46 protein-coding genes and 2 tRNA genes (2 of these 48 cut by a window edge) are annotated in these 57,671 nt (G+C 39.9%); 28 read left to right on the forward strand and 20 right to left on the reverse strand.

The annotated features are described in order from the left end of the window. On the forward strand, positions 1 to 230 hold the end of the coding sequence (locus ACE1ET_RS15430) for a tetratricopeptide repeat-containing sensor histidine kinase (RefSeq protein WP_375729321.1). It extends 1,705 nt beyond the left edge of the window; the window shows 230 of its 1,935 coding nt (coding positions 1,706–1,935); its start codon lies beyond the left edge, outside the window; it ends in the stop codon at positions 228 to 230. A gap of 3 nt (positions 231 to 233) precedes the next feature. Next, on the forward strand, positions 234 to 986 hold the full coding sequence (locus tag ACE1ET_RS15435; RefSeq protein WP_375729322.1) for a LytR/AlgR family response regulator transcription factor: 753 nt from the start codon (positions 234 to 236) through the stop codon (positions 984 to 986). 101 nt (positions 987 to 1,087) lie between these two features. Here ACE1ET_RS15435 and ACE1ET_RS15440 read toward each other — a convergent pair whose 3' ends face one another. Then, a complete protein-coding gene (locus tag ACE1ET_RS15440) occupies positions 1,088 to 2,041 on the reverse strand; it encodes a hypothetical protein (RefSeq protein ID WP_375729323.1) in 954 nt (317 codons plus the stop codon). A gap of 436 nt (positions 2,042 to 2,477) precedes the next feature. Between ACE1ET_RS15440 and ACE1ET_RS15445 the strand changes: the two genes are divergently transcribed. From ACE1ET_RS15445 to ACE1ET_RS15455, 3 genes are read left to right on the forward strand one after another with little or no spacing between them, the layout of a single operon-like run. Then, the gene (locus ACE1ET_RS15445) at positions 2,478 to 2,861 is read left to right on the forward strand and encodes a BlaI/MecI/CopY family transcriptional regulator (RefSeq protein ID WP_375729324.1); all 384 of its coding nucleotides are present in this window, start codon (positions 2,478 to 2,480) and stop codon (positions 2,859 to 2,861) included. Further along, complete coding sequence (locus ACE1ET_RS15450; protein WP_375729325.1) at positions 2,854 to 4,137, forward strand: peptidoglycan DD-metalloendopeptidase family protein; 1,284 nt, start codon at positions 2,854 to 2,856, stop codon at positions 4,135 to 4,137. Before ACE1ET_RS15445 ends, ACE1ET_RS15450 begins: the two co-directional genes overlap by 8 nt. Before the next feature lie 14 nt (positions 4,138 to 4,151). After that, positions 4,152 to 4,916: a peptidoglycan DD-metalloendopeptidase family protein gene (locus tag ACE1ET_RS15455; RefSeq protein WP_375729326.1), complete on the forward strand. Its 765-nt coding sequence runs from the start codon at positions 4,152 to 4,154 to the stop codon at positions 4,914 to 4,916. A 179-nt stretch (positions 4,917 to 5,095) separates the two neighbouring features. On the opposite strand, the gene ACE1ET_RS15460 is transcribed toward ACE1ET_RS15455, so the two are convergent. Both ACE1ET_RS15460 and ACE1ET_RS15465 read right to left on the reverse strand, forming a co-directional pair. Next, positions 5,096 to 5,440 (reverse strand): four helix bundle protein, encoded by a 345-nt coding sequence (locus tag ACE1ET_RS15460; protein ID WP_375729327.1) that lies wholly within the window; start codon positions 5,438 to 5,440, stop codon positions 5,096 to 5,098. 96 nt (positions 5,441 to 5,536) lie between these two features. Beyond that, positions 5,537 to 5,608: transfer RNA gene (locus tag ACE1ET_RS15465), tRNA-Arg, on the reverse strand. Between the two features lie 142 nt (positions 5,609 to 5,750). Between ACE1ET_RS15465 and gldF the strand changes: the two genes are divergently transcribed. The 6 genes from gldF (at position 5,751) to ACE1ET_RS15495 (ending at position 12,663) form a co-directional block, all read left to right on the forward strand. Then, on the forward strand, positions 5,751 to 6,479 hold the full coding sequence (gldF, locus tag ACE1ET_RS15470) for a gliding motility-associated ABC transporter permease subunit GldF (RefSeq protein WP_375729328.1): 729 nt from the start codon (positions 5,751 to 5,753) through the stop codon (positions 6,477 to 6,479). Further along, on the forward strand, positions 6,476 to 8,185 hold the full coding sequence (gene gldG / locus ACE1ET_RS15475) for a gliding motility-associated ABC transporter substrate-binding protein GldG (RefSeq protein ID WP_375729329.1): 1,710 nt from the start codon (positions 6,476 to 6,478) through the stop codon (positions 8,183 to 8,185). The genes gldF and gldG overlap by 4 nt, the downstream gene beginning before the upstream one ends. A 100-nt stretch (positions 8,186 to 8,285) precedes the next feature. After that, positions 8,286 to 9,404: a DNA polymerase III subunit beta gene (gene dnaN, locus ACE1ET_RS15480; protein ID WP_375729330.1), complete on the forward strand. Its 1,119-nt coding sequence runs from the start codon at positions 8,286 to 8,288 to the stop codon at positions 9,402 to 9,404. Positions 9,405 to 9,462: 58 nt separating this feature from the next. Next, complete coding sequence (locus tag ACE1ET_RS15485) at positions 9,463 to 10,230, forward strand: exonuclease domain-containing protein (RefSeq protein WP_375729331.1); 768 nt, start codon at positions 9,463 to 9,465, stop codon at positions 10,228 to 10,230. Positions 10,231 to 10,236: 6 nt separating this feature from the next. Further along, positions 10,237 to 10,851 carry a fumarylacetoacetate hydrolase family protein gene (locus ACE1ET_RS15490; RefSeq protein WP_375729332.1) on the forward strand — a complete coding sequence of 205 codons (615 nt, stop codon included), beginning with the start codon at positions 10,237 to 10,239 and terminating at the stop codon, positions 10,849 to 10,851. 18 nt (positions 10,852 to 10,869) lie between these two features. Next, a complete protein-coding gene (locus ACE1ET_RS15495; RefSeq protein ID WP_375729333.1) occupies positions 10,870 to 12,663 on the forward strand; it encodes an AMP-dependent synthetase/ligase in 1,794 nt (597 codons plus the stop codon). A 114-nt stretch (positions 12,664 to 12,777) separates the two neighbouring features. Here ACE1ET_RS15495 and ACE1ET_RS15500 read toward each other — a convergent pair whose 3' ends face one another. Beyond that, positions 12,778 to 13,482, reverse strand: a complete 705-nt coding sequence (locus ACE1ET_RS15500) for a hypothetical protein (RefSeq protein ID WP_375729334.1) — start codon at positions 13,480 to 13,482, stop codon at positions 12,778 to 12,780. Positions 13,483 to 13,808: 326 nt separating this feature from the next. Between ACE1ET_RS15500 and sucC the strand changes: the two genes are divergently transcribed. The 3 genes from sucC (at position 13,809) to ACE1ET_RS15515 (ending at position 15,523) form a co-directional block, all read left to right on the forward strand. After that, positions 13,809 to 14,996, forward strand: coding sequence for an ADP-forming succinate--CoA ligase subunit beta (gene sucC, locus ACE1ET_RS15505; RefSeq protein ID WP_375729335.1), 1,188 nt, complete (start codon positions 13,809 to 13,811; stop codon positions 14,994 to 14,996). Between the two features lie 141 nt (positions 14,997 to 15,137). Then, a tRNA-Met gene (locus ACE1ET_RS15510) sits at positions 15,138 to 15,210 on the forward strand. Between the two features lie 61 nt (positions 15,211 to 15,271). After that, positions 15,272 to 15,523, forward strand: coding sequence for a GIY-YIG nuclease family protein (locus ACE1ET_RS15515; RefSeq protein ID WP_375729336.1), 252 nt, complete (start codon positions 15,272 to 15,274; stop codon positions 15,521 to 15,523). Between the two features lie 231 nt (positions 15,524 to 15,754). Here ACE1ET_RS15515 and ACE1ET_RS15520 read toward each other — a convergent pair whose 3' ends face one another. Continuing rightward, entirely contained in the window at positions 15,755 to 16,885 is a 1,131-nt protein-coding gene (locus ACE1ET_RS15520; protein ID WP_375729337.1) for a serine hydrolase domain-containing protein, read from the reverse strand. A gap of 598 nt (positions 16,886 to 17,483) precedes the next feature. Here ACE1ET_RS15520 and ACE1ET_RS15525 point away from each other — a divergent pair. Then, a complete protein-coding gene (locus ACE1ET_RS15525) occupies positions 17,484 to 21,773 on the forward strand; it encodes an acyl-CoA dehydratase activase (RefSeq protein ID WP_375729338.1) in 4,290 nt (1,429 codons plus the stop codon). Between the two features lie 2 nt (positions 21,774 to 21,775). Here ACE1ET_RS15525 and ACE1ET_RS15530 read toward each other — a convergent pair whose 3' ends face one another. The 4 genes from ACE1ET_RS15530 to ACE1ET_RS15545 form a co-directional block, all read right to left on the reverse strand. Beyond that, a complete protein-coding gene (locus tag ACE1ET_RS15530) occupies positions 21,776 to 22,186 on the reverse strand; it encodes a hypothetical protein (protein WP_375729339.1) in 411 nt (136 codons plus the stop codon). 171 nt (positions 22,187 to 22,357) lie between these two features. Further along, complete coding sequence (locus ACE1ET_RS15535) at positions 22,358 to 24,709, reverse strand: T9SS type A sorting domain-containing protein (protein WP_375729340.1); 2,352 nt, start codon at positions 24,707 to 24,709, stop codon at positions 22,358 to 22,360. A gap of 856 nt (positions 24,710 to 25,565) precedes the next feature. Beyond that, complete coding sequence (locus ACE1ET_RS15540) at positions 25,566 to 27,992, reverse strand: TonB-dependent receptor domain-containing protein (protein ID WP_375729341.1); 2,427 nt, start codon at positions 27,990 to 27,992, stop codon at positions 25,566 to 25,568. Between the two features lie 44 nt (positions 27,993 to 28,036). Beyond that, positions 28,037 to 28,738, reverse strand: a complete 702-nt coding sequence (locus ACE1ET_RS15545; RefSeq protein ID WP_375729342.1) for a peroxiredoxin — start codon at positions 28,736 to 28,738, stop codon at positions 28,037 to 28,039. Positions 28,739 to 29,253: 515 nt separating this feature from the next. Between ACE1ET_RS15545 and ACE1ET_RS15550 the strand changes: the two genes are divergently transcribed. The 4 genes from ACE1ET_RS15550 to ACE1ET_RS15565 are packed head-to-tail and all read left to right on the forward strand — an operon-like array spanning position 29,254 to position 31,146. After that, the gene (locus tag ACE1ET_RS15550) at positions 29,254 to 30,183 is read left to right on the forward strand and encodes an ABC transporter ATP-binding protein (protein WP_375729343.1); all 930 of its coding nucleotides are present in this window, start codon (positions 29,254 to 29,256) and stop codon (positions 30,181 to 30,183) included. Beyond that, the gene (locus tag ACE1ET_RS15555) at positions 30,180 to 30,908 is read left to right on the forward strand and encodes an ABC transporter permease (RefSeq protein ID WP_375729344.1); all 729 of its coding nucleotides are present in this window, start codon (positions 30,180 to 30,182) and stop codon (positions 30,906 to 30,908) included. Before ACE1ET_RS15550 ends, ACE1ET_RS15555 begins: the two co-directional genes overlap by 4 nt. Before the next feature lie 41 nt (positions 30,909 to 30,949). Further along, entirely contained in the window at positions 30,950 to 31,093 is a 144-nt protein-coding gene (locus ACE1ET_RS15560) for a hypothetical protein (RefSeq protein ID WP_375729522.1), read from the forward strand. Continuing rightward, entirely contained in the window at positions 31,051 to 31,146 is a 96-nt protein-coding gene (locus ACE1ET_RS15565; RefSeq protein WP_375729521.1) for a hypothetical protein, read from the forward strand. The genes ACE1ET_RS15560 and ACE1ET_RS15565 overlap by 43 nt, the downstream gene beginning before the upstream one ends. A 109-nt stretch (positions 31,147 to 31,255) precedes the next feature. Here the strand turns inward: ACE1ET_RS15565 and ACE1ET_RS15570 are convergent, their stop codons facing one another. The 5 genes from ACE1ET_RS15570 to ACE1ET_RS15590 form a co-directional block, all read right to left on the reverse strand. After that, positions 31,256 to 32,371 (reverse strand): efflux RND transporter periplasmic adaptor subunit, encoded by a 1,116-nt coding sequence (locus ACE1ET_RS15570; protein WP_375729345.1) that lies wholly within the window; start codon positions 32,369 to 32,371, stop codon positions 31,256 to 31,258. Positions 32,372 to 32,383: 12 nt separating this feature from the next. Then, on the reverse strand, positions 32,384 to 36,730 hold the full coding sequence (locus ACE1ET_RS15575) for a CusA/CzcA family heavy metal efflux RND transporter (protein ID WP_375729346.1): 4,347 nt from the start codon (positions 36,728 to 36,730) through the stop codon (positions 32,384 to 32,386). 184 nt (positions 36,731 to 36,914) lie between these two features. Next, a complete protein-coding gene (locus tag ACE1ET_RS15580) occupies positions 36,915 to 37,340 on the reverse strand; it encodes a Fur family transcriptional regulator (protein ID WP_375729347.1) in 426 nt (141 codons plus the stop codon). A gap of 142 nt (positions 37,341 to 37,482) precedes the next feature. Next, positions 37,483 to 39,213: a serine hydrolase domain-containing protein gene (locus ACE1ET_RS15585; RefSeq protein WP_375729348.1), complete on the reverse strand. Its 1,731-nt coding sequence runs from the start codon at positions 39,211 to 39,213 to the stop codon at positions 37,483 to 37,485. A gap of 795 nt (positions 39,214 to 40,008) precedes the next feature. Next, entirely contained in the window at positions 40,009 to 41,718 is a 1,710-nt protein-coding gene (locus ACE1ET_RS15590) for a M23 family metallopeptidase (RefSeq protein ID WP_375729349.1), read from the reverse strand. A gap of 120 nt (positions 41,719 to 41,838) precedes the next feature. Here ACE1ET_RS15590 and ACE1ET_RS15595 point away from each other — a divergent pair, with 120 nt between their 5' ends. From ACE1ET_RS15595 to rny, 3 genes are all read left to right on the forward strand, one after another. After that, entirely contained in the window at positions 41,839 to 42,132 is a 294-nt protein-coding gene (locus tag ACE1ET_RS15595) for a hypothetical protein (RefSeq protein WP_375729350.1), read from the forward strand. A 4-nt stretch (positions 42,133 to 42,136) separates the two neighbouring features. Then, positions 42,137 to 42,442 carry a cell division protein ZapA gene (locus tag ACE1ET_RS15600; protein WP_375729351.1) on the forward strand — a complete coding sequence of 102 codons (306 nt, stop codon included), beginning with the start codon at positions 42,137 to 42,139 and terminating at the stop codon, positions 42,440 to 42,442. A 101-nt stretch (positions 42,443 to 42,543) separates the two neighbouring features. After that, the gene (gene rny / locus ACE1ET_RS15605; RefSeq protein WP_375721504.1) at positions 42,544 to 44,076 is read left to right on the forward strand and encodes a ribonuclease Y; all 1,533 of its coding nucleotides are present in this window, start codon (positions 42,544 to 42,546) and stop codon (positions 44,074 to 44,076) included. A gap of 87 nt (positions 44,077 to 44,163) precedes the next feature. Here rny and ACE1ET_RS15610 read toward each other — a convergent pair whose 3' ends face one another. Beyond that, positions 44,164 to 45,162 (reverse strand): NAD(P)/FAD-dependent oxidoreductase, encoded by a 999-nt coding sequence (locus ACE1ET_RS15610; protein ID WP_375729352.1) that lies wholly within the window; start codon positions 45,160 to 45,162, stop codon positions 44,164 to 44,166. Between the two features lie 221 nt (positions 45,163 to 45,383). Then, positions 45,384 to 46,643: a cystathionine gamma-synthase family protein gene (locus tag ACE1ET_RS15615; RefSeq protein WP_375729353.1), complete on the reverse strand. Its 1,260-nt coding sequence runs from the start codon at positions 46,641 to 46,643 to the stop codon at positions 45,384 to 45,386. A gap of 140 nt (positions 46,644 to 46,783) precedes the next feature. On the opposite strand from ACE1ET_RS15615, the gene ACE1ET_RS15620 reads away from it, so the two are divergent. Beyond that, positions 46,784 to 47,245, forward strand: a complete 462-nt coding sequence (locus ACE1ET_RS15620; RefSeq protein ID WP_375729354.1) for an Lrp/AsnC family transcriptional regulator — start codon at positions 46,784 to 46,786, stop codon at positions 47,243 to 47,245. A 2-nt stretch (positions 47,246 to 47,247) separates the two neighbouring features. On the opposite strand, the gene ACE1ET_RS15625 is transcribed toward ACE1ET_RS15620, so the two are convergent. Next, positions 47,248 to 47,793 carry a methylated-DNA--[protein]-cysteine S-methyltransferase gene (locus ACE1ET_RS15625; RefSeq protein WP_375729355.1) on the reverse strand — a complete coding sequence of 182 codons (546 nt, stop codon included), beginning with the start codon at positions 47,791 to 47,793 and terminating at the stop codon, positions 47,248 to 47,250. Between the two features lie 26 nt (positions 47,794 to 47,819). Here ACE1ET_RS15625 and ACE1ET_RS15630 point away from each other — a divergent pair, with 26 nt between their 5' ends. The 3 genes from ACE1ET_RS15630 (at position 47,820) to ACE1ET_RS15640 (ending at position 52,778) form a co-directional block, all read left to right on the forward strand. Further along, positions 47,820 to 50,798, forward strand: a complete 2,979-nt coding sequence (locus ACE1ET_RS15630; protein WP_375729356.1) for an FAD-binding and (Fe-S)-binding domain-containing protein — start codon at positions 47,820 to 47,822, stop codon at positions 50,796 to 50,798. Positions 50,799 to 50,888: 90 nt separating this feature from the next. Next, entirely contained in the window at positions 50,889 to 51,209 is a 321-nt protein-coding gene (locus ACE1ET_RS15635; RefSeq protein WP_375721496.1) for a single-stranded DNA-binding protein, read from the forward strand. 144 nt (positions 51,210 to 51,353) lie between these two features. Beyond that, positions 51,354 to 52,778, forward strand: coding sequence for a monomeric [FeFe] hydrogenase (locus ACE1ET_RS15640; protein ID WP_375729357.1), 1,425 nt, complete (start codon positions 51,354 to 51,356; stop codon positions 52,776 to 52,778). 3 nt (positions 52,779 to 52,781) lie between these two features. Here ACE1ET_RS15640 and ACE1ET_RS15645 read toward each other — a convergent pair whose 3' ends face one another. The 3 genes from ACE1ET_RS15645 to ubiE form a co-directional block, all read right to left on the reverse strand. Next, entirely contained in the window at positions 52,782 to 54,332 is a 1,551-nt protein-coding gene (locus ACE1ET_RS15645; RefSeq protein ID WP_375729358.1) for an NAD(P)/FAD-dependent oxidoreductase, read from the reverse strand. Next, a complete protein-coding gene (gene porT, locus ACE1ET_RS15650; protein ID WP_375729359.1) occupies positions 54,332 to 55,033 on the reverse strand; it encodes a type IX secretion/gliding motility protein PorT/SprT in 702 nt (233 codons plus the stop codon). The genes ACE1ET_RS15645 and porT overlap by 1 nt, the downstream gene beginning before the upstream one ends. 80 nt (positions 55,034 to 55,113) lie before the next feature. Then, positions 55,114 to 55,851, reverse strand: a complete 738-nt coding sequence (gene ubiE, locus ACE1ET_RS15655; protein ID WP_375729360.1) for a bifunctional demethylmenaquinone methyltransferase/2-methoxy-6-polyprenyl-1,4-benzoquinol methylase UbiE — start codon at positions 55,849 to 55,851, stop codon at positions 55,114 to 55,116. A gap of 121 nt (positions 55,852 to 55,972) precedes the next feature. Between ubiE and zwf the strand changes: the two genes are divergently transcribed. After that, entirely contained in the window at positions 55,973 to 57,499 is a 1,527-nt protein-coding gene (gene zwf / locus ACE1ET_RS15660) for a glucose-6-phosphate dehydrogenase (protein WP_375729361.1), read from the forward strand. 10 nt (positions 57,500 to 57,509) lie between these two features. Beyond that, positions 57,510 to 57,671, forward strand: the 5' portion of a protein-coding gene (gene pgl, locus ACE1ET_RS15665) for a 6-phosphogluconolactonase (protein ID WP_375729362.1). The gene runs 579 nt beyond the window's last position; the window shows 162 of its 741 coding nt (coding positions 1–162); its start codon is at positions 57,510 to 57,512; the stop codon falls past the right edge of the window.

Here is a 57,671-nt window from a genome sequence, read left to right on the forward strand (position 1 = left end):
AGATTACCATTATTGATGATGGTATTGGCCGTATAAAATCTCAGGAAATTAAAACAAAAAATCAGCGACAGATCAATTCAACAGGGCTTAAAAATATAGAGAATAGACTTAAAATAATCAATAAAGTACATCATCTGGGAATTAAAGTTGAAGTGAGCGATTTAATTCCCGAAACACATAGTGGAACCTGTGTCAAGATTATTGTTCCTGAGAATGAAAAAAATACATAGCAGATGGAAGACAAGTTAAAAGCTGTGATTGTGGAAGATGAAATGGCCAGCAGGGAAACACTGTCCACTTATCTTGATAATTATTGCCCTGATGTACAGGTGTTGGCAGAGGCTGATTCCATTAAGAACGGATTGGAGATCATAAAAAAACACAAACCTGATGTGGTATTTCTTGATATTGAAATGCCTTACGGAAATGCTTTTGATCTGTTGGAACAGATTCCTGAGATAAATTTTGAAATTGTTTTTGTAACGGCATATAGTAATTATGCGATTAAAGCTCTGAATTTGAGCGCCTCGTACTATATATTAAAACCAGTTTCTATTGATGAGTTAATTAAGGCCATTGAAAAAATAAAGGCTAACAAGAGCAATTCGGAGTTATCTATTCATTCCAAAATATTGCTGGATAATATTCAGGAAGTGAACAGACCCAATCATAAGATTGTATTGCCCACATTGAATGGATTTGAGATTGTACATGTCCGGGACATTATCCGGTGTCAGGCAAATGATAATTTTACGGAGTTTTATTTGAAAGACAAACAAAAAAAACTCATTTCACGGACTCTGAAGTTTTACGAAGAATTATTAACGGATTTTGATTTCGTACGTGTTCATAAATCTCATTTGATAAATTTTCAGTATGTATCGAAATACATAAAAGGTAAAGGAGGTCAGATTGAAATGGCTGACGGTTCTGTTGTGGACGTTTCGGTAAGTAAGAAGGCAGAGTTTTTGGATAGGTTTAAGTAAAAACATTGTTTTGGTTTACTGACCCAAACGTACTACTGACCCCTAAAATTTGATTAATTTTTGCGATCCGATGAACTAAATTTCATCGGATCAGTATTGTTTCAAAGAATTTTTTTCCAAACTCCATTTATGGATTTGTTATGTCCTCTGAACAGGACATTGAATGCATCAATCATCAACTGATCTTTTAAAGTCATACTCTCATAAAATTTCATTCGGTCAGGAAATAATTCAATGTAATCATGAATAAAAATGCTAAGCAGAACCATGAGATTTTTAAAGTTGTACTTTACTAAATCAGCATAAGCATTGTTTTCACTGCCGAACATCTGACTGAATTGAAAAACCGAAACGTTTGATGGATGCGAATAAAATGAAAAGTAGGTGTAATTGTCATCAAACAAATTACTTTTCAGGTTCATGGCCGTAAAAGTGTCTTGCCAGCTTAATCGTGTCACCTGATTGTCTTTAAAAACAAGCTTATATTCATTTTCGTCAATTGCTGAAAGAATTTTTCCCTGATTCTTTGCATCCAGATTCTTAAATAGAGCACTGTTTTCAATTTGATTGGTCAGGTCCTTTATAATCTCCTGATCATCCTTTATTAATTGTTTGCTTTCTTCTCCTGCAGCATATTTGGTAAAGCGTTGTCTGTAATTTAAACCGGATAGTACCCATAAATTATAAAGAATTAAGCGCTCATCCTCGTTTTCTGGTTTAACATAAACAATGTAAAACATCGAGATAGTTTCAAAGGTATTCTGAAGATGTGCCGCAACGGTTGTAGGATCAATTAGTTTTTTAAGTTTGGCTCCTGTTTCACTGTCGTTGTAATTCACCCCGGATAAAAGTTTCCTGGCAGCCAGTAATTTTACAAAAACCATTTGTAAAATAGTCATAGCATCAGCTTCCCTGTCAGTTTTTTCAGTAAAATCCTGACTTTCCATCACTCTGAAAAGAAACCGCTCAAATATGTCGGTCAGATCGAATAAATCATCAATTGTATCTAAAGAGGTTAATCGCTCAATTTCCTTTCTTAGTTCATCTGTATTCATAATGTCAAGTTTTATCCGTTAGCAAATTTACTGAATATAATATTCTTTCAATATAGTTTTTTTATGGCAAAATAACTAAAACAAGATAGTATTTATTTATATAGTTTGAGAGGAGCTGTTCGATAATTTATGCTAAAGTTAAAACTCTCTTGTTCAAAACTGCATTGCTATCCCTGGGATAGTCATTCCCGGTTCTTTTGAAAGCCTAAAAAGTGAGGATGCTATTCATGTATTTTGAAATGCGGACAAAACTGTTAAAAATGGATCAAATCATTGGGCTTATAACGCTTCCAACAACAATTAGTAATTCTGTTAATTTTTGAACAATTGTAGATGGTATAATTAAAAAAATAGTCATATAATTATAAATATAGTTGTATGATTATAATTATAGTTGTATGTTTGCAGGATCATGGAATAAAACTGAATGGCATCGATGAAAGAGCTAACAAAAGCAGAAGAACAAATTATGCGTTATCTGTGGGAATTGGATAAAGCATTCCTGAAAGACATTGTGGACCAATTCCCTGAACCGAGACCAGCCTATACCACGGTTCAGACAGTTGTCAGGGTTCTGACTCAAAAGGGCGTTATCGGGTATCAAACGTTTGGAAAGACTAATCAATATTATCCAATTATTTCCAGGGATGAATATTTCAGAAAGCATTTTAAGGGTGTAGTCAAAAATTTCTTTAATGGTTCCGTAAGTAATTTCGCGTCCTTTTTTACGGATGATGAGGATTTAAGCCTTTCGGAACTGGAACGAATGAAAAAGCTCATCGAATCAAAAATTGATAATCTGAAAAAGAACGATGATTGATTTCCTGTACTATTTAATCAAAGTCACCGGGATCTTTGGTATCCTGTATGTCTTTTATTTCGCCTTCTTCAGCAAGCTGACCTTCCATGGGCTAAATCGTGTATACCTGTTAAGTATATTACCACTCTCCTTAATTCTCCCTACTTTAAAAATTGAATTCGGCCCAAATATTCCGATCTCAAAAGGACTTCCTTTTTTATTTAACGATTTTGGAACGGCGCAGGGACATGGAATTCAGGCAGACTCTGTCAATCAATTTGACTTGAATTCTGGTAATCTGATCTTAATGGTTTACAGTCTCGTATTCTTGCTGTTTCTAACGCGATTTCTACGGAGTTTCTTTAGGCTGGTCCAGATTAAACGCCAGTCAACAAATCAACGAATTGGGAAATTTACAGTTATCCGTGCAGAGGTATCTTCCTCATTTTCATTTTTTAAATGGATATTTCTTCCTCAGCATATAGAAGTCGAAACAGCTAATCAGATTATTGAGCATGAAAAGTTACATGGAAGTTCATACCATACGCTTGACGTGATCCTGGTTGAAATATTTGTAGCATTCTTCTGGTTTAACCCCATTGTCTATTTTTTCCGCAAGGACCTCAAATCGGTCCATGAATTCCAAATTGACCAACTGCTTTTAAAAGGTCGTATGAAAACATCTGACTATTTGCAACTGCTTCTGAATAATCTGGAACTCTCAGGTACAACGGCCGCTTTCTGTAACAGTTTTAATGGTTCAACCATTGAGAGAAGAGTTAAAATGATGACAAAAACCAAAAGCTCGGGATGGAAAACAGTAAGATACGCACTGCTTGTTCCTCTCCTCGCTTTCATAACAATGGCATTCTGCGATCAATCCGGTCTGGCTGGTAATATACCGGATATTTCTCCCGTAAAGCCAGGAAATTATTCTAAAATGTCTGGATATGGTTATAGGATACACCCAATCACTAAAGAAAAAGCTTTCCATTACGGGATTGACTTTGCTGCCAAAACAGGAACACCAGTCGTAGCCACGGCCAATGGTGTTGTAACCCGCGTTGTATTTCTAAAAAAAACTTATGGAAAATTAGTTGAAATCGACCACAGGAATAGTTATGTCACGCGTTATGCTCAGCTGAACGATTTCGCTGTGAAAGAAGGAGATCAGGTAAAGAAAGGGGATGTCATAGGTTATGTTGGCCAATCGGGACTCTCTACCGGTCCACATTTGCATTATGAAGTATTTAAAGATGGTAAAAATGTAGATCCCAGGGATTATCTCACAAAATAGCAAGCTCACTTCGAATGAAAACAATCCAAATTCTTGCCTTCCTGTTGCTCACGGGCACTGGTTTTAAGTGTTACTGCCAACTGGATACAATACCGGTTTATGCTGATACACTAAAATATACCGCATTGGATACAACTTCCATAGATTCAATATCAACCGGCCATTTCTCCGAATTTCTGATTCCCGGGAACAACGGATACATCCTGAGCAGGTTTGGCCCACGGTGGGGAAGAATGCATTACGGAACAGATATCAGGATGAACAAAGGCGATACTATTGTTGCCGTTGAAAGTGGAACCATAGTACGTTCAAGCTGGGGAACGGGATTTGGAAACATTGTCATTGTTAAACATCCCAACCATATTGAAACTTATTATGGACACCTGTCAAAGTTCTTAAAAAAGAAGGGAGAGAAGGTAAAACGGGGTGAAGCTATTGCTTTAGCCGGAAGTACGGGAAATGCACAGGGAGTTCACCTGCATTTCGAAATTCATGAGAATGGAAAAGCTTACGACCCTGAATTGGTTTACGATTTTAAACAGCATAAAATAAGGAATGAAGCACGACAGGAGGAATCTCTGTCTGTGGTTCATAAGTTACTTAGACCTAAAGGCTATGCCAACAAAGTTGCTGTTCCTGAGTTTTACAGTGTTCGCGCAGGTGACTCGCTTTGGAAAATTTCACGTAAGTATAAGATATCTATCAATACAATTTGTCAATTAAACCATATTTCGGCTAATAAAGTATTACGAATTGGGCAGCCATTGCGTTTATATTAGCTAATTGACCCGGAGAGCTCCATAGGAGTGAAAGAATTTCAGGCCATATCTGTCGGGATTATTTACATGATCCCTGTTACTCCGAATTCCGAATGCAAAGCCCGTTATAATTCAGCAAGAGAGTGAGCAAGAGTTGAGAGGTTTAATTTTATGCTCAATACTGTTGCTCAAAACTGATCTTAAGATAGGTGCTTTATCATTGAAAACAACATTCTGGATATTTCGTCAAGGTCAGAATAAAATTTGGCAAATTCACTTTCGGTAATAGTTCCAATATCTTTTAAATAATCGAAAATAGCAACACATTCAAAAGCTGAGCCCCTTGAGATAACATAAAAATTTCGTTTGTCTTTTTGAGTATATCTTCCGGAGCCTTCTGCTATATTCAGCATAATACCGAAGGATGCACGCCTAAGCTGATCAGTTGTGGTCCTGTCCTGCTTGTTGGAAACCAGAAAATGATTCACTTTTTTATTGAAATCTTTTGCGTGTGAATAGACAGTTAATTTTTCAAAATCAAACATTGTGTAATATGCGTTTAGGGTTGAGTCAGCAAGAAAAAGAGCAAGAGTGGAGAGGTTTAATTGTATACTCAATACTCTTGCTCAAAACTGTTTTAGTGATCCCACCGGGAGTCGAACCCAGATCGTCAGAACCGGAATCTGATATTCTATCCATTGAACTATGGGACCATAATGGTGGATGCAAAAATAATAATTTTACAATACATCAGTGCACATTACCGATTATGAAATGGTTATTCTAACAAAACTTAAATGAAATATGAATCGTATTGGTAAATTACTAAATTTGCCACACATCCGTTAATACAATATGTTTACCATATATCTTAAAGAGATAAAAACATTTTTCAGTGCATTGCAGGGGTACATCATTACCGGATTATTCCTGTTGTCAACCGCGCTGTTTCTATGGGTAATTCCGGGCAGCTGGAATATACCCGAAAGCGGATATGCTACGCTGAACGGTTTATTTGAACTGGCCCCCTGGTTGTTTCTGTTTTTTGTTCCTGCCATGACCATGCGCATGTTTGCCGATGAATACCGTACCGGGACCATTGAGTTAATCGTCACGCGTCCGGTATTGCCATCAAAAATAGTTGCCGGGAAATACTTAGCAGGGTTGACCCTGTTATTCATCACATTGCTGCCTACATTAATCTGGGTCCTTTCTGTGTCTGCAATGGCTTTACCGGCTGGGAATATTGATGGCGGTGCTATTCTGGGTAGTTACATCGCCTTGTTTTTGCTGGGCAGCTCATATGTTGCTATTGGCGTATTTGGATCATCGCTGACTGATAACCAGGTGGTGGCATTTCTGATAACACTTGCGCTGTCATTTTTGACCTACTCCGGTTTTAGCCTGTTGGGTTCAGCACCCGGAATAAATGCTATAACGGGTTATATGGAACAGCTTGGCATTGATTCGCATTACCTTTCTATGAGCCGTGGAGTAATAGATTCCCGCGATCTGCTCTATTTTATATCGGTGAACCTGTTTTTTCTGGTCGCTGCCAACATTTCACTTAAGCGGCGAAAATGAAAAAGTTACTGAAAACCATATCGCGTTCGTGGGCAAGCCTGTTGGTATTGTTTATTGTTCTCTTACTGGTTAACGGTGCTACCCGGACCATCTTCTTCCGTATGGATTTGACAGGTGATAAGCGCTATACGTTGGCTGATGTTACTAAAAATTATTTAAAGAAACTGGATGAACCTGTGAAGATCAGGGTTTATCTCACAGGTGAATTGAATCCCGGATTTAACAGACTGCGTCAGGCCACAGAAGATATGCTGATGGAGTTTGAAGTGTATGCTGGAAGAAATCTGACATTTTCTTTTCCGGAGCCTGGTAAAATTAAGGATCAAAACGAATATAAAAAATTGCAGAAAGAGGTTCAGGACCTGAACCTTACACCGGTAAATGTGGTGGATAAAGGCTCAAAAGGAGAAGTGAGTCAGATTCCTGTTTTCCCCTGGGCTGTCATCGAAACCAGCGGGAAACGGTATCCGGTACGTTTGCTGGTTAATGCCACAGGAAAAAGTGCCGAGGAAAATCTGAACACGTCTATAGAGGAACTTGAATATAATCTGATGGATGGTTTGCGGATTGTTTCTGCTAAATTAGTCAGAAAGATTGCTTTTCTGGAAGGACAGGGCGAACTGGACGAAGGTCATGTGTATGATATTACGACATCCTTAAGTCATTATTTTCAGGTGGATCGCGGAGCAATCAGTAACGATCCTTCAGTATTGGATGGCTATGATGTGTTGATCATTGCCAAACCAACACAGGAATTTAGTGAAAAGGATAAGTTTGTTATTGACCAGTACCTGATGAAAGGGGGAAAGATTATCTGGCTGGTGGATGGCGTGAAAATTTCGGTGGATAGCCTTGCAAAGGGACCTGAAACCATTGGGATATACAACAACCTGAACCTGGAAGACATGCTGTTTACCTATGGCGTTCGGGTCAATCCTGCATTGGTACAGGATATGCAATGTGCATTGTATCCGATCAATTTTGCAGAGCCCGGGCAGAAGGCCGATTTTCATCCTGTGCCCTGGTATTATGCACCACTTTTATTCGGATATAAGGATCATCCCATTACACGGGGCTTGTCACCTGTAAAATCTGAATTTTGCAGTTCCATAGATACGGTAGGTGACGGAAAATTGGTAAAAACACCTTTGCTGGTGACCAGTGGCAATTCGAATGTGTCACAGGCTCCGACGCCGGTCGATTTGCAATTGGCTGTTGCTGATGTAAAATCAGAAGACTTTAAACTGGGACCGCAAATGGTGGCCTGTCTGGTGGAAGGTAAGTTTAAATCTGTTTTTAGGAACCGTTTCGTGCCGAAAGGACTTGTTGATGCTGGTAATGAGGTGGTTAAAGTAAGTGCTCCCACTGCTATGATAGTGATTGGGGATGGTGACATTATTAAAAATGAGGTGGAAGGGAGCGGTGCAAATCAACGGATCATTCCATTGGGATACGACAGGTTTACATCGCAAAACCTGTTCGGGAACCGCGATTTTCTTCTGAACTGTGTCAATTACCTGACTGATGATAAAGGCTGGATGGAACTAAGGGCGCGAAAGGTTACATTGCGTTTATTGTCTAAAGAAGAGGCAAATGAAGACCGGTTGAAATGGCAGTTGATAAACATTCTTTTACCACTGTTTGTACTTGTGATCGGAGGCGTATTGTTTGTTCGGATCAGGAAAAGAAAATATGCAAAACATTAAAGGTAAAGTCTGATTTCAACACGATTTCCAAAGTTTTTAACAATGCATTCTCAGTTTATAAAATTTATCTATCTTTGATAACCACAAAAAATTGAAAAACATGAAGTTTATTGTTTCAAGCTCAGCACTTTTAAGTCATCTGCAGGCAATCAGCAGGGTTATCAGTTCAAAAAATACACTGGCTATTCTGGACGATTTTTTGTTCACCTTGTCCGGTAACGAATTGAAGATAACAGCTTCCGACCTGGATACAACTATGGTAACAAGCATTCAGGTAGAATCCGCGGAAGGAGAAGGAAGCTTTGCTTCTACAGCCCGCACATTGCTCGATTACCTGAAGGAGTTTTCGGAACAACCTTTGAATTTCAATATTGATGAATCAACACTGACTATTACCAGCGACAGCGATAACTTTAAAATAGCAGCTATTGATGGTGATGAATATCCTTCATTGCCTGCTCTGGAAAGTAATCTTACGGAATTTATGATTACAGCGGAGGCACTGGTAAGAGGAATTAATAAATCAATTTTTGCAACAGCCGACGATGAGCTTCGTCCTGTAATGAACGGGATCTATTTTGATATTAATGAATCAGGTCTGACATTTGCAGCATCAGATGCGCATAAGCTGGTGCGGATTACTGACAGTTCAGTGAAAGATGCTCCGGTATCTTCATTTATTCTGCCAAAGAAGCCGGCTGCGTTGTTGAAAAATGTGTTACCAAAGGAAGATGGTAATGTGCATGTAGAGTTTGATTCAAAAAATGCAAGCTTCACCCTTCCGAATTACAAGCTGGTTTGCCGGTTGGTGGAAGGACGTTATCCGAATTACAACTCCGTAATTCCAAAGGATAATCCGAACAAGATGATTGTTGACCGTTCAGCTTTACTGACTACTTTAAAACGTGTAGCCGTATGTTCTAATCAGGCCAGTAACCTGATTAAAATTGAACTCGAAGCCAATAAGGCAACAATTTCTGCCCAGGACATTGATTTTTCTATCTCTGCCTCAGCTGTGCTCGCATGTCAGTATTCAGGTGATGAACTGACCATAGGGTTCAAATCCAGTTTCCTTATCGAGATTCTCTCGAACATAGAAGCGGATGAGGTTGTTCTTGAATTTGCCGATTCTACACGGGCCGGAGTGATCCTTCCGTTTGAAAAGGACGAAACACAGGATCTGCTCATGTTGCTCATGCCAATGATGTTGAACGATTAATTATTTCACTAAAACATATAAAAAAGGTTTCCGCCGGGAACCTTTTTTTCTATTTATCATGCAGTTAAAACTTAAAAATCCGATTATTTTTTTCGATCTTGAAACTACCGGAATTGATATTGTAAATGACAGAATTGTAGAGATTTCGGTATTAAAGGTCAGTCCCAATGGGATGGAAGAGACAAAAACCGTACGTGTGAATCCGGGAATGCCAATTCCTAAACAGGCATCCGATATACATGGGATCACTGATGAAGACATAAAAGATGCCCCAACTTTTAAAGAAGTTGGAAAGGAACTGGCACGTTTCATAGAGGGATGTGATCTGGCAGGGTTTAACTCAAACCGTTTTGATATTCCTGTGCTGGCTGAAGAATTTTTGCGCAATGGTATCGATACTGATTTTTCAAAGCGCAAATTTGTTGATGTGCAAACTATTTTTCATAAAAAGGAACAGCGTACGCTTACTGCAGCATACAAATTTTACTGTGGCAAGGATCTGGAAGATGCTCATAGTGCAGAAGCCGACGTTACTGCAACCTATGAAGTGTTAAAGTCACAACTGGATCGGTATACAGATCTGAAAAACGATATTGAGTTTCTCTCGGCGTATTCATCATTTAACCGTAATGCCGATTTTGCCGGTCGGATCATCTATGATGAGGATGGAGACGAAATCTTCAATTTCGGTAAGCATAAGGGTAAAAAGGTAAAGGATATTTTTTCACGTGAACCGAGTTACTATGCCTGGATGATGAACGGAGACTTCACATTATATACTAAGAAAGTGCTGACAGCCGTTAAACTGAGAGAATTTCAAAAGTAGCGTGTTATGAAGCTGATCTGTGTTGGTAAGAATTACGCAAAACATGTAAAGGAACTGCATGGTGAAGTTCCGGAAGAACCGGTATTATTCATTAAACCTGATTCAGCCATTCTAAAAAATGGATCTGTATTCTATCTGCCGTCTTTCTCTAACGAGGTTCACCACGAAATTGAAATTCTTGTTAAGATTAATCGTTTGGGTAAAAACATTGAACAGCGGTTTGCGCATCGTTATTACGACGAAATAGGTCTCGGCATTGATTTTACAGCCCGTGATTTGCAGGCAGAACTTAAGAAAAAAGGACTACCATGGGCCAAGGCAAAATGTTTTGACGGTTCAGCGCCAATAGGAGATTTTGTTCCTTTATCCGAAATTGGAGATGATATCAATAACATAGAATTTCGTCTGGAAAAAAACGGTGAGACGGTACAAGAAGGAAACACAGCAGATATGCTGTTTAAAATAGATGAACTGATCGCGTATATTTCAACGTTTTTTACGTTAAAAATAGGCGATATTATTTATACCGGTACACCTGAGGGAGTAGGACCGGTAAAGGCTGATGATCAATTGATTGGTTTTATTGGAGATAAACAACTGCTGAAAATAGGCGTTAAATAGGAAGCAAAATAATTGGGAATGAACTACGATCATTGGGGAAGGTTTCTGGCTCAGAAGGTAAATGAACACACCGGCCTGGATATCCTAAAATGGAAAAATGAAAAAAAGCATACCTGGGAAGCACTATCCTGGCCGGATTTTTATGATAAAGTAAACAAAACAGCTCTTGCATTACTTGATCTTGGTGTTAAGTCGGGAGATAATGTCGCTATTTGGGCAGAAAATATGCCACAGTGGCTGGTCGCTGATATGGCAGTATTTTCAATAAGGGCAGTAACGGTACCCTTATATGCCAACTCACCGGAGGTGCAGGCTGAATATATTCTGCACGAGACAGAATCACGCATTGTATTTGTAGGTGAAAATGAGCAGTACACCAAAATAAATGCAATCAGGGAAAAACTACCCTCCTTAAAGCAGGTTATCGTTTTTGCCGAACCGGAATCCCCTGAAGAACCGGATATGTCGTTCGAAACCTTTGTTAGTGCCGGTTCATTTGCTAATAAGGCCGAGGAGTTGGAAAAAAGGCGCAGGGATGCTTCAATGGAGGATCTGGCAACCATAATATATACATCAGGAACCACTGGTGTTCCGAAAGGCGTTATGCTGACCCATGCCAATTTTGCTGAAACGTTGCGTACGCATGAAATCCTTTTGGATATGAACCCGGGTGATACCTCAATAGCTTTTCTTCCCATGAGTCATATCTTTGAAAGAGGATGGATCTATATGTGTCTGAACCGTGGTATGACCATTTATTTTAACCATGATCCAAGAGAAATACAGACTACATTGGCAGAAGTCAGGCCTACATTTATGTGTACCGTGCCCCGGTTTTGGGAAAAGGTTTATGGTGCAGTGAATGAAAATATAAATAACGGTCCTGCCATTAAGAAAAAGATTTTTAACTGGGCTCTAAAAGTTGGGGATTCCTACTATATGAACCATAAACGGGTTAAAAAAGAACCTGGAGTGATGTTAAAACTACAGCATGCGGTTGCGAATGCCATTGTGTATTCAAAGGTAAAGAAAAAAGCAGGCCTGGAAAATGCAAAATTCTTTCCGTGTGCCGGAGCGGCTATTGCCCCCGAAGTAGCCACATTCTTTCATCGCATGGGTATCCATCTTATGATTGGATACGGATTATCTGAAACTACAGCCACTGTTACAGTAAATCGGTATTATGATTTTAACCTGGCCTCAATAGGTAAAGCGATGCCTGATCTGGAGGTTAAGGTTGGGGAGAACAATGAGATCATGGTGAAAGGCAAAACGGTAATGAAAGGGTATTATAAAAAGCCTATTGAAACTGCCGAAGTGTTTGATGGCGAATGGTTCAAGACAGGTGATGCCGGATATTTTGGTGAAGATGGCAACCTTGTTATGACCGAACGTATAAAGGAGCTTTATAAAACAGCAACAGGTAAATATGTGGCACCTAATTATATTGAAGCGAAACTGGCGATGGATAAATATATTGAACAGATTGCTGTGTTTGGGGATCGTAAAAAATATATTATCGCGTTAATTGCACCTTCGGTTCAGGCCATAAAGGAATATGCGCAGAAAATGAATATTGCCTATGATAACCTTGAAGAGTTACTGAGCCATTCGGGAATTATAAGTTTCTTTGAAGATAGGTTGCAGAAGATACAGAGAGAATTTGCTCGCTTTGAACAGATAAAGAAATTTAAGCTTCTGCCATATCCGTTTACCGTTGAAACCGGTGAACTAACATCCACATTAAAATTGCGTCGTAAAATCATCTTCGAAAAGTATAAAGAGCTTATTGAAGGGATGTATGTGGATTAAGTGTAAGTAGTTAGTTGTAAGTGATAAGTTATTAGAGTCACGTAAAACGATTTTTTGTTTACTCGTAATTCCTAATTCGTATGTTGTAATTTACACGGAGTCTGTCGGCGTGGATTACTCATTGTCGACTTTTTCACCTTTTCTGTAGTAATAGATCAGTCCGTAGTCGCGACATTTTTGAAGTCGCCTGTCAGGATCTTCAACTTCTGCAAAATGCCTTTCCACCTCATTCCAGATAGTCAGAATAATGTCATCTGCCCTGTTGCGTAATCCGGCAATGTTTTCGAGGTAACGTGCCGTGTTATTCTGTAACACTTTCTGTTTATTGTAAGCGTCTCGGAATATATCGTAATGAACTTTCACATTGGCAATGGACGGAGAGTAAATAGCAGTTCCACCCTGTGATATTCTCTGGCGCTCACCTTCTATGATTTTATGACCCCAATGAATCAGCGAGTCATCCGAGCTTAAATCCGGTACTGACTTTGTATTTGGTTCAAGACCGTATAGTTCCTGATTCACAGCCTTAACCTCACCACGTATCACCGCAAGGTTCATGACCTGAATAAAATGAGAGATGTACAATCTGGCTTTTTTAATTTTTTCCTGATACTTTAGGTTTGAGGCAACCTGAAGTTCATGCGCCTGTTTGTATTCAAACAAAGCTTTTTCAAACAACGGGAGAAAAGATTTGATCTCTACAAGCGTTTTTTGAGTAAACGCAAGGTCGTACATGTCTAAAATTTCGCCCTTTTGCAGAGCTCTGTGCAGAGAACGCAAGCGGGCCTGGTCTGTGTTTGGAAGTCTTCTGTATGGCATCTTGTTGATTATGAACCATAAAGAAATAAAAAAAACTGCGAATAAAAAAATATTATCATAAAAAAATAGCTATTCTCGCTCAAAAAAATAATATTTAGTAAACATTAAATTAAATATTGGCATTTGAATGTTAATTTTTATTTGCTTAAATATGATGTGAGTGATAGTTTGAAGCAATGAATTAATTATTATTTTTATTGGTTAAATAATTATCAGAAAGTTTTTGGGCTAAGTATGGTATAAATTTTTGCTTCTTACATTAAAAAAAATCCTTTCTGAACCAAACTCATAAAGAAAACGTTAATTAGGTTAAAATCAAAAAGCGTATGAACCTTCACGAATATCAAAGTAAAGAACTTCTTGCCAGAAATGGCGTACCGGTACAGTTGGGTTATGTGGCTACGAGCATGGACGAAGCCATGGATGCGGCCCAAAAAATCGAGTCAGAAACCAAAGGTGGTGTTTGGGTTATTAAAGCCCAGGTGCATGCCGGAGGAAGAGGGAAAGCCGGAGGCGTAAAAGTTGCATTTTCACACGATGAAGTTAAGGATAAGGCTTCAGCCATTCTTGGGATGAAGATTGTGAATAACCAGACAGGGAGTGCAGGAAAGCTGGTAAGAAAGATATTGATAGCTGAGGATGTTTATTATAAAGGGAAGCAGGATCCGAAAGAATATTATATGAGCATTCTTTTAAACCGTGCAACCGGGAAAAATATTGTTTTGTATTCACCTGAAGGAGGTATGGATATTGAAGAGGTTTCCGAAAAATTCCCTGAAAAAATATTTACAGAAACCGTAGAGCCCGGATTTGGGTTGACTGATTTTCAGGCACGAAAGATCGCCTTTAATCTCGGAATGGAAGGAACAGCCGTAAAGGATATGATAAAGTTCGTAAAGGGACTTTACCAGACTTATGTGCAAAATGATGCCTCTCTGGTTGAGATCAACCCGGTACTGAGAACATCGGATAATCATATTGTGGCTGTGGATGCCAAAATGAGTATTGATGACAATGCCTTGTACCGCCATCCTGATCTCGAAGCTATGATGGACAAGGATGAGGAAGATCCAGCTGAACTTGAAGCAGCAGAACACAGTCTGAACTTTGTGAAGCTGGATGGCAATGTTGGATGTATGGTAAACGGTGCAGGTCTGGCCATGGCAACCATGGATGCAATTAAACTTTCAGGTGGTGAGCCGGCGAACTTTCTTGATGTTGGAGGAGGTGCCAATGCTGAACGTGTGGAAGCCGGTCTTCGTATTATATTAAAGGATCCAAGTGTGAAAATTGTACTGATCAACATATTTGGTGGCATTGTTCGTTGCGACCGTGTGGCAAATGGTGTGGTTCAGGCATATAAAAACCTTGGTGATATTGCTGTTCCTATGGTGGTTCGTTTGCAGGGTACCAATGCAGAAGAAGGTGCTGCCATTATTCAGGAAAGTGGCTTAAAGGTTCATGGCGTGACCACCATTGATGAAGCAACTGAAAAAATTAAGGAGTTATTATAGGTTAATTGAAACAAATTTTAATCATTGCTAAAGAACTGGCAAAATTATTTGAGATGGTTTTGTCAGTTCTTGTTTTTATTTTATATTTGCACCCGCCAAAGGGCAAATGAAACAGAAAAGTATTACTTAAAGATATTATATTGCGGGGTAGAGCAGTTGGTAGCTCGTCGGGCTCATAACCCGGAGGTCGCAGGTTCGAGTCCTGTCCCCGCTACTAAAAATAAGGATGATTGTGTAAACGGTTATCCTTTTTTTTGTGCCCTAAAGGTTAAATTATGGAATTCGTTGTTTATGTTCTGTTTTCACCATCTTTCAAAAAAACATATGTTGGATTTACATCAGATCTGATTTCAAGATTTTGGTCACACAATAAATATGCTACAAAGGGGTATACTAAGAAGTTTAGGCCATGGATTGTGGTATATATTGAATTCTTTCACGAAAAGTCAAAGGCAATGAGAAGGGAGAAATACTTTAAATCTGGAATCGGCAGAAATGAAATAAAAGTTATTATAAGAGAATATTAGGAGGGCTCATATCCGCCTTAGGCGGGACGCAGGTTCGAGTCCTGTCCCCGCTACTGCAAGTCCCTGAAAACAAAGTTTTCAGGGACTTTTATTTTTGTATAGTTCTGAAAACAGTCAACCGAAATCAGGACGATTCAGGTCGCCAATCTGGCGCCTTTTTAAATTAAATTTAGTTATTCACTGGTTTGGTCCTGATTCAATATATGGATGATTGCTTTTCCGTTAAAAATTTTAAATCTGGTCAATAATTTGTAAAACAATACGATTCATAAACTGTGGATTGTATTTTAAATCTGTTTCGCCCGTACGCACAATAATTATCTTCTTTTTAGGATAGATTAATATCAATTGCCCGTAAAGACCTCTGGCATAATAGTAATCCGGCTGTAAAGGATCAAATCTTATGTTATACTGAAAATCACTGCAGCTGCCATCTGTTGTATCCCTTTTTGTTGCATTATTTATAAATTCTTCAGATAACAGCCGATTGTTATTCCATAATCCTTTATTTATGTACAATCTGCCAAGTTTTGCCATATCTATTGCGGTACAATTTAAATTTGAAAACCCTTTTTCAATCGGATTTTTTCTTTTATTGTCAACACTCCATCTTGCCTCATATTGCATTCCGATTGGTTGCCAGATTTTTTCCTGTAAATATTCTGATACACTAACCCCTGTTGCTCTTTCTAATATCAAAGTTAGCAGCTGAACATTAACGCTGCTGTAATGCGTTTTCTCTCCGGGTTTTTCGGATATCTCTGCCTTAAACACTAACTTTCTTAAATGGTGAGTGTAGTAGTACTTTGCATTATCAGAAAAGGGACTGAATTCGGCATCAGAGAACTTTATGCCTGAGGTATGCAGTAACAGATGTTTTATAGTTATTTTACTGAAACCTTCTTTTACAGCCAATTCAGGAAGGTATTCGGTGATAGCCTGGTCTACATTTTTTATCATTCCCTCATTTATTGCTATCCCGGTTAATGTTGTAACAAAAATCTTTGTAACAGAAAACGTATTAAAAATAGAACTTTCCTGATAGGCGTTATTGTATTTTTCATATAATAACGTGTCATTTCTGATGATTAAGAACGCTGCCGTCTTTGAATCTTCAAGATACGTATCAAGAGTTACTACATTGGGCAATAATAAATTATAATTCGTAAAAACGGTTGATCCTAGATCATTTAATCGCTCAGGTTTATGAAAATTAAAAACGGATTCAGGCGTATTTTTAATTACACGATATGGAAAGATTTTATAATCTGACGTATCAGGAACATTATAAATTATACAACAGGATGACATTATCACTGTAACAGCAATGATGATCATGACAATTTTATGGTGATTTTGCATACTAAACAGAATATGTTAAGCCGGATAAACCTGAATTATCATCCGCTTATAACCTCAGTGCTTTACGACCTTTGTTTTATATTGTTCACTCCTGATTTATAACGTTGACGGACCATCCTGAGGAAACTGTAAAACGGCAGAGACTACAATGGAAGTAGGATGCGTCATGGTATGCCAGCTTTGGATTATTAAAAAGAAATTCATCATGTAATCAGACATTTTATTCTGCAATGAGAGATAACAGGGGCAAATTATATCTAAAGTTACGGAAGTTATTCCCTCGTGTCCATCGGTATTGTCTCAAAATGTATCGGTATCGTCTCAAAATTGTGGTTCATACATAATAATAGTCCGCGATAGTTTTGGACAGGATGCCTTAATCAGATCTTACAGATTATGATCATGGATATTTGTGTCATCCGGACAGATGCCAAATTGGGTGACAAATTGCTTTAACTCTTTCTTTTGCTTAACTTTGAGTGAAGTTCGTTTAAAAAACCTCAAAAAGGATAAAGTCCATTTATATCTGCATATAGAATTAATTCGGGTCCGTTTTATTTTCAAATCCATTTAGAAAGGATTTAACTTAATTCCGAAGATGATGAAAGCAGCTACCAACACCATTCATTTTGGCTTTGACCTGGGATCTATTTCCATTAACACTGTGGTGATGGACAGTAAGAAGCGTATTATTGAGAACAGGTATGACAAGTGCCATGGTAAACCATTTGAATTGTTCCTGACCATATTGAGTGACTTGCAAAAACGATATGCAGGGAAGAAAATAGGTCTGATCGGACTAACGGGTACAGGAGGAAAGCTGGCATCAGAACTTATCGGAGGGAAATACATCAATGAAATTGTGGCTCAGTCAACCTCTGTGGCAAAACTCCATCCGGAAGTAAAAACAGTCATTGAAATGGGAGGAGAAGATTCCAAACTGATCTTTATGGAAGAAGTAGAAAAGAATGCTTCAAGGTTATCTGATTTTTCAATGAACACCCTATGCGCAGCCGGGACGGGTTCTTTTTTGGATCAGCAGGCCAGGCGCATCGGGATATCCATTGAGGATGAATTTGGCGAGCTGTCACTCAGTTCTGATAATCCACCAAGAATTGCAGGCAGGTGTTCTGTATTTGCTAAAAGTGATATGATCCACCTGCAGCAAATTGCCACACCTGTACATGATATCGTGGCCGGACTTTGTTTTGCAGTTGCCAGGAATTTCATCAGTACACTTGGGCGCGGTAAAACCATTCGTTTCCCGGTCGTTTTTCAGGGTGGTGTTGCAGCAAATAAAGGGATGGTACGTGCATTTCGTGAATTACTGCATGCGGAAAACGGGGACCTGCTAGTTCCTGTGTATCATGCTTCCATGGGTGCTCTTGGCACCTTGTATTACCTGTTTGACAAGCCGGAAGAACATAATGTTGATTTCCGGGGGACGCAAAGACTGAAAGAATATATAAACGGGGAAAAATCCAGGGGGAAAACTTTTTTACCGCTTCATAATCCTGATGTGAAACATGATAAAAGCGTGTTTCCGATTCCTGACGGTATAAATGACTATGCGGTATATCTCGGGTTGGATATTGGTTCTCTCAGTACAAATGTGGTTCTTATAGATGATGAGAACCGGGTGATAGCCAGAAGGTATCTACCCACGGCAAGTAAACCACTGGATGCCATCAGAAAGGGCATGTCAGAAATTTTTGAAGAGGTTGGTGAACGTGTAGTGGTAAAAGGAGCAGGTACAACCGGATCAGGAAGGTATCTGACCGGTGATTTTATAGGAGCCGATCTGATAAGGAATGAAATTACAGCACAGGCCACAGCGGCCATAGTCTTTGATCCTGAGGTGGACACCATTTTTGAAATCGGGGGGCAGGATTCAAAATATATAAGTATAGACAATGGTGTTGTGGTTGATTTTGAGATGAACAAGGTGTGTGCTGCCGGAACGGGATCGTTCCTTGAAGAGCAGGCTGAAAAGTTAGGCATAAACATCATCGAAGAATTCGGTAATCTGGCCCTTGATGCCAGGCAACCTGCAGGACTTGGTGACCGGTGTACTGTTTTTATGGAATCAGACCTTAACTCATTTCAGCAAAAAGGAGTGGAAACTGAAAATCTTGTTGGAGGGCTGGCCTATTCCATCGTGCATAATTATATCCAAAAGGTGGTTCGTAAAAAACGCATTGGTGATCATATCCTTTTTCAGGGAGGTGTTACGAATAACCATGCTGTGGTTGCTGCATTTGAGAAAGTGACCGGCAAAAAGATGCATCTGCCGCCACATTTTGATGTTACAGGTGCTATCGGAGCCGCTATTCTGGCACGTGATTATGTTAAACAGAATAACATCAAAACCAGGTTTAAGGGATTTGACATCAGTAAAGTCCCTTATTCCGTCGACAAATTTACGTGTAAAGCTTGTTCAAACCAGTGCCAGATAAGACGGGTAACCATTGAAGGTGAGAAAAAGCCGCTCTACTATGGTGGCAGATGCGAGAAATACGAACTTGATGAACGCAAAGGTAAAGGAGAGGGCATTCCCAATCTGTTTGAGGATCGAGTTGCAATGTTAACGGATGGTTACAGGGAACCGGAACCTGATAAAACAAAAACAACTATAGGTATTCCGCGGGGACTGATGATATACTACCAGCAATTTCCGTTCTGGAGAACATTTTTTGAAGACCTGGGATCCAGGGTTGTCGTATCGGAAAAAACCAACAGCCAGACTGTAAAGAAGGCACTTAACCTGATTGTTGCTGAAACGTGTTTCCCTGTGGAGGTCATGCATGGTCATATTTATGAATTGCTGGATGATGAAACAGTTGACTATGTTTTCACCCCATTTATTATTAATAATAAGGCTGAAGAGGAAAATCCAACTTCCAATTGTAATTGTCCGTGGGTACAGTCATTCCCTTTTATGGTTCAGGCCTCGGTTGATAAATCCAAAAGGGGAAAGATGCTTATTCCGACTCTCACGATGAGGTATTTTGGAAAGGTAACGGCTAAGGAACTGTATGAATATTTCGGCAGGAAATTTAAGATATCAAAGAGCAGGATCACTAAGGCGATGTATCATGCCGATAAGAAACAAACCGAATTCGAACAAAAAGTTGCCATGCGTGGTCGTGAAGTTCTTAAAAATCTTCCTGCTGACAGGGAATGCCTCGTAATTGTTGGACGACCTTATAATACCGGAGATCCTGCACTAAACCTGAGTATTGTTGAAAAACTGATAAATCTTAATGTATTACCTGTTCCTATGGATTTTCTTCCAATTGAGGAACAGCATATCACCAATGAATATTCAAAGATGTACTGGCCAAACGGGCAACGCATTCTGGCTGCGGCAAGGTATATTTCAGAACATGAAAAGCTCCATGCAGTTTATATGGGAAATTTCCGTTGCGGGCCGGATTCATTCCTGGCACACTTCTTTCATGAAGAAATGGCCGGGAAACCCTACATGGAGATTGAAATCGATGAGCACAGTGCAGATGCCGGTATGATAACCAGGTATGAAGCTTTTCTGGACAGCCTGAAAGGTTCAGGTTTAAAAAAGAATAAACTGCCCAAGAAAATTATTCGTCCCGGAAAATCCGTTCATACACCGATGGAAGGCAGAACACTTTACTTTCCGTACATGAGCGATGCCTCTGTTCTTGTGGCAGCAGCGTGCAGAAGCTTTGGAATCCAATCTGAATCCCTTCCCATGCAGACACAGGAGGATATTGAACTGGCAAGAAAACATACCTCTGCAAGAGAATGCTTTCCGATGATATGTACAACGGGTAGTTTTCTGAAGAAACTTATGGAACCTGGAGTTGATGCTTCTAAAGTCAGTTTTTTCATGCCGGATCATAACGGCCCCTGCAGGTTCGGGCAATATAATAAGTTCCAGCGGATCCTGTTTAACAGGCTTGGCTTTGAAAAGGCAGAGATTATTTCACCCAGCAACGATAACAGCTATGAAGATATCTCCGGAGGACATGGTACAAAACTTCGTCTGAAAATCTGGAAAATGTTTGTGGCATACGATGTCTTACGGAAATTTAAACAGGAACATAAACCGTATGAACTCATTCCCGGAAATACCGAAAGGATTTATAAGGAAGGCCTTGGAATATTGGAAAAATGTGCTGAGAATGATTCAAAAGAGATTCCTGAGATCCTGGAGAAGATAGGTCACATGTTTATGGAGATTCCTGTTTCAAACGGGAAGCGTAAACCTGTTATCGGAGTTCTCGGAGAAATTTTCATGCGGGACAACCCCTTCTGCAGCTCTTACATAATTGACAGGCTTGAAAAATTCGGTGCTGAAACATGGATTGCCGGTATCTCTGAATGGGTTGTGTATTCAACGCTACGATATACGCGTGACAGCAGATGGAAAGGTGATCGTACAGGTATCCTGAAGTCACAGCTGCAGGAATTCACACAAAATATAACAGCCAGAAGAATAGTTAAGCGTGTATCCCAGATGTTTGATAATAACCTTGAAGTTTCTGTTATGGAAATGCTTGAAGCCTGCGGCCCGTATATCCATCGTCATTATGATGGTGATCCGGCACCGAACCTTGGAACGTCAGTGGTTTTATCAGGGCGGGGCATATCCGGTATTGCCAATATTGAACCTTTTACCTGTATGCCGGGAACAATAGTACGTTCAGTGGCAGATAGTTTCAGGGCTGATCATCAGAATATTCCTATGGTTCACATTTCATATGACGGGCAGGAGGACACCTCGATCGAACTCAGACTACAGGCATTCATGCATCAGGCATACCAGTACCGGGACCAAAAAGGATTATTTAAGTTCAATAAGGTCCTGAAAAGCGAAAATACACAAATACAAATGATGGGGAATTAATGTCACTTAATTGCCCAGTCGTTTACTATTACATTTAAGGTCCCCAGTTGATTCAGTTCATCAATTGCGGGTTGTAATTTCTTTATCACGTCATCTCCTTTTTCAGTAGGACTTCCGTCATCCTGCCAGTAAGTATTAAATACATCTTTTGATTTATAAACGTATATCATTCCATATTGTCCCTCAGTTTCCCTGTTAAGTCCTTTGGTGATAAAAATTTTACATTCGGCAAGTTTTTCGTATACCGGAATTAATTTATCTTCCAGTACAGCCAAATACTGACTCATGCTCACATCCTGATTAAGATTTACTGTTAAGGTGTGAATACAAACCACACCATCTTTCTGAAGTTTTTGTCCATAGGTAAAGCATACAGTTAAAATGAAAACTGAAAGAAGAACGAGTTTTTTCATAATGATCCTGAATTTAATTAAACAAAGAAGTCGGTAAGAATAAATACATCAATCGTATAAGCAGAATGTATTCTGCAAAATGAGAGGTAGGTTGGACTAATTAACACATAAAGTTACTGTATTAAACAACAAATTTCCAACATTACTGCGCCGGTATTGGTATCAAGCGATTTATTGCTTCACAAATTTTGACCGATAGACCTTATCACCCTGAACAACCTCAAGAATATATAATCCATTACCAAAGCCTGAAACATTAATGCTATTTTCAGTATCAGTTATCACTCCTTGCATAATCCTTTTGCCAGAGAGGTCATATACTTTAACAAAACCAACATCTTTAACAAGATTCACCGCTAACTCATTCTTAACTGGATTAGGATAGATATTAATTTCATCAATATATTCTTCATTAATGCTTAATGCTGTACCACTTTGAGTAACAAATACATATCGGACTGATAATTCATTGGTTGATATTAAAAGTGTATCAATCCTTGGTTCTAAAGCCGTATTTTCTTCTGCTGTAAGTGTTATGGTAGCATTGCCATTTCCAGATGTTATATCAGCATTTAGCCATGAATTTAAACCTGATATTGACCAGACAAGGTTTGAGGCTATATCAAAGGTTGCAGTGATATTGGCTGGTGCTTCAAGGGTTAATGAATTATCAGAAATACGAAATTGAATGTATGATGTGCCTTTTTTGCAATAATACCATTCTGTTTTCTTTTCACCTCGCCAATTACCAATCCATCGATAATCTAATTGTAATATTTTATTATCGTATTCATCAAAACGATACTCCGTATTATGAATTCCATGCCATACGTTATTACTCCAATAATACATGATTTCCGATATTATATTTCCTTTTTCATCATATTTATATTCATATTTATTTCTTTTGATTAATGCTTTTTCGGTTGAATTCCACAGATAGGTCTCTTTAAGTAATATATTTCCGTGGCTATCATTAACATATATTTCTTTTTCCTTTTCAACCCAAACATTATCAATTTCATGCCAATAAAAATACTTGTAGAGGATTACATTATTTTGGTCATCATATGCATATTCTGTTATATTAGTTTTTTTCCATATACTGTCTGAATCACTTCTATAATAGCTTTCAACAAATGTTAGTTTTCCATTTTCATTATATGTGTATTCTTTCATTCTATCTTTAAACCAAACACTGTCACTTCCTAAACAGAAATACGATTCATATAATTTTTTATTTTCATTATCATCATATGTATAAATATTTTTACGTTTAAAATCAATAATCCAATTTAGGGTAGTCATATCCCAATAAGAACGTTCAATTAATGTGCTAATTCCAGATTTATCAAATTCATAAACTCTCCTATTATCTAAACCTATCCATTGCCTTAAATTATTTTCCCATTCATAATTTTCGGATAATATTTGATTACCTTTTTCATCGTATGCCGAAACTTCTTTTATATTTTTCCCAATCCACTGATTTAATGCCTTGTCCCATATATAATTCTCAAGTAATATAGTATTCCCATACGTATCATAATCACGAATTTCTTTTGATTCGTATACCCACTTATTAGTTAACTTATTCCATATATGTTTTATATGTAGGATAGTATTGTTCTGTTCATCATAAGCAACTTCATGTTTATTATACATTTCATTTCCTATCCATTTGTTAACAATAGCATCCCAATCGTATGTTTCACTTAATGTACGTTTATTTTGGTCATCATATACATATACCTCCTTTCTGTATTCTACCCAGTTGCTATTATATTTATCCCATCCGTATTGAATAGTTAATATTTCATTTCCACGTTCATCATAACTATATTCAGTAAAATAAGTACCGACCCATTCCTTTACCGTGTAATCCCAAGTATACTGTGTAAGGCTTTTATTATTTTGACCTTCATACTCATACACTGATTTTCGTTTACTAATCCATTCGTTAGATGGCTCATCTTTATATGAATAAATGTACAGTAATTGATTCCCATTTTCGTCAAAAACATATTGGTGTTTCCGCACTTTTATCCAATCATTTCTCGTATTACTCCATTCGTATTCTTCTTTTAAAATAATATTCCCTTGATCATCATAAACATATCTATAGCCTTCAGGTGCGTCCCCTTGCGGGTTGTAAAATTCCAAAATAACATCGCCATTGTTGTTATATCCATGCTCTACCCAACCAAGAATTACCCACTTATTAATTTCATCATTCCATTCATAAGATGCCACATAAATTAGATTTCCGAATTCGTCATATTTATAATTCAGTTTAGGCTTATAACAATTTGATTCCATTAATGGACAATGATAGGATGGTATCCATTCTTCCATAATGATATCCCATTTATATCTAATAATGCTGTCTAATTGAAACTCATCATTCATAACAAAATTCAAAACAGTATTATTTTTTTCTGGTATTCTTATCTGTTCATCTTTTTGAGCATAAGTAAGTATTAATGCTATTGAAAGAGCAAGGGTGAGTAATAATCGTTTCATGGTAAGTTATGTTTGAAGATTGTAATAGTCAAATTCTAAATACGTATCCAAGCAGATTTATTTCCTGCACCAAAAGACATAATGGGGCACAAATCAGTAATAAATTTAATGCGATTGTTACTTAATGTCGAACGGTATCGTCTCAATCTTGAACGGTATCGTCTCAAAATTGATCTGCTGCTGTTTATTCCTTCACAAATTTTGACGGTAATTATTTGAACCGTTCAATAGTTCTGGTACTTAGTTATTGGATATATTGGTTCGTTCGGACCAGGCAAATTGCGTTGATATTTTCAATTGAAAGTTTGTTGAAACCAAATATTGGGCTTTGAAAGGAATAATACTCCTTCGGCTTCATATCCCGATTGTTTTTATAGTGTGTTTTTAATATTAATATAAAGTTATTTGTAATTTCATTAATTGTTTTTTAGTGTGTTAAGGAATTGAATATGAGCGGTATAAAATACGAATATGCATTATAATAATATAAATATAATAAGTTCGTTATTTGAATTTAGATACTATTGTTAGTGTAGATCCAGTCAATCGGTGGTTTTACCTGTTTTGTTTTATATAACAACCAATAAAAGAGTAATATATGTTTTGTATGTCCTGGCAGGACCCTTTCTCAGCGACCTGTTGAGAATCTGCTTCTGTTGAATTAATTCAATGGGTTATTCCTGAAATATTAGGGTAATATTATCTATAAGTTAATAAATTAAAATAAATAATTATAATTACCACATTATCAGGAAATTAAAAAGCGAATAAAAACAATACAAAGAAAAAATAGTAAGCATTCGTATGAAAAGATTTAAATCAGTAAAATTAACGGTATCAATATGGATTTAACAGATCAATCTGATATACGGTTTAATTCCTTTTCCAGTGATGAATTGCTTTTCCTTGCTTTGAGGTTTTGGTTGCCAAACTTATAACTTATATTAAATGATATTCTGCGTCCATCGAAAAATGCATATCCATCAATATCCATTCCTCCGTAATCACTGGTGTAATGATAGTTACTTCCTGTATCGAAAAGGTCTCTGGCGGAAATCTGGAGCAATAATTTGTTTTTCCAAACACTTTTCTTTATGCCAAGATTTATCCGGTTATATTTTTCAATTCTGATGCTTCCCCTCCATATATTAGAACTGGATGCAAATCCGGTTAATTCCATTTGAATGCCCTTTGGAAGTTTAAAATTATTTTGCATCCTGAAGTTTAAGATATGAGCATCCAGATCGATCAGGGTTCCTACAATATCGCCACTGTAGGCTTCATAATTATAGATAAAGAAGGTTGAGAATTCCCACCATTTTGTAACCTTTAGTGGATAACTCACTGAAAGTCCGTTTACAATTGCTTTATCCATATTCTGTGGTGTGAGTATACTGCTCTGCTCACCGGTAGTCTGAAAGATATAGGCAAAGAAGTTCTTTGTAATACTGTACGTATTGGAAATAACCAGTTTTCTTTTAAACGCATAGCTGACCTGGTAATTACTGATATAATTGGGTTTGAGGAAAGGATTTCCTTTCCATGCTGAAATTTCACTCGATCTGGATTCAAAAGGATTTAAATCGTGGTAATTTGGCCTGGTGATACGACGTCCGTAACTCAGGCTGATGGCATGGTTCTTCTTGTCATCATAAGATAGGCTGATATTTGGGAAAAGACTGGTATAATTCCTGGGTACCACGTCATCAGGTCCTGGATTGGCACTGATAAGCTGCCCAAGTGAGGAGGTGTTCTCCACCCTGACACCGGCATTTGCTGCAATTTTATCCGTCGGTTTTATATTCAGTATGGCATAGGCGGCAGCAATCTTTTCCAGATAGGTAAAATCGTTGCTCCTGTCGGTGTTGGGTACAGGCAGGCTGTTTTCTATATCAAAATATTCAAGGGTATTATTGGTGCTGATATAGGAATATTTTACACCTGTTGAAAGTGTGGTCTTTCCCAGTGAAGTATGATAATCCATCTGCGATGAAAAGAGGTCAATGCCGGTATAAGTGTTATACTGACTCTCCGAATTACGCAAAAGGTTATGGGTCATATCGTAGTACCAGTTCGGCTGATCTGTGGCCTGGTTTGCAGAGTATATCCCATAGCTGACATCAGCTGTGAATTCAGAGGATTTGTTCGGGACAAAACTGTAGTGCAGGTTAGCGTTAATATTATTGGTAGTTCCATCTGTGTTCGTTTCAGCCTGCAGTGTTTCAGCTGCCTCCATCCCACTGAGATTTTTAATAAGTGTATTGCTTGTTGTCGCAATGCTCCGGTCGTTAATCATTACCCTTGTGTCAAGGCTCAGGGTGTGTTCCTTATTGATTTTATAATCCATTCCGCCATTGAAGCTTATACCTTTTCTGTGTGTGGGTTCAAAGGATTGCATATCAAATGAATAATCATTCTGAAACCTTACTTCGTCCAGGTTGAACGTATAATTGTTATCTGAAAAATTTATATTCGAAAAGATATTCAGTTTCTTCCCGTTGGAATTAATACTGGTTCCCAAATTTGACCTGGGTTTTACACCACGGGAATGGCTTCCGTATAGTGTTCCGTTAAAGCCGTTGGAGAGGTCTTTTTTCATAACTATATTGATGATACCACCTGTGCCCTCGGCTTCATATTTCGCCGATGGATTGGTAATAATTTCAATGGACTCAATATTGTCCGATTGCATTCCTTCAAGCATGTTGCTCAGATCACTTCCCGAAATTCTGGAAGGACGTCCATTAATGTAAACTTTCACTCCGGATTTACCCTGAAGGATGATATTATTGTCCAGATCTATTCTGACTCCGGGCGATTTTGCAAGCAGTTCAAGTGCGTTGTTTCCGGTTGAGTTTACGCTGGCTGATACGTTATATACCATTTTATCCGGATGTATCTCTACCATTGCCTTTTCTCCCTTGATAACAACTTCGTTCAGGTCATTTGTTTTTGCACTAAGCCTGATACTGTCCAAGTCCATAGTTTCATTTCCTTTGATGGTTAGCAGGTCTGAAACATAAGTATTAAATTCCACGCTTCGTACCATGATATAATAGTCACCTTTTTCGAGCGTATCAAAACTGAAGGTACCATCCTCAGAGATAAGCGCGCCATTCATGAATACCGAATCCCTGTTCATCAATACTGCAGTGGAGTATGCTGCTGGTTCATTATCCGGGTTTTCCACATATCCTTTTATGGTCCCATTGCCGGATTCCGCATGGGTGTTCTGAAAAAACAGAATAAGGAAAACTATGAAGGGAACTATATAATATTTCATGAATTATGCGATTAAGCTTAATATTAGAGGTTATGCGCAGTACGTCATTCTGATTTTTTGTAGATCATGTACCAGTTGATATAATAAATCTCCGGATCATGTTCTTTTAATTTTTCTTTGTCATCAGGGGAAAGAGAGGGCAGCATAACATCATCCCCGGGTTGCCAGTTAGCAGGAATAACAACATTTTTGTTACTGTCATGTGCCTGCAGGGCTTTCAATGTTCGAAGGATTTCATCTGTATTCCTCCCAACTTCATTGGGATAGAACTGAAACGCTCTGATCTTGTTCTGTGGATCAATAAAAAATATACCTCTGACGCTCTGATCTGAACTTGCCATTATATCTAACATTCCGTATTTGTAGGCTATGTTGTAGCTGCTGTCTACGATAAGAGGGAAGTTGATCTTTACCTTGCCTCTTCCTTTATAATCTATTTGCTCCAGATCTTTTTTCCAGCTTCTATGTGACACCATACGGTCTACGGAAAGGACTACGATCTGAGTATTCAATGTCTTGAATTCTTTCTGCCTGTAAGCGAGATCAAGTATCTCCGAAGAACATACCGGGGTAAAATCACGCGGGTGGGCAAAGAGTATCTTCCACTGGCCTTTAAAATCTCCCGGAAATGAAATGGGACCGTTCGTACTTGGTGCCCTGAAATCAGGGGCTTCTGTCCCGATCATTGGTATTCTCTGACTGCTGTTCTCCTGGGCAACTAGTTGAGACAGGAATATAAAAATCATGTTGAATAGAAAGAACTGACGTATCATGGCTAATTAGATTGTTGTTTGCTATTGGGAGAGATTACAACTAAAACAGCTTGTTTTACAATTTGTTCGCAAAGGAGGACAGCTTGCTTGTCTGTCACAATGTCCCTCTTTATCAAAAGAGGGTATCAGTCTACTTTTCTCTGCATGCTGTCGCTGAAGCTTTTGCATAAGCGTCTGAAGCTATGGTGACGTATGGGTATTTTGTAATCCAAACAATAAACGTCACAAAACCAGTCTTATATTTTGGCTCTTATGTCTAGCGCTATTGCTTTATTACCCTCAATTCCATATCTTTAGGATGCCATCTATAATACACCAAAATTGAAGTTAATCTGTTCCTAAAGGAACCGTCTACGGTAAACATTGCTTGAAGAATGATCTTATATTACAATTGGAGTTTATACATTAATCTTCAATTGTAATGAGTTAAGAATTCAATCCATTTTGGTAGTATTGTGCATGTCTGGAATCTGAATAAATATGAATTTATGGAAAGTGACAAAATAGCGATATGGACCGAAAATCTGATGAAGAAATTCGGAGAAAGGATTGCTGTAAACAGCATAAATATCGAAATCAAACAAGGTGAGATCTTTTCTTTACTTGGAGAGAACGGGGCCGGAAAGACTACGACAATTAAGATGCTGTGTTGTCTGTCTCGGCCTACGTCTGGTAAGGCTTCAGTTATGAATTTCAGTATTACGGAAAATCCGTTAAAAATAAAACATATAATTGGCGTTTCTCCTCAGGAAAATGCAATAGCTGGTCATTTGACCACAAAGGAAAATCTCCTGTTGATGGGTGGGGTTTTCGGACTTAAAAATGACGAATCGAAAAGGAGAGCCCGGGACTTAATGCAATTACTGGAACTGGAAGACAGGAAGGACCAGGCCCGGAAATTATCAGGAGGATTGCAGCGTAGATTAAGCATTGCCATGGCGTTAGTTTCAGATCCCCAAATACTGTTTCTTGATGAACCTACTTTGGGGCTTGATCCTCACGCCAGAAAATCAGTCTGGAATTATATCGAAAAACTGAAGAATGAAAAAACCATTTTATTAACAACACACTATCTGGAAGAGGCAGATGCATTGGCTGATCATATAGCCATAATGAATAAAGGGAATATTATTGCCAAAGGAACGTCGCATGAATTAAAACAGAAATATGTTAAGAACAACGCAATAAAAATTTCCGGCAAAAACATAAATGATGAAACGATAAATGCCCTAAAAAATAAAGGAATGGATGTGAATTTAATATCATCGGGAATAGAGATAGAATCAAAAGAACCGGATATTTATGCTATAGTAGATCTTTTAAGACAAAATAAAGTAATAATTACAGGGATACAAATGATGGAGCCAACGTTGGAAGATGTATTCCTTCATCTGACGGGAGAGGAGGTAAACGTATGAAATTCTATAGTCTCGCAAGGAGAAATATAAAAGAGATATACCGTGATCCGGTATCCATGTTACTTGGCATTGTAATGCCGGTTGCACTGCTGATTCTTTTCTCTTCCATTTATAAGAGTACACAGGCAGAGATGTTTGCTCCTCAAAGATTAACGCCAGGAATTACGATTTTTAGTTTTGCTTTTTTAATCATGTTCTCAGCTATATTGCTTGCAAAGGACAGGCAGAGCGCCTTTCTGATGAGGCTTTACGCCGCACCTTTAAAACCGTCTGATTTTATTATGTCGTACATGTTACCGTTTGTACCACTGGCAATTTTGCAAATCATTGTATGTTTTATTGTTGGAGTATTTCTTGGTGCTACCTTCAGCAATATTTTTGTATCCTTTCTGGTGATCCTGTTAATCGCATCTATATGCATCAGCCTTGGGATCATATCAGGTGCATTGTTCACCGTCAATCAGGTATCAGGTGTTGGTGCGTTGCTCATTACAGCCATCAGTCTGTTTTCCGGAGCATGGACGCCACTGAAACAAATTGGGGGCGTTTTTGAAGGTATCGGTTATTTACTCCCATTTGCCCACGGCGTTGATGCATCGATAGCATTACTGAAAGGGTCTGATTTTGCAGAAATAGCACATAATTTTTATATTGTTTTAATATATGCTATTTCAACTTTCGTACTGGCCATTTTGTCCTTCACATGGAAGATGAAAAGAGCTTAATACCTCAAGGAACCATATATTATGAGGATAGTATAAACTAAGTGGTCAACAGCAAAGCCGGTGAAGTTGATGGTGTGGAAGAAACAGATGGCATTGATATTAGTGCTGTTCAATGGGAACGAAATATCCAAAAGGCATACTGGTGGTTCAGGACGGATACAATTATGACGGGCGAAAAAAAGTGAGCCAGAATTATAAATACATTTCAATGGATAGTGTACTGAACCTTTTTAACTAACACCATAATCTTGATTTTAGGTACTTGGGGGACCCATTGTGCGTCCCCTTTTTATTGCGTCAATGTTATATTGAACTAATAACATTCAGTTGGTCTGATACCGGAAAACTTATTCAATATTTAGATTATAGACTCCTGTTACCAGTATTTTTTTAGATTTTGGTACATCGGTCAGCTCTACCAGTTTTTCTGTTTTTCTACCAGTTTTTATTTTTGCTTTACTGAAAAAATAATCTTCAGGTGTTTCTTTTTCATACATTAAGATATAGGCATCATTATCTGAGAATACTACTGCAGACTCAGGTAGAGCAAACACCATTTCTGAGTTTGTAATAACATTACCTTCCACAAATTGTTGATTTACAAAGTTTGCAGATTCGGAAGCATCAATATCAGCAAAGCATTCAATGGAGCGGGTATCGGGCATGATGGCCTTACCAACTGAAGCTAACTTAGCTGTATGTTTGATGTTTTTGTTACCGGCCGGAGAGAATTCAATGGTTTGACCCGGTTTTAATTTATTGATGTCTTTCTCAAAAACTGAAAGTTTAATCTGGAAAGATTCAGGATCAACAATTTCAGCAATGGTTTGCTGCGGTTCAATAAACTGTCCAACGGTTGCATTTATGTTTGTAAGATAACCCTTAATGAGTGCCTTAAGTGTATAAGATGTATAAAAATTACCATCCTGAACCCGGTTTACATCCAACCCTATTTTCTCTAATTTAAGTTTCAAAGCATTAAATTTGGCTCTTTCTGCCAAATAGTTGCTTTCTGCCATGATATACTCTTTTTTTGAACCAATATTTTCGTCATTAAGCTCTTTGGTTCTTTCGTATTCACTTTTCAGTCGTTTGAGCATGGCAGCTGACTCTGCATAGTCTTTTTGCAGATCAATCAGCACACCTCCCGATATTTCTATTAAAGATGTCCCTTTAATAGTTTGCATCCCGGGTTTTCCATATACCTTGCTGACAATTCCCGGAACAGGAAGGCTGATTTGTGCTTTCCCGTTTGCTTTGGGCGTAATTGTGCCGGTAAAGTATACCATATCAGAAAACGGGCTTAAGGCAGGTTCTCCCAACGCCATCTTTTCGGTATCAAACTGGGCTTTTGTTATTTGAATCAAATCTGAAGCAGTTTCTTCAGTCTCTGCAGATTTATGCTGACAGGATAAAAGTACAGTACTGAATAATAGTATGGATAAAATAAAGTGTGATTTCATAATCGTTACTGTTTATTTTGAATAGTTTATTATTTCTGAAGAAATGACGTTGTAGTTAAAAAGATTATCATAATAATCAAGCTCAATTCCTGATGCTGACTCGAAACTGGTGACAAACTGGTAGAAATTTATCTCCCCAAGTTCATACGATTTCAATGCTGTTCTCATTATTTCCTTGTACAGCATTTTCCCTTCAGTAAAGTAGTAATCAAGTAAAGCTTTGTATTTTAACCGTGTATTTATGAGTTCATTTAAATTTGTGTTTATTTTTTTAATCTCATTCTCTGATGATATGGTTTGTGCATGACCCGCAATTTTTGCAGCCTGGATTCTGGCTTTGTCATCTGCAAAAAGAAGTGGAATAGCCACACCAACCTGAAAACCATGGTAGATCTTTGAATTATCATAACGGTTCGATCCAAGAAAGTAATTAAACGTGAAATCAGGAAGCGTTTTATTCTTCTCAATTTTAATCAGGGAATTCGTAAAGTCATTCTCAAACCTGAGGAGTTGAATAGATGGAACCGAATCCGTCTTTAGCGTCGTTGTTTGTATGAACTCAAGTGAATCAGATACATAAAAGTCGGCATCGTAATTCATTAGTGTTTTGAGTTTTTTGTAGGTATTTCCCAGATCAATTTCAATGGAGTTCAGAAATATGCCTGTCTGACTTTTTTTAGCTTTAATATTTAATACATCAAGTCGGCTGATGTCACCTTTTTCCGCTCTTTTTTCAGAATTGTTCAGTAACTCCGTATATAAGCTGTCCAGTTTAAGATACAGCTTTTGCTTATTCCGAAGCATCTGGTAATTGAAAAATGCATATGAAACATCTTTTATGACAACCCTTTTTTGAATGTCTAGTCTTGTTTCAGCCATGGAGACTTCAATAGACCTGGAATTGCTTTGAGCCGAATAATACGTTGGAAAACTAAAGCTCTGTTCAACCCCCCATACTTTCAACGGGTAACCGTTTTCAGCAATATTATTCTGATCCAGTCCATAACTTACCGTTGTTTTATCAAATGCATATGCCGTTTTCTTTAAAGCCTTACTTTCATCCACTTTGAGCGAATATGCCGCAATATCTGCATTGTTTTGAACGGCAATGTCAATCGCTTCATTTAAGTTCAGTGTTTTGTTTTGTCCGAACAACGAAAGGCCGGGCATTAGTAATAACAAGATGATAATGCTAGTACTATTTGAGCGGATAAAACGTAACGGAAAAAGCTGAATGCGTTTTACGTTGTAAAATATTTCGTAAAGGAGTGGAAGAGCAATCATCGTAAGCATGGTAGATGTTACCAGTCCGCCAATGACCACTGTGGCAAGCGGGCGCTGCACTTCAGCTCCGGCTCCGGTAGATATTGCCATAGGCAAAAAACCTGTGGCTGCCGCACCGGCAGTTAGCATAACAGGACGCAGGCGGTCTTTTGTTCCTGTCATGATCAGCTCCCGCATTGATTTCATGCCCTGATGTTCCAGTTCCTTTAAATGTTCAATGAGTACAATTCCGTTTAATACGGCAATACCGAACAATGCGATGAAACCTACGCCTGCTGATACGCTGAAAGGTAGTCCGCGTAACCAAAGCAAAAAGACACCACCAACAGTGGCCAAAGGTATTGCCGAAAAAATCATAATGGCATCACGCAACGATTTAAAAGCAAAATGTAAAAAGATAAAGATTAATAACATAGCTATTGGAACAGCGATCAGCAGACGGTTGGATGCGTTTTGTAAATTCTCAAACTGTCCGCCATATTCAATATAATTTCCGGGACTGAGTTTGACGTTATCATTTATGCGCTGTTGTATATCCATGATCACAGATTGCAAATCGCGGTTTCTTACATTCACACTGACTACAACGCGTCTCTGGGTGTTGTCCCGCGATATCTTAGCCGGACCTTGTGTGTAAGTAATGTCAGCGAGTTCAGATAACGGTATTTGTGCGCCTGTGGAAACAGGAACCTGAAGTTGTCGGATATTTTCAATGCCTGTCCGGTTTTCATTTCCAAATCGCATGACCATATCAAACCGTTTTTCACCTTCAAAAACAACTCCGACAATTTTCCCTCCAAATGCAGATGATAAGTACGTATTTAAATCGTCAATATTAACGCCATAATATGCAATTTTACTTCTGTTATATTTTACCCTGATCTGTGGTAAGCCTGATGTTTTTTCCAGTATAACATCACTTGCACCGGGAATATCAGCAATCAAATCCTTCACCTCCGCAGCTTTTTGAGTGATATAGTTAAGATCTTCACCAAATATTTTAATGGCAATATCGGATCGTACACCTGTAATGAGTTCGTTAAACCTCATTTCGATGGGCTGTGTAAATTCATAATCTATTCCGGGAATAACCGATAATGCGTTTTTGAATTTATCAGCCAGTTCTTCCTTCCCTTTTGCAGCAGTCCATTCCTCCCTTGGTTTTAACTTGATGATCATATCGATTTCTTCCATCGACATCGGGTCAGTTGGCACCTCTGCTGCACCAATCCTGGATACTATCTGATGAACTTCATCGGGAAATTCCTTTATCAGTATATTTTCCATTTTTGTAGTTGTCTCAACTGTTTTCGAAAGGGATGTGCCGGTTTTTAATACGGGTTGGATCACAAAATCACCTTCATTAAGTGTCGGAACAAATTCACCGCCCATTTTTGAGAATAATACACCTGTGAAAATGAGTGATATAATAGCGAGCCCAAGCACAATCTTTTTGTGATCATAGGACCATTCGATAACCGGGTGATAGGAATTGTAGGCGACCTTCATGATCCAGTCTGAAATGTTTCGTTTTTTCGTTTTTCCTGGTCTCAGGAATAAAGAAGAGGCGACCGGAAGCCAGGTAAGCCCCATAATCATGGCGCCAATAATCGCAAAGGAAAAAGCCAGTGCCATTGGACGGAACATTTTCCCTTCCACACCACTTAAGGAAAGAATGGGAATAAATACGATCAGAATAATCACCTGTCCGAAAATGGCGGACTGCATCATTTTTGAAGCCCCTTCGTGTGATATCCTGTCCATAATCGTTTGGCGTCCATTTTTGTCACTTTTCAGGATTTCCTTTTTTTGCACCGTCATTTTGATGGCAATAAATTCTACGATGATCACGGCACCGTCTATTATGATTCCAAAGTCCAGTGCGCCCAAACTCATTAAATTGGCATCGATCCCAAAAATATACATCATTGAAATGGTAAACAGTAGTGCCAAAGGTATCATGGATGCAATTACAAGCGCGGATCTGATATTGCCAAGTAAAAGGATAACGGTCAGCATGACGATAATGGCACCAAGAACCAGGTTTTCAACCACAGTAAACGATGTTTTGGCTATCAGTTCGCTACGTTCCAGAATGGGATTAATGAATATGCCTTCCGGTAGATTTGTCTGTATTTCGGCCACTCTTGAATTTACTTCATTGATAACCTCTTTGGAGTTTGCATTCTTTAGCATCATTATTTGACCCAGTACTGTTTCTCCTTTCCCGTTTGCCGTTATGGCTCCGAAACGATTGGCATAACCATAATGAACTTTGCCCAAATCCTTTACTAATACAGGTGTCCCGGCATTGTTTTTAACCACTATATTTTCGATGTCCTCCAAAGATGTTACCTGTCCGTCGCCCCTGATAAAATAGCTTTGGTTTGTCTTCTCAATATAGGATCCGCCGGAAATACTGTTGTTTTTTTCAAGGGCATTGAATACATCCATCAATGTAATATTAAGGCTTAACAGGCGCGAAGGCTCAACGGCTACTTCGTACTGCTTTAAATAACCGCCCCAGCTGTTTATTTCTACTACCCCGTTAATGCCTGATAATCTTCGTTTGATGATCCAATCCTGAATGGTCCTTAATTCCATTGGCGAATACTTGTTTTCGTATCCGGGTTTTACATCTACAATATACTGGTATATCTCACCCAGTCCTGTTGTTATCGGACCCATTTCAGGAGCACCGTATGCTTCGGGAATGTTGGCCGAAGCGCTCTTAATTTTTTCGGCAATTAACTGACGGGGAAGATATGTGCCTAAACTTTCCTTTAGCACAACCGTAACAACCGAGATACCAAATTTTGATACCGATCTGATTTCCTCTACTCCAGGCAAATTGGCCATTTCCATCTCGACCGGAGCGGTAATAAACTGTTCAATCTCCTGGGTCGATAGATTTCCTGAAGTTGTAATGACCTGAACCTGGTTGTTGGTAATATCAGGTACTGCGCCAACGGGTATTCTAAGGATGGAATAAAAACCAAAGCCTGCAACTGTTAATGTGAAGAGAATTACGATCAGTTTATTCCTGACACTAAAATTTACAATTTTTTCTAACATGGTGAGTAATATTCAGTAAAATTGAATCCTTTTAATAGTTATCAATAAGACACTATGTCTTTAATAAAAATATAGTTTTTGGGTGGAAGAGAATGATGACTGATACAATTCTTCAATTGCATTCAGAGTATTTCGATTTACTATAAATTATGTATCGCAAATATGATATGTATACATGACTTTTTCAGCATTTATTAAATTTTCCCCGGATCTGAAGGACTATATCTTCTATTTTAAATCCCGGCAACTGTTTATGGTTGAAATAATCCTTTAAATAATTATCCAGATCGCTATCGAAATAATCTTCAATTACATCGCATTCTGAGCAGTATAAATGATGATGATTTTCCGTCAGCCCATCGTAGCGCATAATATCCCTGTCTGTCTTAACTTTTTTAATGATGTTCTTTTCAACCAGGGTTTCCAGTACCTTGTAAACTGTTCCGGTGGCAATATTAGGATTACGTTCCCGGATGAATTCACAGATTCTTTCAGCCGTAGGATGATTTTTAAGGGCATAGACAGCCTCAAGGATATTCATCCGTTGTGGTGTTACTTTTAGCCCTGCACCCACAAGTTTGGTTCTGACCTCTTCTGTTGTTACTTTCATTTGAATTGTTTCTAAATAAGAATCATTCTTGTTTAGAAACATATAAATTTACGAATTGTTTTTGCGACATGAAAACAAATAGTAACTAAACATTGTAGAAAACATGTTTTATTTCATAAAGTATTTCCAAATCTGTAACTATCTACCTTTTATTGACCTCTTTCTTTATTAATCTATCCACTATCTGAGTATTGTTATAGATATAAGCTGTTATTAAGGAACCGGAATCATCCAGATAGAATGTTACGGTTAGCGGTGAATTTTCAACCTGATATACATTTCCTGATTTTGGCAGTAAGCTAAACTGTCGTCCTGCCGGATCTGTAACTTGAAGAACACAGTCCCTGAGTTCAATGGTCAGGAATTCATGACTGTTTGTTTCAAAGCTCCCTGCCAGCTTGTCCAGATCGATTACCGGCGTGGTTGTATTTTTTGTATTTAACGAAGGCAGTATGTAGCGGGTCAGTATCTCATCCTGGCGTTGAGGCTTCAGCATAAAGTTACCACCTGTCATTACAAATACAGCATTGGCTTCAGGAATCAGCATGATGATCTGTTCCCCATGACCAAGGGCAAATATAGTCCGGAAAGATCTTCCGTCAACGGTATAGTTTTTCATCCACCAGGTATAACCATAATCCAGTGTCCCTGCATTGGCATGCTTCTCAGTTGAAACGCTTACCCATTCCGGCGAGATAATCTGCTGGTTATTCCATTTACCTTTATTAAGGTATAACATACCGAACTTTATCATTGTCCTGGGTGAAAGCTTCAGTGCATCAAGAAATTTAAAATTCCCGTTTTCAATTATCTTCCATTCATATTCATCAGTTCCCAGCGGACTAAATAAAAAGGTTTTAGCGAAACTATCCAGTGACATACCAGAGGTTTTTTCTATTATTCCCTGGTGCAAAAAGTTAAAGCGGTTATTGTACAAAAACGTTTTCCCTGGTTTGTTAATCAGATTTTTATTGAGGACATAGTTGATGTAATCCGGTGACAGGTAAATCTCAGAATCATCACTTGGACCATCTTCGTTATAGGGCTTCCACTCCAAACCGGAAGTCATACTTAAGAGATGCCTGATTTGTACCGGATAATTTTTTCTGATCCACCGGGTACTGTCCCTGTCCGAAAAATAGCTGCTAACATATTCATTCTCGTCCGGAATAAACCCGTTGTCAATTGCAATGCCAACCAGGGCTGATTGAATGGTTTTGATCACAGATTCTACTTTGTGTACATCATGGATGTTATAGTTATGAAAATATTCTTCAAATACCAGTTTATTGTCTTTTACCAGCAAAAGACTGTGAACAGTAGCCATTTTACCACTCAGGATATTCTTTACAAGCTGAACCAGATAGCTGGTATCAATGTCTGCCTCAGCCAGGGTGCCGGTTGCAATGCCATCCTCTGCATGAATAGGTGGACGATAGGTATATGAAAATTCGCGGTCCCCGTTAGCTTTAAGGCGTGGTATTTTATAATAGGACAGTGCTTCTGCTGAAATACGTCTTATGATAAAAGGCGACGAATAGAACGTTCCGGCAAACCTGATGCCTTTAATTACACCATTATCAGGATTTAGTTTCCCGTCATATTTATAGATTCCGCTTACTGTCTCATAATGCAGACTGTCATTTTGAAACCAGACATGTTCTCCAGGAACGTGTAATAAGCCATCTTCCGGTTCATCAATGGTAAGTTTTAACTTTCCATTTTCAGCATTAAAGTACAATATTTGTTTAGGAAAATTAACTGAATCCGTAAATGTAGCTTCCCAATAGCCTGTTATAGGCTCGTATTTGTTATGACAGGCTGAAAATAGTACCAGTGATGAGAAAAGTAATATTATGTGGTGGGGTTTCATGATAATTAATGTTATAATAAATAAAAATAGATAATTAATTCATTTAATAAAAGATAGTTAGTTTAAATGTTTAGACTGTCCGTTAAATTACAAATAGAATAGTAACTATTAATGCATCAAAAGTATCTGTTGGATGAATCCTGAATCAGGAGAGGATGTTAAACCCATTGGTATAATTGCATTTAATGCTGAAAGTTTGTAGTTCTGTTTTCTATGTCGAACATATCAATAAAAACCTATATTTACTCTGTTTTATCAATCCCAACGACGCAACATTGAAGAATATCGATTACGTCTTTTTATAAGTTATCTGCCCGTAAGCACATTGTTTATAGTCTTTGCAAAGGATCAATCCTTGCCGGTTTGGCCATTGGTTTTAGTTCGTTTGCTTTTGCTTCCCCTTGTTTTTCTGCTGATTTACATAGGCAATAAGAGCATTCATCCTGTTGTCCGGTTGATAAGGGACGCTTATCCCTTAATTGTGAGTGGTAACTTTTACTCCGAAACAGTATATTATAACACGCTGATATTTAACAATATTGATCTATTGCTTATTCATCTGGATGTGAAACTTTTTGGTATGCAGCCTACAAGTTTGGTTCTGACCTCTTCTGTTGTCACTTTCATTTGAATTGTACAAAACCAGTATTATTTCATAAATCGTTTCCTAACCTGTTGCTAATTTCTCAGCATTAGCTTCTGTTTTTATTTATCTGTTCACCGTCTGAGAATTATCATATAGATTAGCTTTTTTAGTAATCAGGAATTTATGACTGTTAATTTCTTACTGAGTATCTACCATGTAAACGAACACAAAAACACCTTCACATTCCCCACATTATCTTCAACCTTTACAAACAAGGTATGATCTTTTCCTTTTTCAACGCGTGACGGATCGAAGGTGTAGGTCAGCATATCTTTTTTCGCTTCATGATCCAGCAGAATCCATTTACCATCGATCTCTCCCCTGAAGGATGCAATGCCTGAAGCGTCATCTTTAATCTTAAACCGAAGTTCCTTTTTCCACGAAATGTTATGACCATCACTCACATCCAGTGAACGGATTTCCGGTGCAATGGTATCCTTTGCAAGGGCATACCGTCCAAAACTTCTGGTCGATCCTGATATCCATCCATCCGCTTCTGTATTACCATAAAAACCTTCAGGCTTACCGGACCGTCCCACACCGGCAATGTACAGTTTTTTCATATCCCCGGTTTTTTCAGGCTTCATCTTTATAGAAATGGTTTTAAAAATGGCTACATTGTCCTTATGAACCGTATAAATCTGTGACCAAAAATCAGCAGATGGTTCCTTCTTCAGTTCAAAATTTATGGTATTAAACAATGCCTTGGGTGGAAAGATCACCTGCAGGGAATCATCAGCATAAGTGCCACCTATATCCCAGGCAACCTTCATGATACCTTTATCCTGAATAAGAGGAATAGCAGTTCTTTCGGCCTGCACCTTAAATTCGCAATCCGACCGGTTACCATACGCATCGTGTACAATCAGTTTTACAGTATGTGTCCCCGTCTTTTCAAAGTTGATGATTCCCGTATTATCATTACAGTAGTTGCTGAAGATGTTGTTGGGTTCATCACGAAACATTTTGTAGATCCATTTATGATCATCCACTTTTGATTTAAAATCACAAACCGTATTGATACACCGGCTTTCATCAAAGGACAGACTGTCAATGGTCCAGCAAAACGTCAGGATATTATCTACATACAAATCGGCAGAGTAGGTTCCGCATTTACTCCAGTCCCCGGTCAGATAATCAAAGGTCTCTATCCCGATACCAACCTCACCGGATACAGTTATGCGGGGTGATGATTTCAGATGGTACGCATTGGCATAAAAGACCGCAGGATAATAATGGCCTTCCGACGTCCTGTTCACAGCTCCCTTGCCGGAAACAGGAAACACTTTTATTCCAACAATCTGTGGACGCATATCATCTTTAACCGGCATGCCGCAGTGCAAAGGGTTTACAGGATGCTCCGTATCCGTTCGTCTGATCTCAAAATGCAGATGAGGTCCACCGGACGAACCTGTATTACCGGAATTTGCAATGATTTCTCCCTGTTTTACGGAAAGTTCTCCTTCCTTAAAAATGTGATTTAGTTTAAATGCCTCGTTCTTATATTGCAGATCTTTAACCACGGCATTGATTTTTGGAGAAAAACCTTCCAGATGACCATAAACAGAGGTAAAACCATTTGGATGTGTGATATAAAGTGCTTTTCCGTATCCGCCCTCCGATACATAAACCCGCGACACATAACCATCACCAACCGCTTTTACAGGAAGTCCTGTTCTACCCAGAGTTTTAATATCAATACCTGTATGAAAATGTCCTCCCCGTGTCTCTCCAAAATTGCCGCTCAGGTATAAGGGAATATCCAGTGGAGGTGTAAATCCCGTCCTGTATTTGTCGACCTGAGCCTGAAGACCGGAAAACAGAACAAGAAATATGATGATGTGCAATCCTTTTTGCATAAAACGCTTTATTTTGAATGACGACAAATATAAAGGCATATTGCATTTTTTGAAAAATTAGGTCAATTAATTTTTATTTTGACGTTGCTTAACTATTTTTGTAAGTGATTAATTCTTAAAATGACCGACGAACAGGCTATATTGCTCAGGGATCTGAAAGAAAAAATATCCGTTTTAAAGGGGCAATTGACAGAGCTTAAAAAATCGTATAAAACGTTAAACGAAGAAAACGTCGCATTAAAAACAAGCCTGTCTGAAGCAAATGAGAGGTATGATGAATTAAATCACAATCACGAGATGTTGAAAATATCCAGGGCTTTTTCCGGAAGTGATGAAGAAAAAGAAGGTTTAAGGAAAAAGATTGGATTGATGGTGCGGGATATTGATAAGTGTATAGAGCTGTTAAATGAATAACGAAATGGGTGACGAGAAATTTAACATCCATTTGAATGTAGCCGGAAAATACTATCCACTCAGGATTCTGAGAAAGGATGAAGAAAAGTTTAGAAAAGCTGCGAAACTCATAACCGATAAGGTGTTAAAATATCGGGAAAGTTATTCAGAGGGGGAAGAACGGGATTATTTAGCAATGGCAGCTGTCGACCTTGTGTCGGAGCTGGTTGATTTAAAGAACAAAAAAGACATAAATCCTATTGTAGAGGAACTACGGGATCTGAACGCAGAACTCGAAGATTTCCTTAAGAATGACGAACAGCATTCATAAAGAAGATATTTTATCAACGATAACGCATCATTTTAAGACTGTAATCATTACGGTCTGAGAATGGTGCTTTTTTTATATATAAACATTAATAAAATGTAACAATGGAGTCATATTTAATAGGTATTGGAGCGTTTCTTGTGGGCGGTTTAATATCCTGGGTCATGATCCAGCAACTCCTGAAATCAAAGACTTCCAAGATTATCAAGGAAGCCGAACAGGAAGGAGAAGTGATCAAAAAGGATAAGATTCTTCAGGCAAAAGAAAAATTTTTGCAGCTGAAGAGCGAACATGAGAAACAGATAAATGCCAGAAACAATAAGATGCTGGCTGCGGAAAACCGCATTAAAGATCAACAGAAAGATGTTCAACGTAAAAACGATGAACTGAACCGTAAAAGTAACGAACTGGATGCCATACGTACCAATCTGGATCAGCAACTGGAAATAGTTGATAAGAAACAAACAGAGCTGGAACGCATGCATAAACAGGAAGTGGAACACCTGGAAGCTATTTCAGGATTGTCTGCTGAAGAAGCCAAGGAGAGACTGATTGAATCGTTGAGGGATGAGGCCAAAACAAACGCCATGTCACTGATCAACGAAATTATGGACGAAGCACGGATGACCGCCAATAAAGAGGCGAAAAAAATCGTTGTTCAGACCATTCAGCGTGTTGCTACAGAAGCTGCCATCGAAAATTCCGTGACTATTTTCCACATCGATTCTGATGAGGTAAAAGGACGAATCATTGGCCGTGAAGGACGTAACATCAGGGCACTAGAAGCAGCTACCGGCGTGGAATTTATTGTAGACGATACACCGGAAGCCATCGTACTGAGTGGTTTTGATCCCGTACGCCGTGAGATTGCCCGTCTGGCATTACACCAGCTGGTGTCTGACGGAAGGATTCACCCTGCACGTATCGAAGAAGTTGTAAACAAGGTACGCAAACAGATTGAGGAGGAGATCATTGAAACCGGTAAACGCACAGCGATTGATCTCGGTATTCATGGACTGCATCCCGAACTTATTCGCCTGGTCGGAAAAATGAAATACCGTTCTTCTTACGGACAGAACCTGCTGCAGCACTCGCGTGAGACAGCTAACCTCTGTGCTATCATGGCATCAGAACTAGGGCTGAATCCGAAAAAAGCAAAACGTGCCGGTCTCTTGCATGATATCGGAAAAGTGCCGGATGATGAGCCGGAAATGCCACACGCCGTATTCGGTATGAAGCTGGCTGAGAAATATAAGGAAAAACCGGATGTGGCTAATGCCATTGGTTCACACCACGATGAGGTGGAAATGACCACCTTGCTGGCGCCTATCGTACAGGTTTGTGATGCTATCTCAGGCGCACGTCCGGGTGCCCGTCGTGAAATTGTAGAAGCTTATATCAAACGACTTAAAGACCTGGAAGATCTGGCACTTTCCTATCCAGGTGTCACCAAAACATACGCTATTCAGGCAGGTCGTGAATTGCGTGTAATTGTTGGAGCTGACAAGGTTTCGGATAAAGATTCTGAAACGTTATCATTTGATATTGCCAAACGTATTCAGGATGAACTGACGTATCCGGGACAGGTGAAAATCACTGTTATCCGTGAAACACGTTCAGTAAGTTACGCTAAGTAAGCAATTAAATATTCATTATAGTTTAGGAGGTTGTCGAAAGGCAACCTCTTTTTATTTGGATGAACACGATTCAATGTCGCACTCCCACTACAAACTTTTTACCAGTTCATTTGCAAAATACGGCGCCAGCATCACTCCTTTGGTGCCAAGCCCGTTAAAGACAGCCAGTTGCCTGTATATACCGTGAATCTGATACACTGGTCTCCGGTTTGCCAGTGTTGGCCGTATTCCCGCATTATGCTCAATGATGCTGAATTCCGCATCCGATATCGCTTTGAATTTCCCGACCAGCGTTTCCCTGCCCTCCTCAGTCGGTTCTTCTGTCAGGTCCTTCCACTCATAGGTGGCACCAACCCTGTAGCGATGATTGCCCAGTGGCAGCACAAATCCGTTTTTATTGACCGCAAAATCCATGTCCAGTTCACTCTCAATGGTCAGAACTTCACCTTTGGTCAGTTTAAACGGCAAATCGCTGAACCACGGATTATGTATGGCGTGGCTCCCTTCACAAAATATAACCCGATCATAAACCTTGTCTCTGAAATGTGCATTACGCTCTTTTAATTCAATCTCAGAATAGTCCAGATCATCAATAATCAGTTTTCCTGAGGATTTCAGGTAATGTCCGAAAGCATCAAGATACGTGTTGATATCCACATATCCGGCACCAAAAACCTCTCCTGCACCAAAAGGTGTTTTAAGGTAATTCTGGTTCAGATCATTCAAAAGATTCTGCGACAGATATGGTTTTGTGTCCTCCGATCGGGAGCGCTTCTCCCAGAATTCAGCTTCCTCCTTTCCGAATAGTTTATAATACTGCACCGGATGATAGAATTCTGCATTGAGCTTTTCCTCAAGCTTCCTGTAGAAAGTTTCAGCATAAGGCAGAATCGTGTCAGCCATCCATGTTTTCAGCAGTCTCCTGAATACAATGGGATTGAACATGCCTGCTGCAACACGTGATGAGCTGGATTTGGAAGGGGAAGTGATGACCGTATAATCTGCTTTTCTTTTCTCCAGATGTGCCGCAACGGCAGCACCGGCCAGACCAAAACCAACGACCAGTATGTTATGAGAATCGGGCATATCTTTTCGTCAACTCTTTTTTGTTGTAAAGATTACAACAAGCTATCCTGGAAATGGTTGTAGTTTTTGAATTTACCACATAGTCCATACAAGGTTTCGAAACTCCCTTTCCACGTGTCGCAGAAACATTAGCGGAGTCTCAAGCGGATTCAGGAGCAAAAAAAGGGACTGCCTGCCGGCAACCCCTTAACACTAACTCCAAAATCAGGAAAACATCCTTCCTAAATCATATCTAACGATTGCTTAATATCCCATATGATATCTTCATAATTTTCCACACCAACAGACAACCTGACCATTTTGGGTGTTACACCCAGCTGTTTTTTAAATTCCGGATCAACACCGGCATGGGTCATGCTATAGGGATGCTGTACAAGGCTTTCGGTACTCCCCAGGCTCACCGCCAGCTTCATCATTTTCAGATTATTCAGAAACTTAAATGCCTCTTTTTCGCCGCCGGCAATATCAAATGATAACATTGCACCCGGTGCAGTGTACTGTCGTTTATAAACCTCATAGATTGCTGAATCGGGACGTATTAACCCCGGATAATACACTTTTTCAATTTTAGGATGACCCACCAGAAAAGCCGCTACCTTCTGAGCATTCAGCGTCTGTGCCTCCATTCTGACTTTCAGGGTTTCGAGACTGCGCATCAGCAACCATCCCGTCCACGGACCTGCCATATTTCCAAGGTAGGTACGCAAATGACGAATCTGTTTCATCAGTTGTTTTGAACCTAAAACCGCACCGGCTATCACATCGCTGTGGCCCCCGATGTATTTGGTTGCAGAATAAATCACAAAGTCGGCACCATGTTTTAACGGATGCTGCCACAGTGGTCCCATATAGGTATTGTCCACAGCAAGAAGCGGCTCATTCATTTTTGTCTTAAAATGATCCCCTACAGCCTTGCAACACGAAATATCCAGAATATCGTTGGTAGGATTAGCCGGTGTTTCAATGAAAATCAGTTTCAGCCGTTCTGGTTTACCGGTAGCTTCCACAAGTTTTATCAGCTCATCCTTGCTCATGCCTGCATGAAATCCAATGCAGGTAATGTCCAGTCCGGGTAAAAAATGATGAATCAGGTGATCTGTCCCACCATAAGTCGGGGAGCTGTAAAGCAAAACGTCTCCGGGTTTCAGCAGGGCAAGAAAAACCGTACTGATGGCCGACATGCCGCTTTCGAATACGGCACAATCCTCGGCCTCGTCCCAAAGGCAAAGCCGGTCCTCCAGAATTTCTAGATCGGGATTATTCAGCCGGCTGTAGATGAGTCCGGGTTCTTCCTCATCTTTGGCTTTTTCACGCAAACCAACGGCAAGTTCAAAATACGCTTTACCTGCTTCTGCATTTTTAAAAACAAAGGTAGAGGTCTGAAAAATCGGACACTTGATTGAACCTTCTGAAAGAGCAGAATTATACCCGTAGGACATCATCTCACTCTCGGGATGAAATTTATGATTTGATTCTGACATTTTTATTTTAAATTTAATCAATACAGGAAATTTAAAGGATGTCATTTATCATTAAAGTATTTTTTCCGTACTTTTAAACTTTATAAAGTAATTGTTAACTATCTTGCTTTCAAATTCAATATTAAAACGGAAAATTTCCCATGATAACACTCGATTCCACGGATAAAATCATTCTGCAAATGTTGCAGGAGGATGCCAAACGCAATGTAAAGGAGATAGCTGCAGCCCTTAAAATGTCAAAAACACCCATCTATGAACGCATCAAACGGCTGGAAAAAGAAGGGATCATCTTAAAGTATGTAGCATTGGTTGACAAGAAGAAACTTACAAATGCCATGGTGGTTTTTTGTTCCGTATCGCTGGATGTACAAAAAAGGGAGGAACTGCATAAGTTTAACGAAGCCATTTCTAAAATACCTGAAGTAGTGGAGTGCTACCTGATGGGTGGAGCTTTTGATTATATGCTGAAGGTGATCGTCAGCGATCTTGAAGCCTATCATATTTTCTCATCCGACAAATTAGCCGTTCTGCCAAATATCAAACAGATTAAAAGTTTTTTCGTTTTAAATGAAGTTAAATACAGTACGGCTGTTCCGGTTTAACTTCAGTCAAACAGTGGAAGTTCATTTTTATGAAGGTCTTTTGATTCCAGCAACAACAACCTGCGTTTAGTCTCCAGACCTCCCGCATAACCGGTCAGTTTTCCGTTTTGCCCGACAACCCTGTGGCAGGGAACAATTATGGAAATGGCATTTGCACCGTTCGCAGAGGCTGCCGCCCGAATGGATTTTTCATCGCCCAGACTTTTAGCCAGATCCAGATACGTGATGGTTTCTCCAAACGGAATGTTTAACAAGGCCTTCCAAACACGCTTTTGAAAACCGGATCCAACAAACCTCACTGGAATTTCAAAATCTTTTCTTTTCCCTTCAAAATACGCCTCAAGTTGTTGAATCGTTGCTTTAATCACGGGTGTTTCTTCCGTTTTAAACTCTGCCTGTAATCCGGTTATTATCCGTTCATCCACGGCCTGGCGCATCTTCCGGTAGCGCCAGTCGCACAGACAAAGATCGCCATCAAATGATCCTAAAATCAACTCCCCGAATGGTGATCTGTAGTATGAAACGGATATATATTTTTCAGCGTCCATCAACAGAATAAAATTAGCGCTTATTTTTGAAACCGGTTCATCCGAAACACGACAGATTTACAATTTTATTGAATTTGGATTATATTCGTGGTACTAAACGCGGAGACATGACGGATGCATTGCAACAACTCAGGGAAGAAATAAAGGGAGATGTACATTTTAACGACGTCTGGCGGTCGCTTTATGCAACAGATGCATCATCATACCGCGAAAAACCTCTGGCCGTTGTCATCCCTGAAACTGTCGATGATATCAAAAAAACCATTGCCTTTGCCAACACCCACAAAACATCTGTTATTCCAAGGGCTGCCGGAACATCACTTGCAGGCCAGGTGGTTGGGTCAGGCATCGTCATCGACATCTCCAAACATTTGAACCGGATTCTTGAGTTGAATACTAAAGAACACTGGGTAAAGGTTGAACCGGGTGTAAACCTGGCCGAACTTAATATGCATCTCAAACCTCACGGTCTGCAGTTCGGACCCGAAACGTCCACTGCCAACCGGTGCCGCGTGGGCGGTATGCTGGGAAATAATTCCTGTGGTCTGCATTCCCTTATTTATGGCAGTGTGCGAGACCATATTCTTGAAGTGGATGCCATTCTTTCTGATGGGTCAGAAGTAAAATTTGAACCCCTCGACCAACAAAGGTTTGAGGCAAAGCTTCATTCAGAAAACAGCCTTGAACGCTCAATTTATCAGAACATCCAAAAGATACTGACTGATCCGGAACTAAAACAGGAAATAAAGGATGCCTATCCACTGGAAGAGGTTCACCGGCGAAATATGGGATATGCTCTTGACTTTTTAACGGAAACCGCACCATTTGAACCTACAGAAACACCCTTTAACTTCTGCAAGTTACTGGCAGGATCCGAGGGCACTCTGGCCTTTACAAAATCCATGAAGCTGAACCTTATCCCGCTGCCTCCTAAGGTAAAGGGTGTGGTGGCAGCTCATTTTAATTCACTTGAAGAGGCTTTAAAGGCCAATATTATTGCATTACAATATCATCCCGGTGCGGTTGAGATGATGGATGATATTATCATTAAGTGCACCGAATCAAACATTGAACAACGCAAAAACCGCTTCTGGCTGGAAGGGAACCCAAAGAATGTTCTCGTTATTGAATTCGCCCGCGAAACCGAAAAGGAAATCCGGGATGTGGTGGATAAGATGACCGCAGAACTAGAGAAAAACGGTTATGGCTATGCCTTTCCGCTGATCTTTGGGGATGATAAGATAAAACGCGTCTGGGATCTGCGTACTGCCGGTCTTGGTCTGTTGTCCAATGTAGAGGGTGACCGCAAAAGCACTACCGTTATTGAAGATACTGCAGTAGCACCGCGCCTGTTGCCGGATTACATTAACGAATTTCAGGCGGTACTGGATAAATATGGTTTGCAGTGTGTGTTTTATGCCCATGTTGGATCAGGGGAGATTCATCTGCGTCCCTTGCTGAACCTGAAAGTGGAGGAAGACAGGCAGCTCTATCAAACCATCGCTGAAGAGATTGCAAAACTGGTAAAAAAATACCGTGGTTCGCTCAGCGGTGAACACGGAGACGGACGCTTACGCGGGCACTTTATTCCGTTTATGTACGGCGATAAAATCTATCGTCTTTTTAAGGATATCAAACAAACCTGGGATCCGAACAACATCTTTAACCCGGGGAAAATAGTGGATGTTCCACCCATTACAGAAAGCCTGAGGTATCTGCCTTCCAATCGTTATCCGGAAATTGAAACCGTAAGCGATTTCACACCGGTGAAAGGATTTTTAAGGGCCGTGGAAAAATGCAACGGATCGGGAGATTGCCGTAAAAGTGAGTTTATTGGAGGTACCATGTGCCCGACCTATATGGCTACCCGCGATGAAGATAAATCCACCCGGGGACGGTCAAATCTACTAAGGGAACATATGCACCACAGCACTAAAGCAGATCCTCTTGATCAACAGGAACTTTACGATATTCTGGATTTGTGTATATCGTGTAAAGCCTGTAAATCTGAATGCCCGGCGAATATTGACATGGCACGTTTCAAAGCCGAATTCCTGCAACATTATTACGATATTCACGGCATTCCGTTTCGTTCAGGAATGATTGCCTACCTTCCGGTTATGAACCGCCTGATCTATCCGGTCCGGGAAATGGCCAACCTGGTTCAAAAAACAACGGCATTCAAAAAACTCATGGGATTTGCTCCCAAACGAACGCTCCCTATGGTGAAACGTCAGCTTACCTCGCGCGTCCGTCAAACCACTAATTCAAAAGACAAGCTGGTATACTTTTACGCTGACGAGTTTACCAACATGCAGGAACCGGAGACCGGTCTCTCAGCCATTGCACTGCTCAACAAACTGGGTTATCATGTGGTGATACCAAAACTTCGGGACAGCGGCCGGACTTACATCTCAAAGGGCTTGTTGCGAAAAGCCAAGCAGCTGGCAACAGACAACATCATGCTGCTGAAAGATCTTATTTCATCCGATCATCCGTTGATCGGTCTGGAACCCTCCACCATCCTGTCCTTCCGGGATGAGTATCCTGAACTTGTGGATAAGCATTTGCAGGATGATGCTAAGAAAGTTGCCGGATACACCATGCTGTTCGAAGAGTTTTTTATGCGTGAAGTAGAAGCTGGTCGTATTTCAAAAGCATCGTTTTCTGCTGAACCCAAAACCATCAGATTGCATGGTCATTGTCAGCAAAAAGCGGTGGCTTCTACTACGCCGACCTTACAGATGCTCTCTTTTCCTGAGAATTACAGCGTTGAAGAGTTTAAAACCGGATGCTGCGGCATGGCCGGATCATTCGGTTACGAAAAAGAACATTATGACCTTTCCATGCAGATCGGCGAAATGATATTGTTTCCGGAGGTTCGCAAAAGCAATGAGGAAACGATATTGGCAGCACCCGGAACAAGTTGCCGCCATCACATTAAAGATGGAACCGGAAAATCTGCCCTCCACCCAGTGGAAATCATGTTAAGTGCCTTAAAATAAGCTATCTTATTCTTTCAGACTTGACTTTTAGGCAAAAAAAACGTAATTTGTCTAAGATAATTTATTTACCAAAACCTAAAACAATTCATCATGTTTAGACTACAATTAAATGGTGTACTTGGCACCGATGCCGAAGTTCGTGAAGTTGGCAAACGCAAAGCCATTAATTTCAGTGTTGCTGTTCATAAGGAATACAAAGATTCCAACGGCAATAAAGTTGAAAAAACAGACTGGATAAAAGCGGTTATCTGGAAGAGTGAAAAACAAAGCACTAAAATTGCCGAGTACCTTAAGAAAGGCAAAAGGGTTTATGTGGAAGGCGAACCCAGTGCCGATGCCTTTATCACTAAAGATGGCGATGCTGCCGGTACACTAAATCTTATTGTCAGGGATATCGAATTAATGAATTAATTTCTCCTGATTAGACTTTAAAACCGCCTGATCCGGCGGTTTTATTTTGATACATTTCTAAATAAAGAAATTTTTCTTTAATTTATTTCCGCCAGTCAAAAAACTGTTCTACTTTTGCAGCCTCAAAAATAAGGGACAAAGAAAATGGCACATACAAGTAATACGATGATCATCCGCAGGGAGTTGCTGAGCAGGATCGTCCGGTTGCATTATGAAGGGGTTTTAGAGCAGGAGATTGACCGCATACCATTAAAGATGGCACCTAAAAACAGTGCCGCTTCCCGCCGTTGCTGCATCCATAAAGAACGCGCCGTCATTAAGTATAAATCGTTCCCCTTACTGGGGTTCACCACAGCACAGGAAGAAGATGAACTGACACCTTTATCGGAATATGCACGTCAGGCTTATCTCCGCGAGAAACCATCAGAAGAAATTCTGACAGTGGTGGATGAAGCCTGCACCAGTTGCATAAAGGCACAATACGTGGTGAGCAACATGTGCCGTGGCTGTGTGGCCCGTCCATGTGTTATGAACTGTCCGAAAGATGCCGTCTCCATGAATAAAAGCGGGCAGGCAGAAATTGATACCGATAAATGTATCAACTGTGGCATATGTCAGAAGGAGTGTCAGTATCATGCCATAATTTACCAGCCAATCCCCTGTGAGGCTGCCTGCCCCGTGGGAGCCATCTCAAAAAACGAAAATAAGATTGAAGAGATCGACCACAGCAAATGTATTTACTGTGGCAAGTGCCTGCAGGCCTGTCCATTCGGATCCATATTTGAAGTGAGCCAGATGATTGACATTCTGCGGGATATTGACCGGGATGATGCATTGACAGCCCTGTTTGCACCTTCCATTCACAGTCAGTTTTCACTCACCACCGGACAAATCCATAACCTGTTTAAAATACTTGGGTTTAAGGATGTGGTTGAAGTAGCTGATGGTGCCGTTCTGACCACAGAACACGAAGCAAAAGAATTCGGAGAGAAGATGGCAGAGGGGCAACCTCTGATGACCACCAGCTGTTGTCCGGGCTACATGGAAACCGTAAAAAAGCATATCCCGCAATTAATGTCCTTTGTGTCAGAAACACCATCACCAATGGCCTATGCTGCAAAAATTGCACGGGAGAATAACAAAAGCTGCAAAACTGTTTTCGTCGGCCCCTGCATCGCAAAGCGCAAAGAAGCTGCCGACAATCAGGATGTGGATTATGTGTTGTCCTTTGAGGAACTTAACTCCATCATTGTGGCACTTGGTATTGACCTGGGCGAAATCCCCGATGATGAAAGCAAAAACAACAAACGAACCGTCAACCGTGGTTTTGCTATGAGCGGAGGCGTACTGGCTGCAGTAAAATCTGTAAATAAGGATGTAGAAATTCGCGATATGGTTATCAATGGTCTGGATAAAAAAAGTATTGCTGTGCTGAAAGCTGCAGCCAAAGGAAAAGCCGAAGGAAACTTCATTGAGGTGATGTGTTGTGAAGGTGGTTGTATAGCCGGGCCGGGAGCTCTGGGTGAAGTGAGAGCCAATAAACGCCTGTTCGAATCCAACCTGAAGTAATACTCAGCCCATTCGGGCAGCCAGTGCTTCAGCGGCGTTCTCACCATCCATGGCTGATGACACAATACCTCCGGCATAGCCTGAACCTTCTCCGCAGGGATAGAGGTTTTTAATGGAAACATGTTCAAAGGTTTCCCTGTTTCTGGGTATTCGAACCGGGGAAGAAGTCCTTGATTCCACTCCGGCTATCAATGCTTCATTGGTCAAAAATCCCCTCGTTTTGTTATCGAATTGCCGGAATCCCTGTTGTAACCTGTACCGGATTGATTTGGGCAACCATTCGTGCAAAGGTGAGGGCAGTAATCCAGGAACATACGACGACGAAGGCAGCGATTTGGAATGTCGGTTCTGCACAAAATCATCCAGCCGTTGTGCCGGTGCAACCTGTGTCTGACCGCCCGATTCAAATGCTTCTTTTTCCAGATTCTCCTGGTAATCCAGCCCTTTTAGCGGTTTGCTATCAGAACCAATATCTTCAGGACGGACTTCGACAACGATTCCCGAGTTAGCCCACCTGGAGTTTCTCAGAGACGGTGACATACCGTTGACTACCACTTCGCCCGGTGATGTAGCTGATGGGACAATAAAACCGCCGGGGCACATACAAAATGAATACACACCCCGTTCTGATACCTGTGCTGTTAAAGCATAGGATGCTGCAGGCAAATAGTCGCCTCTGCCTTTGGGAGAATGGTACTGGATCTGATCTATCAGTTCCTGAGGGTGCTCAACACGAACGCCCATGGCAAAGGTTTTGGATTCAAGCAATACCTGGCTCTGATCCAGAAAACGGTACACGTCCCTTGCAGAATGACCAGTTGCCAGAATCACGGGGCCGGTATATTCATTTCCATCATGAGTACGGACGCCTTTAACGGTATTATCTTCCAGAATTAATCCGGTGACTTTCGAACTGAAATATACTTTCCCTCCCGCATTTTCAATGGTAGCACGAATATTTGTGATTACGGCCGGCAGTTTATCTGTCCCGATATGCGGGTGTGCATCAATCAGGATATCTGTGGTAGCACCATGAAAGCAGAGGACTTCAAGAATGCGTTTTACATTCCCGCGCTTCACGCTGCGTGTGTATAATTTCCCATCCGAAAAGGTTCCGGCACCGCCTTCCCCGAATCCGTAGTTGGAATCCGGATCAACAACATGCGACCGGTTCAGGGTTGCAATATCGCGTTTGCGTTCAGCCACCTTCTTTCCACGCTCAAGTACTATGGGTTTCAGTCCTTTCTCAATGCAGCGCAAAGCAGCAAACAATCCGGCTGGACCGGCGCCCACAATCACAACCTGCTTCCCATCATGTACATCAGGATATTCAAATACGGGAACGACATCATCCTTGGGTTCCTCGTTGATATAAAGACGCACATTAAGATTGATCCAGATGGTACGCTGACGGGCATCAACGGAGCGTTTTAATATTCTTACATGTGTAATTTGATTCGTGTCTACACCAGCCTTCCGGGCTGCAGCTCTCCTGTACAATTCAGCCGTGGCGGCCTCCTTAGGAGAAACTCTGAGCTGGATATCCCGGATCATTATTCAAAATTAAACGAAATGATAAATAAGCGGGAATAGAGGTTACTGATAGCATTTGTATAACGGGGATCATAGCCTTCTGTCGGCGGTCTGTCGTGCCACAGAACATCATTAAACCCGATGGCAAAACGTACTTCCAGACCAAACCTGAAATAGGGCAGATAAAAATCGGATCCAACACCCATTTCAAAATAATAATCCACGGGATTGAGCACAATATCGTCTTTACGGCTTCGGGCCAGATCGAACCTTACATTCGGGCCGAATACCAAATAAGGCTTGGCATTTCCGTCGCGAAGTGCTTTATATTTTATCAACAAAGGTGTTTCAATAAAAGTGGATTTTACGGAAATCGGTGATTCCCTTAATACACCAGACTCGGTTATAAAATTCATATCCCGTTGCCCGAATGAAATTCCCGGAACAAAACGCAGGTTCATGAATTTATTCAGACGTAAAGATGATATAATTCCCACATGAAATCCGGGATTTAGTGAAGATTGATCAGTAAACCAAATGTTGCCATCTCCATCCGGAACGCCGGAATGCACTGATGTAAAGTACATAAAGTTTGTTCCCAGTGTGAACCCGAAATGCAACCTGTCCTGGTCGAATGTAGGAAGGTTTTCAACCACTTCCTGCCCCCGGACCTGAATGGCCAGGACCAAAAGGACCAATATGCCTGTTAGTTTTCGTATCAAAGTATGATGTTTATGATTGTAAACGAATTCAATGCAAAAATATTCTAAAAGTCAGTGAGTTAAAAATATTTAAACTTTTATTATTTCACACCCGTATATAGCGAGGCGATCCCGAAGGTTAGTTTTCGTTGTTTTCTGTCTTTAAGCCCGGCATTTTTCATCAGGTTAAGAAAACCTTCTCCCTCAGGAAATGCATCCACCGATTCGGGCAGGTATGTATAAGCCCTGTTATCGCCGGAAACAAAGCGACCAAAAAACGGGATCAGATGAAAGGAATAAAACCGATAAAGCTGTTTCACAGGGAATGCTGTCGGTTTGGAAAACTCAAGAACGGCAATGGTTCCGCCTTTTCTAACCACTCTTGTCATATCCTTTAATCCCACAAGAGGATCCTGAAAATTACGGATTCCGAAACCTACTGTCACCACATCAAACGTATTGTCCTTAAATGGCAGATTTTCCGCATCACCGGTAGTAAATTCCATGTCACAGTTCAGGTTGCGCTTCTCTTTTTTCTCCCTCGCAACAGCCAGCATCCCTTCCGAAATATCAGCACCGGTCACTTTTCCCGATGTTATTTTTGCCAACTGAAAAGCCAGATCACCGGTTCCGGTCGCAATGTCCAGCACCTGCTCAGGTTGAACCTGCCTTAATGTCCGAATCACCCTTTTGCGCCACAGACGGTCAATTCCGAATGACAAAAATATATTTAGAAAGTCATACTTCTTTGAAATATTATCAAACATGGAAGCTACTTCCTCTTTTTTTGTCCCCTTTTCACCATGATATGGTGATACAACTTTTTTATCCTCTTTCATGCGTCACAAAGATAGAAAAATGTTTAATTTCAACTGATTTTAAACAAGCTATAAGCAATTGATATACTAAACATAAAATGGTGCTTGCTTGTTTAGGTTCTGAACGTAGAATAAAATAAAAATGGAAAACAAACCCGAATCGCACATACTCGTAATATTTGGAGCTTCCGGTGACCTGACTCACCGTAAATTAATGCCTGCTATTCACGACCTATACGAACAGGAGTTTTTATGTGAAAACTTTGCCGTTCTGGGCGTTGGGCGTACCGAAATGAAGGATGAATCGTTCCGTGAATCACTGGTAGAAGGCATCACCAACTTTTCACAGGTAAAACGTGAAGATGTGGATAAATTTCTGCTACAAGTGCATTATCAGTCCATCGACACCAAAAATGCAGACGATTATGCCGTTCTGAAGGAACGAATTGAGAAAATAGCCAAAGCGCACGGCATCAACGGCAACATTATTTTTTACCTGGCAACACCACCGGGTATGTTTGAGCCGATCTCAAAGAACCTGAAATCACAGGGGCTGCACAAAGAAAAGAATGGAAATTTCAGACGCATCATTATAGAAAAACCGTTTGGACACGATCTGTCTTCAGCCAAAGAGTTGAATAACAAACTAAAATCGGTATTTAAAGAGGACCAGATTTACCGTATCGACCATTACTTAGGGAAAGAAACGGTACAGAATCTTTTGGTTACCCGTTTCTCCAACAGCATTTTTGAACCGCTATGGAACCGGAATTTCATTTCACATGTTGAGATTACGGCATCCGAAAGCCTGGGAATTGGTTCACGTGCCGGTTACTATGACCAATCCGGTGCTTTGCGGGACATGTTCCAGAATCACCTGCTGCAGTTGCTCACATTTGTGGCCATGGAGCCACCAACGGTGATTGATTCTGAGAGCATTCGTAACGAAAGTAAAAAAGTGCTTCAGGCTGTGAGGGCTATCGATAAGGATAATATGTACAAGCATGTCATTCGTGGTCAGTATACAGCATCAAAAATTCGCGGAGAAGAAGTAAAAGGCTACCGACAGGAAGCAGGCGTTGATCCGCAAAGCCGTACAGAAACCTATATCGCTGTCAAACTTTTCATTGATAACTGGCGCTGGGCAGGTGTGCCTTTTTATGTCAGATCGGGTAAAAGGCTTCCAACGCGGGTGACAGAAATTGTGATCAACTTTAAACATACACCTCACCATCTGTTTCACCGGAACCAGTCTATTGTGCAATCACCAAACCAGTTAATTATAAGAATTCAACCGGATGAAGGTATTTTGCTTAACTTTGGTATGAAATTGCCGGGAGCAGGTTATGAGGTAAAAAATGTAGGAATGGATTTCCATTATTCGGATCTGAGCCAGGTATATTTGCCGCAGGCTTACGAAAGGCTGTTGCTTGATTCCATGATGGGAGACAGTACGCTGTTCTCGCGTGGTGATAATGTGGAAGAGGCCTGGGATATTGTTCAGCCAATTATTGACAGAATGAATGACGACCCGGACTTCCCTCTATTTGGGTATCCGGCAGGAACCTGGGGTCCAAGAGAAGCAGAAGGATTAATTGATGCCGAGGGACAGACGTGGCGATTCCCGTGTAAAAATCTCTCAAACAGTGATGAATACTGTGAATTATAATACTCAAGCCATGAGAAAACGTAACATCAATGGCCATAACATCTATATCTTTGAAACGCCTGAAGTCGCTACCACGTGGATGGCGGATCAGATTGTAGAGGACGCCTCAAAAATTGACGCGGGGAAATACAATGTGGCTTTATCCGGTGGATCAACACCATCTCTGCTTTTT

This window comes from Quyinboa mangrovi (assembly GCF_042219825.1).
GTDB lineage: Bacteria > Bacteroidota > Bacteroidia > Bacteroidales > UBA5342 > JBHJHP01.

Coding starts and splice junctions, on each gene's coding strand:
- ACE1ET_RS15450 (WP_375729325.1), top strand. CDS start 2,854: ATGATTGATTTCCTGTACTATTTAATCAAAGTCACCGGGATCTTTGGT.
- dnaN (WP_375729330.1), top strand. CDS start 8,286: ATGAAGTTTATTGTTTCAAGCTCAGCACTTTTAAGTCATCTGCAGGCA.
- ACE1ET_RS15585 (WP_375729348.1), bottom strand. CDS start 39,213: ATGAAACCCCACCACATAATATTACTTTTCTCATCACTGGTACTATTT.
- ACE1ET_RS15490 (WP_375729332.1), top strand. CDS start 10,237: ATGAAGCTGATCTGTGTTGGTAAGAATTACGCAAAACATGTAAAGGAA.
- sucC (WP_375729335.1), top strand. CDS start 13,809: ATGAACCTTCACGAATATCAAAGTAAAGAACTTCTTGCCAGAAATGGC.
- ACE1ET_RS15580 (WP_375729347.1), bottom strand. CDS start 37,340: ATGAAAGTAACAACAGAAGAGGTCAGAACCAAACTTGTGGGTGCAGGG.
- ACE1ET_RS15610 (WP_375729352.1), bottom strand. CDS start 45,162: ATGCCCGATTCTCATAACATACTGGTCGTTGGTTTTGGTCTGGCCGGT.
- ACE1ET_RS15545 (WP_375729342.1), bottom strand. CDS start 28,738: ATGATTTTTATATTCCTGTCTCAACTAGTTGCCCAGGAGAACAGCAGT.
- ACE1ET_RS15645 (WP_375729358.1), bottom strand. CDS start 54,332: ATGATCCGGGATATCCAGCTCAGAGTTTCTCCTAAGGAGGCCGCCACG.
- ACE1ET_RS15575 (WP_375729346.1), bottom strand. CDS start 36,730: ATGTTAGAAAAAATTGTAAATTTTAGTGTCAGGAATAAACTGATCGTA.
- ACE1ET_RS15540 (WP_375729341.1), bottom strand. CDS start 27,992: ATGAAATATTATATAGTTCCCTTCATAGTTTTCCTTATTCTGTTTTTT.
- ACE1ET_RS15600 (WP_375729351.1), top strand. CDS start 42,137: ATGGGTGACGAGAAATTTAACATCCATTTGAATGTAGCCGGAAAATAC.
- ACE1ET_RS15550 (WP_375729343.1), top strand. CDS start 29,254: ATGGAAAGTGACAAAATAGCGATATGGACCGAAAATCTGATGAAGAAA.
- ubiE (WP_375729360.1), bottom strand. CDS start 55,851: ATGAAAGAGGATAAAAAAGTTGTATCACCATATCATGGTGAAAAGGGG.
- ACE1ET_RS15440 (WP_375729323.1), bottom strand. CDS start 2,041: ATGAATACAGATGAACTAAGAAAGGAAATTGAGCGATTAACCTCTTTA.
- ACE1ET_RS15525 (WP_375729338.1), top strand. CDS start 17,484: ATGATGAAAGCAGCTACCAACACCATTCATTTTGGCTTTGACCTGGGA.
- ACE1ET_RS15590 (WP_375729349.1), bottom strand. CDS start 41,718: ATGCAAAAAGGATTGCACATCATCATATTTCTTGTTCTGTTTTCCGGT.
- ACE1ET_RS15535 (WP_375729340.1), bottom strand. CDS start 24,709: ATGAAACGATTATTACTCACCCTTGCTCTTTCAATAGCATTAATACTT.
- ACE1ET_RS15495 (WP_375729333.1), top strand. CDS start 10,870: ATGAACTACGATCATTGGGGAAGGTTTCTGGCTCAGAAGGTAAATGAA.
- ACE1ET_RS15485 (WP_375729331.1), top strand. CDS start 9,463: ATGCAGTTAAAACTTAAAAATCCGATTATTTTTTTCGATCTTGAAACT.
- ACE1ET_RS15455 (WP_375729326.1), top strand. CDS start 4,152: ATGAAAACAATCCAAATTCTTGCCTTCCTGTTGCTCACGGGCACTGGT.
- gldG (WP_375729329.1), top strand. CDS start 6,476: ATGAAAAAGTTACTGAAAACCATATCGCGTTCGTGGGCAAGCCTGTTG.
- ACE1ET_RS15435 (WP_375729322.1), top strand. CDS start 234: ATGGAAGACAAGTTAAAAGCTGTGATTGTGGAAGATGAAATGGCCAGC.
- ACE1ET_RS15620 (WP_375729354.1), top strand. CDS start 46,784: ATGATAACACTCGATTCCACGGATAAAATCATTCTGCAAATGTTGCAG.
- ACE1ET_RS15500 (WP_375729334.1), bottom strand. CDS start 13,482: ATGCCATACAGAAGACTTCCAAACACAGACCAGGCCCGCTTGCGTTCT.
- ACE1ET_RS15515 (WP_375729336.1), top strand. CDS start 15,272: ATGGAATTCGTTGTTTATGTTCTGTTTTCACCATCTTTCAAAAAAACA.
- ACE1ET_RS15625 (WP_375729355.1), bottom strand. CDS start 47,793: ATGGACGCTGAAAAATATATATCCGTTTCATACTACAGATCACCATTC.
- gldF (WP_375729328.1), top strand. CDS start 5,751: ATGTTTACCATATATCTTAAAGAGATAAAAACATTTTTCAGTGCATTG.
- ACE1ET_RS15570 (WP_375729345.1), bottom strand. CDS start 32,371: ATGAAATCACACTTTATTTTATCCATACTATTATTCAGTACTGTACTT.
- ACE1ET_RS15640 (WP_375729357.1), top strand. CDS start 51,354: ATGGCACATACAAGTAATACGATGATCATCCGCAGGGAGTTGCTGAGC.
- rny (WP_375721504.1), top strand. CDS start 42,544: ATGGAGTCATATTTAATAGGTATTGGAGCGTTTCTTGTGGGCGGTTTA.
- ACE1ET_RS15460 (WP_375729327.1), bottom strand. CDS start 5,440: ATGTTTGATTTTGAAAAATTAACTGTCTATTCACACGCAAAAGATTTC.
- ACE1ET_RS15555 (WP_375729344.1), top strand. CDS start 30,180: ATGAAATTCTATAGTCTCGCAAGGAGAAATATAAAAGAGATATACCGT.
- ACE1ET_RS15520 (WP_375729337.1), bottom strand. CDS start 16,885: ATGCAAAATCACCATAAAATTGTCATGATCATCATTGCTGTTACAGTG.
- ACE1ET_RS15595 (WP_375729350.1), top strand. CDS start 41,839: ATGACCGACGAACAGGCTATATTGCTCAGGGATCTGAAAGAAAAAATA.
- zwf (WP_375729361.1), top strand. CDS start 55,973: ATGGAAAACAAACCCGAATCGCACATACTCGTAATATTTGGAGCTTCC.
- ACE1ET_RS15445 (WP_375729324.1), top strand. CDS start 2,478: ATGAAAGAGCTAACAAAAGCAGAAGAACAAATTATGCGTTATCTGTGG.
- ACE1ET_RS15635 (WP_375721496.1), top strand. CDS start 50,889: ATGTTTAGACTACAATTAAATGGTGTACTTGGCACCGATGCCGAAGTT.
- ACE1ET_RS15615 (WP_375729353.1), bottom strand. CDS start 46,643: ATGTCAGAATCAAATCATAAATTTCATCCCGAGAGTGAGATGATGTCC.
- ACE1ET_RS15530 (WP_375729339.1), bottom strand. CDS start 22,186: ATGAAAAAACTCGTTCTTCTTTCAGTTTTCATTTTAACTGTATGCTTT.